The organism is Paenibacillus dendritiformis, assembly GCF_015845845.1.
Taxonomy (GTDB): Bacteria; Bacillota; Bacilli; order Paenibacillales; family Paenibacillaceae; genus Paenibacillus_B; species Paenibacillus_B dendritiformis_C.
Map to the genome: position 1 here is coordinate 1 of NZ_LDIG01000061.1, position 57,671 is coordinate 57,671.

General features: G+C 56.2%; 48 protein-coding genes (1 of these 48 running past the window's edge). 33 read left to right on the top strand and 15 right to left on the bottom strand.

Features of this window, described 5'->3' with window-relative positions; translation table 11 throughout:
* Positions 1-831 precede the first annotated feature (831 nt).
* Positions 832-1,845 carry a LacI family DNA-binding transcriptional regulator gene (locus tag ABD76_RS02530; RefSeq protein ID WP_197254018.1) on the bottom strand — a complete coding sequence of 338 codons (1,014 nt, stop codon included), beginning with the start codon at positions 1,843-1,845 and terminating at the stop codon, positions 832-834.
* Between the two features lie 394 nt (positions 1,846-2,239).
* On the opposite strand from ABD76_RS02530, the gene ABD76_RS02535 reads away from it, so the two are divergent.
* The 10 genes from ABD76_RS02535 to ptsG (ABD76_RS02580) all read left to right on the top strand — a co-directional run bounded on the left by ABD76_RS02535 (position 2,240) and on the right by ptsG (ABD76_RS02580) (position 15,240).
* Positions 2,240-3,553 (top strand): ABC transporter substrate-binding protein, encoded by a 1,314-nt coding sequence (locus ABD76_RS02535; protein ID WP_197254019.1) that lies wholly within the window; start codon positions 2,240-2,242, stop codon positions 3,551-3,553.
* Positions 3,554-3,555: 2 nt separating this feature from the next.
* Complete coding sequence (locus ABD76_RS02540) at positions 3,556-4,434, top strand: carbohydrate ABC transporter permease (protein WP_338125011.1); 879 nt, start codon at positions 3,556-3,558, stop codon at positions 4,432-4,434.
* Positions 4,421-5,260 (top strand): carbohydrate ABC transporter permease, encoded by an 840-nt coding sequence (locus ABD76_RS02545; protein ID WP_197254021.1) that lies wholly within the window; start codon positions 4,421-4,423, stop codon positions 5,258-5,260. The genes ABD76_RS02540 and ABD76_RS02545 overlap by 14 nt, the downstream gene beginning before the upstream one ends.
* Before the next feature lie 35 nt (positions 5,261-5,295).
* Positions 5,296-6,960 carry an alpha-glucosidase gene (locus tag ABD76_RS02550; RefSeq protein ID WP_197254022.1) on the top strand — a complete coding sequence of 555 codons (1,665 nt, stop codon included), beginning with the start codon at positions 5,296-5,298 and terminating at the stop codon, positions 6,958-6,960.
* Positions 6,957-7,904 (top strand): MTP-1 family protein, encoded by a 948-nt coding sequence (locus ABD76_RS02555; protein WP_197254023.1) that lies wholly within the window; start codon positions 6,957-6,959, stop codon positions 7,902-7,904. Before ABD76_RS02550 ends, ABD76_RS02555 begins: the two co-directional genes overlap by 4 nt.
* A 38-nt stretch (positions 7,905-7,942) precedes the next feature.
* Positions 7,943-9,010, top strand: coding sequence for a BtaManbiosPhlase (locus ABD76_RS02560; RefSeq protein WP_197254025.1), 1,068 nt, complete (start codon positions 7,943-7,945; stop codon positions 9,008-9,010).
* A gap of 67 nt (positions 9,011-9,077) precedes the next feature.
* The gene (locus ABD76_RS02565) at positions 9,078-11,642 is read left to right on the top strand and encodes a beta-mannosidase (RefSeq protein WP_197254027.1); all 2,565 of its coding nucleotides are present in this window, start codon (positions 9,078-9,080) and stop codon (positions 11,640-11,642) included.
* A gap of 113 nt (positions 11,643-11,755) precedes the next feature.
* Positions 11,756-12,766 (top strand): zinc-dependent alcohol dehydrogenase family protein, encoded by a 1,011-nt coding sequence (locus tag ABD76_RS02570; protein ID WP_197254029.1) that lies wholly within the window; start codon positions 11,756-11,758, stop codon positions 12,764-12,766.
* A gap of 431 nt (positions 12,767-13,197) precedes the next feature.
* On the top strand, positions 13,198-13,458 hold the full coding sequence (locus ABD76_RS02575) for an HPr family phosphocarrier protein (RefSeq protein ID WP_143798249.1): 261 nt from the start codon (positions 13,198-13,200) through the stop codon (positions 13,456-13,458).
* A 186-nt stretch (positions 13,459-13,644) separates the two neighbouring features.
* Complete coding sequence (gene ptsG / locus ABD76_RS02580; protein ID WP_197254112.1) at positions 13,645-15,240, top strand: glucose-specific PTS transporter subunit IIBC; 1,596 nt, start codon at positions 13,645-13,647, stop codon at positions 15,238-15,240.
* 576 nt (positions 15,241-15,816) lie between these two features.
* Here the strand turns inward: ptsG (ABD76_RS02580) and ABD76_RS02585 are convergent.
* The 5 genes from ABD76_RS02585 to ABD76_RS02610 form a co-directional block, all read right to left on the bottom strand.
* On the bottom strand, positions 15,817-17,001 hold the full coding sequence (locus ABD76_RS02585; protein WP_338125012.1) for an MFS transporter: 1,185 nt from the start codon (positions 16,999-17,001) through the stop codon (positions 15,817-15,819).
* 14 nt (positions 17,002-17,015) lie between these two features.
* Positions 17,016-17,600, bottom strand: a complete 585-nt coding sequence (locus tag ABD76_RS02590; RefSeq protein WP_197254033.1) for a TetR/AcrR family transcriptional regulator — start codon at positions 17,598-17,600, stop codon at positions 17,016-17,018.
* Positions 17,601-17,965: 365 nt separating this feature from the next.
* Positions 17,966-18,607 carry an SGNH/GDSL hydrolase family protein gene (locus tag ABD76_RS02595; protein WP_197254035.1) on the bottom strand — a complete coding sequence of 214 codons (642 nt, stop codon included), beginning with the start codon at positions 18,605-18,607 and terminating at the stop codon, positions 17,966-17,968.
* Between the two features lie 321 nt (positions 18,608-18,928).
* Positions 18,929-20,089, bottom strand: a complete 1,161-nt coding sequence (locus ABD76_RS02605; RefSeq protein ID WP_197254039.1) for a hypothetical protein — start codon at positions 20,087-20,089, stop codon at positions 18,929-18,931.
* A 45-nt stretch (positions 20,090-20,134) separates the two neighbouring features.
* A complete protein-coding gene (locus tag ABD76_RS02610) occupies positions 20,135-21,358 on the bottom strand; it encodes an MBOAT family O-acyltransferase (RefSeq protein ID WP_242069311.1) in 1,224 nt (407 codons plus the stop codon).
* A gap of 341 nt (positions 21,359-21,699) precedes the next feature.
* Here ABD76_RS02610 and bioD point away from each other — a divergent pair, with 341 nt between their 5' ends.
* The 5 genes from bioD to ABD76_RS02635 are packed head-to-tail and all read left to right on the top strand — an operon-like array spanning position 21,700 to position 26,455.
* Positions 21,700-22,494 (top strand): dethiobiotin synthase, encoded by a 795-nt coding sequence (gene bioD, locus ABD76_RS02615; RefSeq protein WP_242069312.1) that lies wholly within the window; start codon positions 21,700-21,702, stop codon positions 22,492-22,494.
* Positions 22,491-23,501, top strand: a complete 1,011-nt coding sequence (bioB, locus tag ABD76_RS02620) for a biotin synthase BioB (RefSeq protein ID WP_420901913.1) — start codon at positions 22,491-22,493, stop codon at positions 23,499-23,501. Before bioD ends, bioB begins: the two co-directional genes overlap by 4 nt.
* Positions 23,501-24,748, top strand: a complete 1,248-nt coding sequence (locus tag ABD76_RS02625; protein WP_197254120.1) for an aminotransferase class I/II-fold pyridoxal phosphate-dependent enzyme — start codon at positions 23,501-23,503, stop codon at positions 24,746-24,748. Before bioB ends, ABD76_RS02625 begins: the two co-directional genes overlap by 1 nt.
* The gene (locus ABD76_RS02630) at positions 24,745-25,584 is read left to right on the top strand and encodes an alpha/beta fold hydrolase (RefSeq protein ID WP_197254041.1); all 840 of its coding nucleotides are present in this window, start codon (positions 24,745-24,747) and stop codon (positions 25,582-25,584) included. The genes ABD76_RS02625 and ABD76_RS02630 overlap by 4 nt, the downstream gene beginning before the upstream one ends.
* Positions 25,544-26,455 (top strand): methyltransferase domain-containing protein, encoded by a 912-nt coding sequence (locus ABD76_RS02635; RefSeq protein ID WP_197254043.1) that lies wholly within the window; start codon positions 25,544-25,546, stop codon positions 26,453-26,455. The genes ABD76_RS02630 and ABD76_RS02635 overlap by 41 nt, the downstream gene beginning before the upstream one ends.
* A 61-nt stretch (positions 26,456-26,516) precedes the next feature.
* Here ABD76_RS02635 and pfkB read toward each other — a convergent pair whose 3' ends face one another.
* Complete coding sequence (gene pfkB, locus ABD76_RS02640; protein WP_197254045.1) at positions 26,517-27,452, bottom strand: 1-phosphofructokinase; 936 nt, start codon at positions 27,450-27,452, stop codon at positions 26,517-26,519.
* Between the two features lie 186 nt (positions 27,453-27,638).
* Positions 27,639-28,508 (bottom strand): class II fructose-bisphosphate aldolase, encoded by an 870-nt coding sequence (locus tag ABD76_RS02645; RefSeq protein ID WP_197254047.1) that lies wholly within the window; start codon positions 28,506-28,508, stop codon positions 27,639-27,641.
* A gap of 90 nt (positions 28,509-28,598) precedes the next feature.
* On the opposite strand from ABD76_RS02645, the gene ABD76_RS02650 reads away from it, so the two are divergent.
* From ABD76_RS02650 to ABD76_RS02695, 10 genes are all read left to right on the top strand, one after another.
* Positions 28,599-29,657 (top strand): SIS domain-containing protein, encoded by a 1,059-nt coding sequence (locus ABD76_RS02650; RefSeq protein ID WP_197254049.1) that lies wholly within the window; start codon positions 28,599-28,601, stop codon positions 29,655-29,657.
* Positions 29,658-29,831: 174 nt separating this feature from the next.
* Positions 29,832-30,623: a DeoR/GlpR family DNA-binding transcription regulator gene (locus ABD76_RS02655; protein ID WP_197254051.1), complete on the top strand. Its 792-nt coding sequence runs from the start codon at positions 29,832-29,834 to the stop codon at positions 30,621-30,623.
* Between the two features lie 990 nt (positions 30,624-31,613).
* Positions 31,614-32,099 carry a PTS sugar transporter subunit IIA gene (locus ABD76_RS02660; protein ID WP_197254053.1) on the top strand — a complete coding sequence of 162 codons (486 nt, stop codon included), beginning with the start codon at positions 31,614-31,616 and terminating at the stop codon, positions 32,097-32,099.
* A 24-nt stretch (positions 32,100-32,123) separates the two neighbouring features.
* Entirely contained in the window at positions 32,124-32,384 is a 261-nt protein-coding gene (locus tag ABD76_RS02665; protein ID WP_197254055.1) for an HPr family phosphocarrier protein, read from the top strand.
* A gap of 108 nt (positions 32,385-32,492) precedes the next feature.
* Positions 32,493-34,232 (top strand): phosphoenolpyruvate--protein phosphotransferase, encoded by a 1,740-nt coding sequence (gene ptsP / locus ABD76_RS02670; RefSeq protein WP_197254056.1) that lies wholly within the window; start codon positions 32,493-32,495, stop codon positions 34,230-34,232.
* Between the two features lie 226 nt (positions 34,233-34,458).
* Positions 34,459-35,316, top strand: coding sequence for a glucose PTS transporter transcription antiterminator GlcT (gene glcT / locus ABD76_RS02675; protein ID WP_197254064.1), 858 nt, complete (start codon positions 34,459-34,461; stop codon positions 35,314-35,316).
* Between the two features lie 302 nt (positions 35,317-35,618).
* Positions 35,619-37,184, top strand: a complete 1,566-nt coding sequence (gene ptsG, locus ABD76_RS02680) for a glucose-specific PTS transporter subunit IIBC (RefSeq protein ID WP_197254066.1) — start codon at positions 35,619-35,621, stop codon at positions 37,182-37,184.
* A 331-nt stretch (positions 37,185-37,515) separates the two neighbouring features.
* A complete protein-coding gene (gene nagE, locus ABD76_RS02685; RefSeq protein ID WP_197254068.1) occupies positions 37,516-38,961 on the top strand; it encodes an N-acetylglucosamine-specific PTS transporter subunit IIBC in 1,446 nt (481 codons plus the stop codon).
* Between the two features lie 205 nt (positions 38,962-39,166).
* Positions 39,167-40,528 (top strand): MATE family efflux transporter, encoded by a 1,362-nt coding sequence (locus tag ABD76_RS02690; protein WP_197254070.1) that lies wholly within the window; start codon positions 39,167-39,169, stop codon positions 40,526-40,528.
* A gap of 378 nt (positions 40,529-40,906) precedes the next feature.
* Entirely contained in the window at positions 40,907-43,246 is a 2,340-nt protein-coding gene (locus ABD76_RS02695; protein ID WP_197254072.1) for a glycosyl hydrolase family 18 protein, read from the top strand.
* Positions 43,247-43,711: 465 nt separating this feature from the next.
* Here the strand turns inward: ABD76_RS02695 and ABD76_RS02700 are convergent, their stop codons facing one another.
* The 4 genes from ABD76_RS02700 to ABD76_RS30120 all read right to left on the bottom strand — a co-directional run bounded on the left by ABD76_RS02700 (position 43,712) and on the right by ABD76_RS30120 (position 47,875).
* Complete coding sequence (locus tag ABD76_RS02700; RefSeq protein WP_197254074.1) at positions 43,712-44,626, bottom strand: PfkB family carbohydrate kinase; 915 nt, start codon at positions 44,624-44,626, stop codon at positions 43,712-43,714.
* A 12-nt stretch (positions 44,627-44,638) separates the two neighbouring features.
* Entirely contained in the window at positions 44,639-45,997 is a 1,359-nt protein-coding gene (locus tag ABD76_RS02705) for a purine-cytosine permease family protein (RefSeq protein ID WP_197254076.1), read from the bottom strand.
* A gap of 51 nt (positions 45,998-46,048) precedes the next feature.
* Positions 46,049-47,041: an ADP-ribosylglycohydrolase family protein gene (locus tag ABD76_RS02710; RefSeq protein ID WP_197254122.1), complete on the bottom strand. Its 993-nt coding sequence runs from the start codon at positions 47,039-47,041 to the stop codon at positions 46,049-46,051.
* 132 nt (positions 47,042-47,173) lie between these two features.
* On the bottom strand, positions 47,174-47,875 hold the full coding sequence (locus ABD76_RS30120; RefSeq protein ID WP_197254078.1) for a GntR family transcriptional regulator: 702 nt from the start codon (positions 47,873-47,875) through the stop codon (positions 47,174-47,176).
* Between the two features lie 272 nt (positions 47,876-48,147).
* Between ABD76_RS30120 and ABD76_RS02720 the strand changes: the two genes are divergently transcribed.
* The 8 genes from ABD76_RS02720 (at position 48,148) to ABD76_RS02755 (ending at position 55,346) form a co-directional block, all read left to right on the top strand.
* Positions 48,148-49,098 (top strand): hypothetical protein, encoded by a 951-nt coding sequence (locus ABD76_RS02720; RefSeq protein WP_197254080.1) that lies wholly within the window; start codon positions 48,148-48,150, stop codon positions 49,096-49,098.
* Positions 49,099-49,352: 254 nt separating this feature from the next.
* Positions 49,353-50,057: a response regulator transcription factor gene (locus ABD76_RS02725; protein WP_197254082.1), complete on the top strand. Its 705-nt coding sequence runs from the start codon at positions 49,353-49,355 to the stop codon at positions 50,055-50,057.
* A complete protein-coding gene (locus tag ABD76_RS02730; protein ID WP_197254084.1) occupies positions 50,054-51,511 on the top strand; it encodes a sensor histidine kinase in 1,458 nt (485 codons plus the stop codon). The genes ABD76_RS02725 and ABD76_RS02730 overlap by 4 nt, the downstream gene beginning before the upstream one ends.
* 15 nt (positions 51,512-51,526) lie before the next feature.
* A complete protein-coding gene (locus ABD76_RS02735) occupies positions 51,527-52,591 on the top strand; it encodes a LolA family protein (protein ID WP_197254086.1) in 1,065 nt (354 codons plus the stop codon).
* 29 nt (positions 52,592-52,620) lie between these two features.
* Positions 52,621-53,097: a PH domain-containing protein gene (locus tag ABD76_RS02740; RefSeq protein WP_197254090.1), complete on the top strand. Its 477-nt coding sequence runs from the start codon at positions 52,621-52,623 to the stop codon at positions 53,095-53,097.
* Positions 53,090-54,781: a PH domain-containing protein gene (locus ABD76_RS02745; protein ID WP_242069314.1), complete on the top strand. Its 1,692-nt coding sequence runs from the start codon at positions 53,090-53,092 to the stop codon at positions 54,779-54,781. Before ABD76_RS02740 ends, ABD76_RS02745 begins: the two co-directional genes overlap by 8 nt.
* Positions 54,775-54,957, top strand: a complete 183-nt coding sequence (locus tag ABD76_RS02750; RefSeq protein ID WP_197254091.1) for an NUDIX hydrolase — start codon at positions 54,775-54,777, stop codon at positions 54,955-54,957. The genes ABD76_RS02745 and ABD76_RS02750 overlap by 7 nt, the downstream gene beginning before the upstream one ends.
* Before the next feature lie 17 nt (positions 54,958-54,974).
* Positions 54,975-55,346 (top strand): iron chaperone, encoded by a 372-nt coding sequence (locus ABD76_RS02755; RefSeq protein WP_197254092.1) that lies wholly within the window; start codon positions 54,975-54,977, stop codon positions 55,344-55,346.
* A 151-nt stretch (positions 55,347-55,497) separates the two neighbouring features.
* On the opposite strand, the gene ABD76_RS02760 is transcribed toward ABD76_RS02755, so the two are convergent.
* The 3 genes from ABD76_RS02760 to ABD76_RS02770 all read right to left on the bottom strand — a co-directional run.
* Positions 55,498-56,400 carry an ABC transporter permease gene (locus tag ABD76_RS02760; RefSeq protein WP_197254094.1) on the bottom strand — a complete coding sequence of 301 codons (903 nt, stop codon included), beginning with the start codon at positions 56,398-56,400 and terminating at the stop codon, positions 55,498-55,500.
* Positions 56,401-56,412: 12 nt separating this feature from the next.
* Positions 56,413-57,417, bottom strand: a complete 1,005-nt coding sequence (locus ABD76_RS02765) for an ABC transporter permease (protein ID WP_197254095.1) — start codon at positions 57,415-57,417, stop codon at positions 56,413-56,415.
* A 117-nt stretch (positions 57,418-57,534) separates the two neighbouring features.
* A protein-coding gene (locus ABD76_RS02770) for an ABC transporter substrate-binding protein (RefSeq protein WP_197254097.1) crosses the window boundary here: on the bottom strand, positions 57,535-57,671 show its final stretch. The gene runs 1,459 nt beyond the window's last position; only the last 137 of its 1,596 coding nucleotides appear in the window; its start codon lies beyond the right edge, outside the window; its stop codon occupies positions 57,535-57,537.

The window sequence follows — 57,671 nt, forward strand, 5'->3', positions numbered from 1 at the left end:
TAATTAAACTAACATTGGACTGTAATAAGTCGACATGGGATCTCCTTCAGTTGATTCGCATCTATGCGGAAAAACCATGGGAAAATTTGATCGCTGCACTCAACCGCAAGCCGACCCGAACATCTAGGGGACGACCAAAGCGAAATGGGAGACGTCCGAAAAAGGCAACGAAGTCGATGAAACCGAAACTGATTGTGAGGTAATGACAAACGAAAAATAATTTTACATATAATGGATAACGCGCAGGGTCTATTTCCAGCTCGACTTTTTTAGACTTAGCGCGGACATTGCAGATGTAAATATATATCATATATTGATGTTAATTGAAATTAGATTATGAACTAACCGCTCGATGCAACGCTAGTGCAAAAGTACATTATTTTGGTCGCCTTCTGCTTTATATCTCTTGCATTTGCTGAAAATCCTGCGTTTTTGCAGGAATTCCCGTGGTGAAGCAAACGTTAGAAGGGAAAACTGCGTTATTGCAGCTTTTTTCGGCAAGCCGAGCCGAGCTTTGAGAAACAGGGGGGTGTCCCACGGTAGCGAGAACTACTTATGGGACAGCCCCCTGGGTGCGCTTGGAGCGTTCGGGGCAGCTTCGGAAGCTTGCTGCAGGCCTTGAACGGCACCTTGAACAGGACCTCGGTCGGGATTAGGAGCGGGACGATGGGCTGGCGATACGCGAGGTGTCTCTTCACTAGGGCGCGGGCATGGGAAACGGGCTTGCGCTCCCGCTTCGCCCCACCCGAAGCGAATAGATAGAACAACCACCGTTGGAGTTATCTCTGACGGTGGTTGTTTGTTTTTATTCGGCCTAATGGGCTGCCATCCTTACTTCCGTGGCGGAGCCGTAGAGTCGCGTACGATAAGCTTGGTCGGCAGCAGCAGTTCGGTGAACGGCTCATCCTTATGCTCCATGCGCCAGAAGAGCTGCTCGACGGCTTTGCGGCCGAACAGGTTCAAATCGACGGCCATCGTGGTCGTCATCGGCGTGGCCAAGCGGGACAACTGCCCGTTATCGAAGCTGCATACCGAGACGTCGTCCGGCACCTGGAAACCTAGCTGGTGGAGCGTGGAATTGACGAGAAACCCGAGTCCGTCGTTCACGCAGAACCAGGCTGTCGGTTGAGCGCTCATCGCTTTCATCGTCTCCATGACATAGTCTGCCTGTTCAACGGCATCGGTCACGACCCATTCCGGATGGGCTTCTATTCCCATATCGCGGAGGGCAAGCCGGAATCCTTCCAGCCGTTCATAATAGCTCGGCGAGAAATCGATATTGCCGATATAACCGATGCGGCGGTGCCCCAAATCGCACAGGTGCCGAACGGCCTCATAGGCACTGAAGCGATTGTTCGTCAAGATGCAGTCCGCATGAATGGCCGGATGATGGTGATCTATGAGCACGGTCGGTATTCCGGTGCCGATCACCGCATTCGTAAAATCCGTGCTCAAATGGGACAGAATCAGAATCCCGTCCACGTCTTGATTCTCCAGAAAAGACGGCAGGGCCAGGTCAAGCTCCGATTCTTTGTTGATGGATTGGATGAGCAGGTGTTTGCCGCGTCTTCTCGTCTCTTGCTCCACACTCAAATAAATTTCCCCGAAAAAGCTTTTTTGCGCGAACGCGAAATCCGAGGCAATCAAGGCGATGTTGCCGGATGGCTCGGATGCTTTCTTTTTCCGTGCGGATGGGTAATTATATCCCATTTGTTTCGCTGTCTCGAGGACAAGGCGGCGCGTCTCTTCGCTTACTCCGTCCTTGCCCGAGAGGGCTTGCGATACAGAGTTTTTGGAAATATGAAGCCGATCTGCAATGTCCTGCATTGTCACTTTTGCTTTCATCAGCGACCAACACCTCCTTTCAAGCTTGCGTGCTCCCGTAGGCATATTTTGGAATAAGAACCAGTTGAATATTGCATACTACCCGAAGCGGAAATCTTATCCGCTCTGTAAATCGGTTTATATCGTAATTATGCCAGAAAAGATAGAATTACAAAACAACATTATAAAATAATAATAACGTTACATTCGAAAATAGTAAAGCTGTTCAAATTCGTGACGAAAAATGTCGAAGAATTGGGTTTTCGTGAAGAAACAGATTGACAACGAACGTATAATTGATTAATAATGTGATTACAAACGCTTTCAATGTGTTTAGTAATTTTATTTGTAACGTTACTAAATTAGTATTGTCATCTTAAGGTTCAGTCATGTCATTAGGAGGAGGGCTTTTTCCATGAAAAAGAAACTGTCAATTTTGCTCATTCTTACGATGGTCTTCTCGCTGTTGGCTGCTTGCGGCAAAGGGGAAGCGCCAAAGGAGTCGGCAGACGGGGTTACCACCATCGAATTTTGGGCGGCGCCGAATCCGCCGCAGCAAGCGTACTGGATGGAAATGGCCAAGGCATACGAGGCCGTAAATCCGAAGGTCAAAATCAATGTCAGCGCCATTAAAGAATCGCCTAGCTCGGAAGCGAGCATCCAGGCGGCGATTGCAGGCGGAAGCGCTCCGGCTATCTCGGAAAATATCAACCGCGGGTTCGCCGCGCAGCTGGCCAAGAGCCAGGCGCTCGTTCCGCTTAACACGCTGCCGCAATTCAATGATATCGTGTCGAGCCGGAATATGAGCAATACGCTCGAGCCCTGGAAGTTCGCTGACGGCAATCAATACGTCCTGCCGATCTACTCCAATCCGATGCTGTTCGGCTGGCGCATCGACATATTGAAGGAACTGGGTTATAACGAGCCGCCGAAGACTTACAGCGAAGTGCTGGATGTCGCCAAAAAGCTGAAAGCGAAATATCCGGATAAGTACGTATGGGGCAAGGGCGCGGATCTGGTTGACCCGACGGCATGGAAGCGCTGGTTCGACTTCTTCATGCTGTATAATGCCGCATCGGACGGCAACAAATTTATTGACGGCGACACGTTTGTCGGGGACGAGGCAGCCGGCGTGAAGATGCTGGAGTTCGTCGACAATCTGCGCAAGGAGAATGCGATTTTGGCGAAGAACGTAACCGATCCGTTCGAGTCGGGCATCGGCATCTTTACGGATCTTGGCCCGTGGACGTTCAACTACTGGGCAGAGAAATTCCCGGAAATGAAATTCAACGAGACGTACACGCTTTCGCTTCCTCCGGTGCCGGACGGAATGAATCCGGCCGAAGCCAAGACATTCTCCGACGCGAAGGGTCTCGTCATCTTCTCCAGCGTGCCGAAGGAACAGCAGGAGGCGGCAGCCGAGTTCATCAAGTGGGTGTACTCCGATGCGAAGAACGATGCGGCATGGTTCGAGAAGACGAACTTGCCTCCGGCGCGCGACGATTTGGCCGAACTGCCTGAATTCAAGGCTATCATGGAAAAATCGCCTGAGCTTGAATTGTTCGCGAAGTCCGTTCCGCTCGGAATTCCGGCGATTGACAATGCCCGCTACAACGAGCTGCAAACGCTGATCGGCCAAGAGGCGTTCAACAAAGTGGTCATGGGCGAAATCGATCCGAAGACGGGCTGGGACAACATGAAGAAGGCGATTGAAGGGGAACTTCAATAATGATAAATAAGAACAACAATCGGTTGGGCTGGTTATTTACCAGTCCCTACCTGATTTATTCGCTTATTTTCTTTTTGGGTCCGCTGATTTGGTCTTTCTTTCTCGCATTCACGAACTGGGACTTAATTGCCCCGGCCTATGACATCGTAGGGTTGAAGAACTTTATGAAGGCTCTGTCTTCGCCTGGCGTGCAGTCGGCCTTCTGGGTAACCTACAAGTTCATGCTGGTATTCGTGCCGCTCGTTACCATCATGTCGCTGGGCGTGGCGGTGCTGGTGCAGGGACTGCCGAAGTTCCGCAGCTTGTATCTGATCGGGTTTTTCCTGCCGTATCTGTCGTCCGGCGTCGTGGCATCGCTTATCGTGAAGGGCTTCCTCTCCTTCAACAGTCCGGTGAACGCCTTCCTCCGCGATACGTTCGGGCTGGATATCAACTGGCTCGGATCGCCGCTGTCGGCGCTGTGCATCGTGGCGCTGATCATCGCCTGGAAATTTACCGGCTACTATGCGCTTATTTTGACGTCCGGACTCGAGAGCATTGACAAGGAAGTATATGAGGCGGCGGCGATCGACGGCGTAACGGATCGCCAGCGCTTCTGGAAAATCACGCTTCCTCTGCTGTACCCTGCGTTGTATACGACGCTCATCCTGTCATTCGGCGTCACCTTCGGCATCTTTACGGAGGTCTACCAATTGACGGGCGGAGGGCCGAATTTCGCCACGAACACGTGGCAGATGGAGATTTACAACCAGGCGTTCAAAAACCTGCAGGCGGGGTATGCTTCCGCTATAGCGATCCTGGCGTCCGTTGTCACGTTCATTTCCATCTTCATCATCAAAAAATTGCTGGAAACGTGGGGTAAGCGAAATGGTTGGGTCTAAGCAAAACAACAAAGTCCGTTTGACGGTCCGGTATATCGTTGCGACGCTCCTGCTTCTGGTTATGGTCTACCCGTATTTGTACATGGTCTTGAACTCGTTCGCCGACTGGTCGGAGGTCGACCGTAAGCTCGTTCCGGCAAGCTTCTCCCTGAAATCGTACGAGTGGCTCTTTACCGGGGGGGAAGCGGGCATCCCTCGTCCATGGCTGAATGCGTTCCTGAACAGCATTGTCGTCTCGGTCGTGTCGACGGCGTTGATGATGCTCTTTGGCGTCATGGTCGCTTACGCCTTGTCGAAGCTGAATTTCAAGGGGCGGGATACGGTGAACAATTTCGTCCTGTTCCATATGTTCTTTCCGGCGGTAATTCTGCTCATCCCGAACTTCCTCGTGATTCAGAAGATCGGCTTGTACGATACGTACTGGGCAATGATTATTCCGAAGGCCGTCAGTCTGTGGGCGATCTTTATGTATACGAACTTTTTCAAGGCGATCCCGACGGTGTTCATCGAGGCGGCGAAGCTGGACGGGGCGTCCGATTTCAAAATTTTGTACCGCATCATGATGCCGATGTCGCGCTCGATTACGGCGGTTATCTTCCTGTTCCTGCTGATGGAGCGGTGGACGGAGCTGCTGTGGGACATGATCGTCGTGCGCAGCGACAATATGCTGACGCTGAACGTGCTCTTGTCGCAAATGTTCGGGCCTTACGGCGGCTATCCGGGTCCGCTGTACGCGGCATCGGTGCTGCTGACGCTTCCGATTATTATCATGTTCCTGGTGTTCGGCAAAAAGTTCAAGGAAGGCATGCAGTTCAGCCTCAAGTAAGGAAATCGCGAGGATAAGCAATGGGAGTGGAGAGAATGGAAGCACCGTGGTGGAAATCGGCCGTTTTCTATGAAATCTATATGCCGAGCTTCTGCGACGGCAATGGCGATGGCATCGGCGACTTCGCCGGCATGGCGTCGAAGCTGGATGAGCTGGCCGAGCTGGGCGTGAACGGCATCTGGCTGACGCCGTTCTATCCGTCGCCCAAGGTGGATAACGGCTACGATATCGCCGACTATACCGCCATCGATCCCGATTACGGCACGATGGAAGATTTCGAAGCGTTCATACGCGAAGCGCATGCCCGCGATATCCGGGTTATCGCCGATCTCGTGCTGAACCATACGTCGTCGGAGCATCCGTGGTTCCGGGAATCCCGGTCGTCGCGTTCGAATCCGAAGCGCGACTGGTACATCTGGAAGGACCCGGTGAACGGCGGGCCGCCGAACAATTGGGAGTCCTTCTTCGGCGGTCCGGCTTGGGAGTTCGATGAAGCGACCGGACAATATTACTATCATGCGTTCGCGAAGGAGCAGGTCGACTTGAACTGGACACATCCCGAAGTCCGCGCCGCGATGAAGAGTGTCATGGACTTCTGGCTGGATCGGGGCATTGACGGGTTCCGGCTCGATGTTATCAATTTTTTGAAAGTATCCGGGACCTTCCCCGACAACCCGTGCGATGCGGAGACGGGCGAGCAGCAGCATGTGCATGACAAGGATCAGGAAGGCATCCTGGATGCCATCGCGGAGCTGTCCGCCCACGCGCATGCACGGAAGGGGACGTTCATGGTCGGCGAGGTCGGCTCCGAGGATATGGATGTGCTGCGCCGCTATAGCGGGACGGGCTTGCTGGACGTCGTGTTCAACTTCAACCTCGGCAGCCAGGAGACGCTCTCGCTCGAACGCCTCTATGGCGAATTGAAGAAGATGGAGGAGGCGCATGCCCCCGGCCAGCTTCCGACGCTGTTCTTCAGCAGCCACGACATGCCGCGTCATATTTCCCGGTTCGGGGAAGGCGATCCCGTGCTGGAGGAGCGGCGGGCGAAGCTGATCGCCGCGCTGACGATCACCGCGAAGGGCGTGCCTTTCCTGTATTACGGCGAAGAGATTGGCATGCGCGACTTCGTGGCGGAGACGATCGAAGAGATGCGCGATGTGCAGGGGCTGACGGCTTACCGGCTCGCGCTGGCGGAAGGCTTGGAGCCGGAGGAGGCCCTGGAGAAGGCCTTGGCGAAGAGCCGGGACAAATCGCGGACGCCGATGCAGTGGACGGACGAGACCTATGGCGGCTTCTCGGATGCGGCCCCGTGGATCGGCATGGGCCCGCGGCATGACGTGCTGAATGTGCGGACGCAGCGGCGGGATCCGGATTCGCTCTATTCGTTCTACCGGCAGCTTATCGCGCTCCGGCATCGGCATCCGTCGCTGCACAGCGGCGATTATGCGCGGCTGGAACGTCGGGGCGATGTGCTCCTCTACGTGAAGCGGGCCGCCGGGGAAGCGGCGCTGGTCGCGCTGAACTTCGGGACGGAGCCGTTCGCTCTGTCTGTCGGAAGCCTGCTGGCTTGGCCGTTCCGCTTCGTCTTGTCCAGCCGCCGGGAGACGGACGTCGTCCATGAACCATTCCTCCTTGGTCCGCAGGAAGCGGCCATTTGGATCAGCGAGAACTCATCAGTGAAGGAGACGTGCCATACATGACAGAGAACCAAGGCAGCGCAATCCCATGCGCGTCGCTGCTGGAGCAATATATGACGCGTAGCCCGATGGCGGCGAACGCGGAGAAGTTGAAGTTTACCGGCGTCGGCAGCAAGGATGTATACAATATTACCGCTCCGTTCGAAGACGAGGGGGAGCCGGTTATCGCCGGACGCGTCGAATCGCGCGACAGCGAGCATTCCGAGGTCTATTTCTTCGTCGAACGGAACGGCGAATGGGCGCCGCGGGAAGGCGCGCCGACGTTCGAGCTGCAGGACCCGTTCCAGACCCGGATCGGAGGCGAGCTGGTGCTCGGCGGCGTGCAGATTTATCCGCACCCGACACAGGCGAACGCGCTGATGTGGCGCACGGTGTTCTACAAAGGGAAGCGCATCGCCGATCTGAAGCCGTTCTTTACCGGCCCGGACGGCATGAAGGATTTGCGGCTGGTCGAGCTTCTGGACGGAAGCATCGCCGTCTTTACCCGCCCGCAGGGAGAGAAGGGCGGCCGCGGCAAAATCGGATTTACCCGCGTGGAGCGGTTGGAGGACTTATCGATTGAGCTTATTGACAACGCTCCGCTGCTGGAAGGGCAATTCATCGACGAGGAATGGGGAGGCGCGAACGAAGCGCATCTGCTGAGCAACGGCCGCATCGGCGTGCTGGGACATATCGCGTGCTTCGATGAACAAGGCGGCCGCCATTATTATCCGATGGCGTTCGCGCTCGATCCGGCTACCGGCGAGCATACCGCCATCGAGCTCATCGCCGTGCGGGAACGCTTCCTTCCGGGCGCGGCGAAGCGTTCCGACCTCGCGGACGTCGTATTCAGCGGCGGTCTCGTGCGCAACGAGGACGCGACGGCGGTGCTCTATGCGGGCATAAGCGATGCGGAGGCGCATCGGCTGACGATTGCCGATCCGTTCCTGAAGTTCGAACAGGCATAATTCGCAGATACTATTTTACAGCTTAAGGAGTTTACAGCATGAATATTTATCGGTATGAAGAAAATCCGCTCATTACGCCAGCCGATGTCAAGCCGCATCGCCCCGACTTCGAGGTGATCGGCGCGTTCAATGCGGGCGTCGCGACATATAACGGCGAAGTGCTGCTGCTGCTCCGCGTAGCCGAGCGTCCGATCAGCACCGACCCGAACATCGTGAAGGCGCCCGTGTTCAACCCGGAGACGAAGGAGCTGGACATCATTGAGCTTCGCGCGGACGACGAACGTTACGATTTCTCCGATCCGCGGGTCATCCGCAACAAGTCGCAAAGCGCGACGTTCGAATATTTGACCTCCATCTCCTATATTCGCATTGCCCGCAGCAGGGATGGGCACCGCTTCACGGTAGATGAGGCGCCGTTCGTCTATCCGTCAACGGAATTGGAGACCTTCGGCATCGAGGATCCGCGCGTGACGCAGATCGGCGATACGTATTACATTTATTTCTCGGCCGTATCTCCGGTCGGCGTCGGGGAATCGATGGTCTCGACGAAGGATTTCGTGAATGTGACGCATCATGGCATGATTTTCAGCCCGGATAACAAGGATGTCCTCATTTTCCCGGAGAAAATCAACGGCAAATATTATGCGCTGCACCGCCCGACGACGAAAAGCATCGGCAATCCCGAAATCTGGATCGCCGAATCGGATAACTTGCTCTACTGGGGCAATCACCGGCATCTGCTTGGCTTGCGTCCGGGCATGTGGGACAGCGGGCGCATGGGCGGCGGAGCCGTGCCGTTCAAGACGGAGAAGGGCTGGCTCGAGCTGTACCATGGCGCGACGAAGGAGCACCGCTACTGTATGGGCGCCGTGCTGATGGACTTGAACGATCCGGGGAAGGTCATCGCCCGCTCCGAGCGGCCGGTGATGGAGCCGGAAGCGGATTACGAGAAAAACGGCTTCTTTGGGGATGTCGTCTTTTCTTGCGGCGCCATCGTGGAAGGCGATACGGTCAAGATGTACTATGGCGTAGCGGATACGTCGATGGCCTGCGCGGAGCTGAGCATCAAGGAAATTTTGGAGAGCTTGACCTATATCGATAACTAGAATGCAGGTAGAGACAGGGAGACGCCAAGGCCGGGAGGTCTTGGCGTCTTCTGGATAGGAGCGCGATATGAGACTGAACGAGAACTGGAAGCTGCGCGATTTCAATATTGGCGAGGCGCGCGATTTGGAGGTGGCATCCCCCGAGTATATCGATTATTTCTGGATGACGGCGAAGGTGCCGGGGGATGTGCATACGACGCTGATCGAGAAGGGCATTATCGAGGATCCGTTCTACGGGCATAACGATCAGAAATGCCGCTGGGTCGAGGAGAAGGTGTGGTGGTACCGGACGACGTTCCATTGGGACGGGCCGTTGGAGGACATGGAGCGGATGGAGCTTGTGTTTGAAGGGCTCGATACGTTCGCGACCGTGTATTTGAACGGGGTGGAATTGGGCTCGACGGACAATATGTTCATCCGCCATTCGTTCGAGGTGACGCGGGAGCTGAATAAGGGCAAGAACGTCCTCGCGGTCAAGCTGGATCCGGTTCACCTGCATGTGCAGAGCAAGATGCAATATTATTGGTCCGGCTTCAGCAAAAAAAGGATATGGACGCGCAAGGCGCAAAGCCATTTCGGCTGGGACTGGGGGCCGCGGCTCGTCTGCGCGGGAATCTGGAAGGATGTCCATCTCGTGAAGCGGAGCCGTGCGTATCTGGAGAATGTCTTCGCTCATACGGCGGAGGCGAAGGAAGACGAAGCGATGGTCGAGGTGGCGGTCGAGGCGCGGGCGTTCGACCGCAGCGAAGCCTGCATCGCGGAGGTGGCCCTGCTGGATGCCGAAGGCCGGCGGGTGGCGGGGGAGGCGTTCCCGCTTAATCGCAGCCTGGGCTTCGTGCAGGACGGCGCAATCTGTGCATATGGCTTCTCCGGCCGGGCCTGCCTCAGGGTGCCGAATCCGCGCCTCTGGTGGACGCATGATCTGGGCGAGCCGTACTTGTACAGGCTGGAAGTGACGCTTCGGAGCGGCGGCAAAGCGGTGGATGACTGGAATCAGCGCTTCGGCATCCGGACGCTGGAACTGATGCTGCATGACGAAGAAGGACAGGATGCGTTCATCTTCGTGCTCAACGGGGCGAAGCTGTTCGCCAAGGGCGCGAACTGGATTCCGATCGACAGCTTTATTGCGGCGGTGCCGGACGAGCGCTATTCGCGGTACATCCGGATGGCGCAGGAAGCCAATATGAACATGCTCCGCGTCTGGGGCGGCGGCATCTATGAGCGGGATATTTTTTACGAGGAGTGCGATCGGCTCGGGCTGCTGGTCTGGCAGGACTTCATGTTCGCCTGCGCTCTCTATCCGGACTATAACCGCAACTTCATGGATAATGTGCGGCGGGAGATCGAGCAGGTCGTCAAGCGGCTGCGCAGCCGGACCTGCCTCGCCCTCTGGTGCGGCAATAACGAGAACGACTGGCTGTATGAAGCGCTGCATTCGAGCGGGGACATCCCGCATCCGTTTTATGGGGAGAAAATTTATCACGAGCTGATGCCGGCCCTGCTGGAGACGCTCGATCCGACGCGCATGTTCTGGCCGAGCTCGCCCTACGGGGGCAATGATCACAATTCGCGCGAGGTGGGCGACACGCATAATTGGCAGGTCTGGCATGGCAACATCGAGCCGCGGGTCTTCGGCGAGCCGCAGGTTCAGGACTATAGCGCCGAAGGGCTGTCGTTCAAGAAATTCAAGGGCGACACGACGAAGTTCGCCAGCGAGTTCGGCATGCACGCCTCCTCGAACCGCTGCACGCTGCAGCGCAACATACCGGAGAGCCAATTCCGCTGGGGCAGCGACGAGATGATGTACCGCAACAAGGATATCCATCATCCGAAGGGCATCTTGCTGATGGAAGGCTATACCGGGGTGCCTTCGGATATGGAAGAGTACATCAATTTTTCGATGCTGACGCAGGCCGAAGGACTCAAATACGGCATCGAGCATTACCGCCGCCGCAAGCCGGATACGAGCGGCGCGTTGTTCTGGCAGTTGAATGACTGCTGGCCCGGCACGAGCTGGTCGGTCATCGACTATTACGGGCTGCCGAAGGCGGCGTATCATTACGCGCGGAAGTTCTATGCGCCGGTGCTACTGACGGCGGATCACGATCCGGGACAGGCGCTGCATCTGTGGGCGCTCAACGACCGGCTGGAGCCTTATGAAGATCAGGTCCGGCTGGCCGTGTACCGGATGGATGGAACGAAGCTGTATGAGCGCGACTATGAGGTATATCTGGAGCCGAATGGCAAAAGGGAGCTGGATGCGCTGTCCGAAGCGGAGCTGACGAACGGGGCGGATCCGGCGGAGGCGGTGTGCGTCATCTCGTCCGGAAGCGGCCTCGCGGAAGATAACTATGTCTACTTGCGCGACTATAAGGAGATGCGCTTCGAACCGGCCAACCTGCAGATCGTCGTGGATGAGGAGGCCGGCATCATCCGCATCGAGACCGACCGGGCGGCCCGCATGGTCAAGATCGAGCTGGATGAAGCGTGGATTGCGGCGAGCGATAACTTCTTCGATCTGCTGCCGGGGCGAACGAAGGAGATTCGGATCTCGCAGGCGGAAGGCAAGCCGATTCCGTGGGCGACGCTGCGCGTTACGGCCTTGAATTCGTCCGGCAGCCGTGAACGGTGAAGGGGGAGAGACGCGGGCTGCCGGGGAGCCATCTGCGATCAGATGGAGGATTAGTCGCGAGCGGCCGGGGGATAGAGAAGGAGAACAATCATACGGGAAAAGGGATGAGGAGCATGAAAGCGGCAGTTCTGCGCGGAACGAAAATGATGGAGGTAACGGAATGGGCCGAGCGCCTGCCCGGCCAGGACGAGGTGCGGCTGCGCGTCGTTTGCTGCGGCATTTGCGGCACAGACCAGCATATTTACCACGGCCATCCGGGATCGGCGGAGGTGAAGCCGCCGATTGTGCTTGGCCATGAGCTGGCCGGCATCGTCGACGCCGTGGGGGAGGCGGTCACGGATCTGCGCCCGGGCGACCGGGTGTCCGTCGACCCGAATATCTATTGCGGGGCATGCGAATATTGCCGCGGCGGCCGCGCTCACTTGTGCGATCGGCTGCAGGCCGTCGGCGTGACGAGGGACGGCGGAATGGGCGAATACTGCGTGGTGCCGGCGGCCAACTGCTACAAGCTGCCCGACCAGGTGAGCTGGGTGGAAGGGGCGATGGCCGAGCCGCTTGGCTGCGTGCTGCATGGATTCAAGAAGCTGGAGCTGCGGGCGAATCAGCATGTGCTGATTATCGGGGGCGGCTTCATCGGCCAGATGTTCCTGCAGCTCGCCGCGGCCGCGGGCGTCGCTCGCATTACCGTAAGCGAGCCGGCGGCGCACAAGCACAGATTATTGCGTGAGTTGGGCGCCGAAGCCGTCGTCTCGCCGCTGGATCCAGGCGCAGCGGATGAACTTCGCAGCACGGCCGATGTCGTGATCGAGTGCGCCGGCCGCCCGGAATCCGTCGAGCTGGCCTTGGGGGCGGCCCGCAAGGGCGGACAGGTTCTGCTCTTCGGCGTCGCTTCTCCGGAGGCGCGGGTCAGCCTGTCGCCATTCGAGGTGTTCAGCAGGGAACTGCGCATCATGGGCTCGTTCATCAATCCGTACACGCATGAAGAGGCGATCGCTTTGCTCGCGCAGCATATCGTATGTATCGAGCCGCTGATCAGCCATCGTTTCCGCATGGATGAACTGCCTGAAGTCATGGCGCGGTACGCCGAGCTGAAGGTCGCCAAAGCGGTCGTCATGGAGGAATAGGGGTAATTTTCAATAAATCGTCAATAATCGCTCCTGCCGTTTCCGTTTGTGTCAATTTGGTGACAGGGGCTGGCAACGCTTGCATCCCGTATTGGGTCGTGTTAAATTAAGCGTTGTCATTTACACTGCAAGCAGCGTGTTACTAGTACGACTAGGCATGAGCTAAGCGGCCGTTCACTGCGTGAACTGGCATGCTTTAGCTCATGCCTTTTTTTGTGCTGTGCAGACGACGCGGCAGGGATTCCCGTCATGGGTTCCAAGCCGTGCTGCGGCTGCTTTGCACGGTAAGGCATCACCAGCACATATTACGAGGAGGAAGGCATGTTTGGACTTGGCGCGAAGAAGAAAACGAAATTCTCATCATTCCCTCGTGCTCAGGCATGAATCGGGCTTGATGACTAAATAGGGGTGTAACGAAGAGGAGGCCAATCATGGAAAAGCAATTTACGATAAAAAATCCGCAAGGCGTGCATGCGCGTCCGGCGGGAGCCATTATGAAAAAAGCCGCCGAGTTCCCGGATTCGCAAGTGTCACTGGAGTTCAACGGCCGCAAAGTAAGCGCAAAAAGCATCACGGGCGTGTTGACGCTCGGCCTGAAGGCCGGCGACATCGTTACGGTGTCGGCGGAAGGCGGCCAAGCCGGGCAGGCGATTGATGCCGTGGGGGCGGTGCTGGAATCCGTTCTCGATTAATGCCCGGAACCGTCTCCAGGGCTCTTGGCGTAACTACGCTTGGTATTCGGGACCATGGCGCGGGGCGTTTCCGGATGCAAGTCCCCTTGTATGCATAGTGCGGGAACTGATTGGAAATGGTAACAACAGGTTTTTCATGCACTTTGCTCATCTGTACATCGATAGGAGTTGACTTCCATGCTTAACATGTTTAAATCCATATTCGGCGTTCTGCAAAAGGTCGGCAAGGCGCTTATGCTGCCGGTCGCCATTCTGCCGGCGGCCGGCATCCTGCTCGGAATCGGCAACGCGCTGGGCAATCCGGATCTGATCGCGCGCTTTCCGGTGCTGGGCACCGGCGCTGTCAGCCTTATCTCCAGCGTGATGGAGCAAGCCGGGGGCATTGTATTTGACAACCTGTCCCTGCTATTCGCCGTCGGGGTCGCCATCGGTCTCGCCGGAGGGGAGGGGGTCGCGGGGCTTGCCGCCATCGTCGGTTATTTCGTCATGAACGTGACGATGAAAGTGATGATGGATGTGACGCCGGAGATGGTGCAGACCGACTTCGCTTATGCCAACGTTCAAGGCGTGCCGACGCTGCAGACGGGCGTTTTCGGCGGTATTATTATAGGTATTACGGCGGCAATGCTATATAAGCGCTTCTTCAAGATCGAGATGCCTTCCTATCTCGGCTTCTTTGCGGGTAAGCGCTTTGTCCCGATTATTACGGCCGTCACCTCGCTTGTTATCGGTATTCTGATGGTGTTCATCTGGCCGCCGATCCAGAGCGGCCTGAATGCATTCTCCCACTCGCTCATCGACTCGAACCGATCGCTGGCGGCCTTCATCTTTGGCATCTGCGAACGGGCGCTGATTCCATTTGGGCTGCATCATATCTTTTATTCGCCCTTCTGGTTCGAATTCGGGGAATATGTGAGCAAGGCGGGCGATCTTATCCGGGGGGATCAGAAAATCTTCTTCGCCCAGCTTAAAGACGGCGTTGAATTAACGGCAGGGACGTTCATGACGGGGAAATACCCATTCATGATGTTCGGTCTGCCAGCGGCTGCCCTAGCCATATATCATGAAGCGCGCCCGGAGAATAAGAAGCTTGTAGCCGGGCTGATGGGATCGGCCGCCTTGACGTCCTTCCTGACCGGCATTACGGAGCCGCTGGAATTTTCCTTCCTGTTTGTGGCGCCGCTTCTCTTCGCCGTGCATGTCGTGTTCGCGGGCTTGTCCTTCCTGACAATGCACCTGCTCGGCGTCAAAATCGGAATGACGTTCTCCGGAGGCTTCATCGATTACTTGCTGTTCGGCGTGCTGCAGAACCGGACGCCGTACTGGCTCGTCATCCCGGTCGGATTGGTGCTGGCGCTGATTTACTACTTCGGCTTCCGCTTCGCTATCCGCACCTTCAACCTGCGGACGCCGGGAAGGGAAGCGGGCGCGCCGGCGGCCGCGGCCAAGACGGAAGCGGCGGCAGGAGAAGAATTGCCGCGCGGTATCCTGACGGCGCTTGGGGGCAAAGCCAACATTGCATCCCTGGATGCCTGCATTACGCGCCTGCGCGTGCAGGTCAAGGATAAGGGCAATGTGAATAAGGAGCGCTTGAAGGAACTGGGCGCCTCGGGCGTGCTGGAGGTCGGCAACAATGTGCAGGCCATCTTCGGAACCCGGTCCGAGACGATTAAGCATCAGATTCATGAAATCATCAAGCAAGAGGACATGGAACTGGACGGAGCCGAACCGGAGGAAGACAAGGAGTCCGGGAAGCGTACGGCCGGCAGCCATAATGAATAGAACGGACGTATGGAGAGCGGGCGTATTCACCGCTCTCTTTTTTTCAAGCGATGCCGAAGAAAGGTCTACAGAGCGTTTTGCCATAACGCCATGCGGTTCACGCTTGCCCTGAGGGCCGGTGCGGGCAGGGGTTCGCCATGACAGGACCGAGACGTATTCAGAACGAATAGTCTATTTCGATCCTTTGGTTCACTCGACCCTTCACTCAGAATCATCGGTACAGACATTACGGATGCATGGTTGTCACCCTCTCGTACAGCGTAATGATCTGCATCTTCCGATTTCGTTGTCCATTCCCCGCAGTTGAGTCGTACATGCAGGCTGGAACAATACCTATATATTAGAACCTGAACCATTTTTTATTTCTGGGCATATACCATTATATAGGTAGGTGGTTAGTACAATAAAAAACAACAGGAGGTTCCTTGGGAAAATGTGCGGCGAATCATGAAGCCGAGTAGGAGACAAGCCTGGGGAACGGGGGTGGCACCGTAGGGTTGAGAATGAGCAGTGCCAGCGAAGCTGACATCTGCCCATAAAATCAACTTATTCCTCTACGTTTTCTGCAAATTGCTTCTATTTCCACATCATGGTAATGCCAAGGCCGATGACCATAATGACGGCGGAGAACAGGAAAGGATAGTGAATGTTAACATCAAACAGCATTCCGGCCATCGCCGGTCCGGCGATATTGCCCAAGCTCGTATAGGTGGAGTTCATTCCGGCCACAAAGCCCTGTTCTTTCCCTGCCGCTTTGGACAGAAATGTCGTCAAGGCCGGCCGCAGCAGATCAAAGGCGAGGAAGATGAAGCATGTTACGGCCAGCACGATCCAAAATCCGGAGATGACGGTGGACACCACCGCCAAGATAGCCCCGGTAATCAAGCACAATTGGATCAGCTTCTTTTCCCCGAGTATTTCGACCATTTTACCGAACATAAAGATCTGCACGACGACTCCGAAAATGGAGCTTACCGTAATAATGACGGCAATATCCTTTGGCGTGAAGCCGAATTTATGATCGGAAAAGAGGCTGAACACCGTTTCGTATGCCGATAAACCGAAAGCGAGTACAAAGACGATAATAAATGCGATGCAGTAGATCGGTTGAAGCGATTTTTTCATATCGGCCAGAAAGCTGCTTTGCTTTGCGTTCGCGGATATCTCCGCAAGCTGCTCCTTCGTGAGCTGCTCTTTTAAAATAAACACGGATAAAATGCAGGCGAAAAAGGCGATTCCCGCCGCAAAGAAGAAGGGCATGCGTATGCCGTATTCGGCGATAAAGCCGCCGATGCCGGGCCCGATAATGAAGCCGGTGCTAATGGCGGCCGAGACATAGCCCATCGCTTTCGGCCGTTCTTGAATGGAGGTGATGTCCGCCACATAAGCCGTAACCCCCGGCGTAATAAAGGCGGCGCTAATTCCTCCCAGCAGCCTTGCGAAATAAAGCATCGCCGCATTCCCGGCCAACCCGAAGACGAGCTCGGACACGCTGAACAGGAATAAGCCGATGATGATAATCTTCTTGCGGCCGAAACGGTCGACCCAGCGCCCCGCAAGCGGCGACATCAGCAGTTGGGCCACGGCGAATACAGCGACCAGGTAGCCCATCGTTTTGCCTGACAAATGCATCATGTTCATGAAAGACGGCATGACGGGGATGACAAGTCCAATGCCCAGGAAGGCAATGAATACATTGCTTAGCAGAATCAGCAAGACCGCTTTTTGTTCTTTGATTGTTTTCTTCATATCATCAACCACTTTCTTTCTGTCAATCAAGGATGTGCAATTCCCCGCCAAAAGACGGTCCAGGAGGCCTCCACTTTCTCCTTCAGCCGTTTCTCGTCGTTGCCGCCGTACACAAGCTCCAGCATAATGGAATCGACGACGCCCAGGAAGGCGAGGGTTGGCGTTTTCGCCGCCTCTTCGACGATGGTTTTCTCATCGATCCAATCCTGAAATTTGCGTTCCAGCACGGCCCGCACCTTTTCTTCGATATCGATGACTTCCTGTTCGATCGCCTTGGCAAGATGAGCGGGCGGAAAAAAAGACATGCGCAGCCAAAACGTGAGCTGCTCATTTTTTTGGAAAAGATCGATGATCAGTTGCAGAAATCCATATAAAGCTTTCTCGGGATGCAGAGAGCCTATGCTGCTAAAATATTGAAGCTTGGAAGAGAGCTCCGTCTCCTTCGCGTCTCGCAGCACTTGCAGAAAAAGATCGTCCTTTCCTTTAAAATGGGCGTAGATCGATTGCTTCTTCATGCCGACCTCTTCCGCAATAAGAGAAAGGGATGCTCCCTCATAACCATGCATGGTGAAATATTTCAAAGCCGCATCCTTAATTTCTTCGCTTTTCAATCGAATCACCTCAATATTAACGAACGTTCGTCAGTTATACTAACAAATAAAGTTAATCTTAGCAAGCATGATCTGAAAATTTTACATCACTTTTAGAATTCACTGTTACATTCCCGTGTCGATGGTTCATTGTATAGAGTGAAAGGGGGGGGACGGCGTGGATGAAGCGGAGTTGCGTCCTATTTCTCTACTGTTATCATATGTTAGGCCATTATTCGGAAGTCGAGGACAGCGTCCCGCCAAGGAAGACAGGGAACCGGATGCTTGCCGCGGCGGGAGCAAGACAAGGAGGGCGGGCATCGGCAAAAAAAGAGAGCGGAACGATGTTGTTCCGCTCTCTTTATTGGCAAAGCAGACGGAGGGGATCAGGAGGCTTGCTTGCAGGCGCCAAGATAGGGAGTCAACCCTTTGGCAATAAGCCGGTGCCCTTCATCATTGGGATGGATGGGGAGGAACCCGGTCAAGGCGTCTTCCAGCCTTCCTCTTCGATATCCATAGATAAGTTCGGCTTGCTTGCCCTCGAACCACGTATGAACGGGTGCGACCGTGGCGCCGCAGCTTTGGGCCACTTCTTTGGTCGCGGAATTTAGCCGGTCTATCGACATGATGGAAAGCGGGCTGTTCGGAAACGGATTATATTGCGTGCAGCAAATGACCCGGGCATGGCTGATGTCTTTGATGTGGGCCAGAATGGCATGAAGGATTCGCTTATAACGTCCCAAAATCAATTTGGCAGCCAAAGGCCGCCGGCTTCGAATCGCGGACAGCGCCGCATTCGCCAAATCGACCCCTCCGATCCATACGGAGACTACGTCAGAACGGCGAATCAGGGAGGACCCTTGCCATATCGCGGCATCCAATAAATCATAGGCGCTCCAACCGGGACGCGCCAGAATATATACCCGGTAAGGGCGGGACATCGATCCGGCCAATCGGGGATAAGCCTTTGCCGCTGAAGTTGCATTCTCCCCGAATGTAATCGAATCACCAAGAGCTGTATAGATCATAGGAAAAATCTCCACCTCCCCCTAATTATGCAGAAGAACCGTAATCGCACTTAAAGGCATGATATGGCAAACATCCACAGCTTGTGTGGACGCTTATCACCCGAACAACGGAAAAGAAAACGGCGTACAAGGACTTGTACGCCGTTCAGGCATCATTAGAAATTCATATAAATAAATTCCTGCGTTTCTCCGGAGAAGAACAAAATACCGAGCACGATGGCGATCAGGACGATGGCTCCGCCGAGCGCCGCTCCTACCATCATCAGCGCCCGTCCTACACGATGAGTGAGACGGCGGGCTTTCGTTTCGGCTAATCTGGCGCTACGGGGTTGTAATTCCATATTCCTTCAACCTCTTATACAAGATTTCGCCAAACATTTTATTACCTTTGTCAATAAGATGGGCCGGGTCGCGATAATATTCATGCGGGATCGTATTGTTCTTCTCTTTATTGAATTCGATATACGGGTAGCCTCTCGACTCTATCAGCTTCTGGTAAGCCCCCATCACCTTGGTATACTCGCTCCAGTTGAACAGCTTCTTCTTGGCAATATGCTCTTTATCCAGCGGAGCCGAATAGAATACGGCTTTCTTATTATGCTCCTGCAGCAGATCAAGTGTTTTCTCAATCATGAACAACCCGAAGCTGTTATCTTTATCGAAAGGCTTATTCCAGCGATAAAGCTCCTTGTAATGCTTATCGATGCCTTCCTTCTGGGCGTCTTTCAACTTGTCGTAGGCGGTATACATCGGGGTATAGCTTTCTTTAATCCCTTTTTTCTCATTCTCTTTCTTTTGGATTTCCCGGCGGATTTTCTCCATCGGCGTACGGGTCTTGAACAGACGGTAGCTGATCGCGTCGCGATCATGATAGAGGGTCCACTTGTTCAGGAAATGGGACGTCACCCAATTATGAGTGTCGCTCGGAAGCGACTGGCGGTTCTTGTCCGGGAAATCATCCAGCCAGCTGCGCGGTATGTTTTGGTCCAGCTTCTCGACAAGCGACGGATAGACGACAACATTCGGCTCATTATCCGAGACGACGGCGATGCCGTAGTTGATCTCATAGACGACATAATCGACCTTGTCTATCATCGAGGCGAGCAGGGCGTAAGTCTCCGTGAATCTTCCGCCGGCAATGCCCAGGTTAAGCACGCGGCTGTCTTTCATATGGACCTGAAGAACGCCGGCCGAGGTGTTCTCCCCCTTCTTCACGGTCGTGCCAAATACCGTGGAAGGCCCGAACATGCCGATGACCTTTTTGCCGTCATTCGGCTGCTCCTTCAAATATTCCACCCATAACGGCGTATAGACAATTGAATCGTATGTCGGAACGCGGAGTTCCTTTTTCGCATGCGTTACGACTTCTTGTCTCATTTGTTCGACCACTTGATCGGCTCCATTGCCTAGTCCGAGCAATCCGACCAAAGCGAAGGAGATAAGCATGACGGACACGGTCTTGTTCAGAAACAAATTAGCCATTATATCTCACACTTCCATTCCATCAATAATCGAAAATCGGTTAGCCTATCGCAATCCGAGCAGCCGGAGCATCAAATCCCATCCGTCTGCAATCGGCAGAATGAAAAACACCCGGCTGATCGTGACGCCAAAGAACGTAATCAAAATCGCGATGGTTGTCGTTCCCGGCTTGAGCCACTTCGGAACAGGTTTTAATGAAGGCTTGATCTGCTTCACGTAGAAGCGATGAATGCATAACATGACGCCGTGGAACATGCCCCAGACGACGAAATTCCATGCGGCTCCGTGCCAGAGACCGGAGACGGTCATCGTCGCCATCAGATTCAGATAGACTCGGGGAGCAGGGACGCGGCTTCCGCCGAGCGGGAAATATACATAGCGAGTCAGCCAAGAACCGAGCGAGATGTGCCAACGGTTCCAGAACTCGGCGATGCTGCGGGCCAAATAAGGGAAGCGGAAGTTCTCCGGGATGACGATGCCGAACAAGCGAGCTGTTCCGATGGCGATGTCCGAATAGCCCGAAAAGTCGAAATAAATAACGAACGTATAGGCGACAAGCGAGATCCAGAGTCTGGCGGTATCCGCCTCGGCTATGCCGGCCGCTGAGTAGACAGGCTGCGCCAGCAAATCAATGGAACCGGCGAGAACAAGCTTTTTGAACAGGCCGAACCCAATCCGGGTCACTCCGGTCAGCACGTGGTCAATGTGAAATCTCGATGTAAGCTGCGGATAAAACATCTGAAACTGCTTAATCGGCCCAGCCACCATCGTCGGGAAAAAGAATATAAACGACAATAGACCTTCCGGCCGATGGTCCGGCAAAGTTCCGCGTTTGCGTTCGACCAAATAATGAATCAGCTCGAACGTAAAGTAAGAAATGCCGAGCGGGAGCACAATCTGCTCTGCCTTAGGCAAGAAGGGCTGATGCAAAAACGAAAACAACTCATTTAACGTATCCAGCATCATATTGGTGTACTTGAAATAACCAAGCACGAGAATGGCGCCAAGAATACCGGCGGGATAAATCCATCGCTTGCTCCACTTCGCCGCGACCTTCACGACAACAATGGCAGCGACAACTTCCGCAAGCAACAGGAACAGGTAAGAACCTGCATAATAGTAGTAAAAAGCGACACCGGCGGCAAAGAGCACCCAGGGTCTGACACGATGCGGCATAAGGTGATACGTGACGACAGCCACGACCACGAACAGCCAATAAAACCAATCCGTATAAATCATAATTTCCGTTTCCACCATCCAAGTTGCCAAACTATCTATCTCTTAAACCTTTGTTCATCTTACAACATCTAGCAGTTAAATCATATGGAAACTTCATAAAGAACTATTATTTTTTTCTTAAAAAACGACATAAAAATCCCCGCCAGCAAGCTCTTTTTACCTTCTCTAGAATTAGATGCAAGAAACGCCCCGAAAGTTTTGATTTATTTAAAGGAAATTCACTATGTCAGCCTGTCATATATGTAAACCGATTGACGCCAATAAAATAGTTTACAAAGCCTTGTCGTCCTCCTGTCATTCTTGTAAAATGAATCGTTGTAACGTTAACTTGGGTTCAATTTATTTTGGTTTACGGAAAAGAGGAGAACGCTATGATGCCAGAAACACTGCCTAAACCGGTGAATCCGGCAGGCTTATTCGTGTCTTCAACCGGGACGGAGGTAGGGAAGACGGTCGTTGCTTCAGGGATAGCCGTTTACCTCCACTCGGTCCGGAGGCGCAAGCTCAGCCTCTGGAAGCCTGTGCAGAGCGGCGTAGGATTAGGATCTCCGGATGCGGACAGTTACCGGCTGCGGATGGGCAGCGGAATGTCCGAGCTCGCCGAGGAGGATATTGCGACATGGACGCTGCGCGAGCCGTTGGCGCCCTGGATGGCATCCGAACGGGAAGGGATTCGCTTTTCAGTGAAAGCCCTGATGGAAGAAGGCCGCCGGAGGCTGGAGTCGGACGCGTTCCTGGTGGCAGAAGGGGCGGGCGGGATTGCCGTTCCGTTTACGCGGGAGATGACGATGGCGGATCTGGCGCAGGGGCTGGGCCTTCCCGTGCTGCTCGTGGCTGCTCCCGGCTTGGGCACCGTGAGTCACACCGTAACGGCGATCTCTTATGCTCGTGAACGGGGCGTCGATGATATCGCCGTCGTGTTCAGCGGTCCGCCGGAGGCGGCATCGGAGAGAGAGAGGGAAGAGAACGTCCGCATGATCGAGGCGATGACGAATGTGCCCGTATTGGGGACGATGCCATGGCTGCCGCAGCCGGAAGGGATGCAGGCGGCTGATCCGTCCGCTTGGGCGGCATGGCGGGAGCGATGGCTGCAATGCACAATGCGCCTGTCCCGGCTGACGCAATGGCTGGCAGACCGGGAATGGGGAAAAGCGAAGGAGCGATGATGATGAGCGAAACAATGCAAGAGCGGCAGACCGATTGGCGGAAGCTGGCGGATAAGGCGTTGACCGGCGAAGGAATTAGCCGGGAAGAAGCGCTGGCGGTGCTGCGGGCGGACGATGCCGAACTGCTGGGGATCATGGATGCGGCTTACCGGGTGCGGCGGCATTTTTATGGGAACAAGGTGAAGCTGAATCTGATTATTAACGCAAAAAGCGGTCACTGTCCGGAAGATTGCGGTTATTGCTCACAGTCCCGGGTGTCCGATGCGCCAATAGAGAAATATACGATGCTGGAAAAGGAAGTGCTGGTGGACGGAGCGCGCAAGGCGATGGAAATGCAGGCCGGAACGTACTGCATCGTGGCCAGCGGGCGCGGGCCGACGCCGCGGGAGCTCGATCAGGTGGTCGCCGCCGTGGAGGAGATCAAGGCGACGATGCCGATGAAAATTTGCGCCTGTCTCGGCATTTTGTCGCAGGAGCAGGCGAACCGCCTCAAGCAGGCAGGCGTCGAACGCTATAATCACAACTTGAATACGAGCGAGGACCATTATTCTCATATTACTTCGACCCATACATACGCCGATAGGGTGCATACGGTGAATACAGCGAAGCAAGCAGGGATGTCGCCTTGCTCCGGTGTCATTATGGGAATGGGAGAGACGGATGAGCAGTTGGTGGACGTCGCATTTTCGCTGCGGGAACTGGATGCGGACTCGATTCCGGTCAATTTTCTGAATCCGATTCCGGGGACGCCGCTCGGCCATCTGCATGATCTCCACCCGCGGCGCTGCTTGAAGGCGCTCGCGATGTTCCGCTTCGTGTGCCCATCGAAGGAGATCCGCGCCTCCGGCGGGCGGGAGGTCAATCTCGGTTCGCTGCAGCCGCTGGCGCTCTATGCGGCCAATTCGGTGTTCGTCGGCGATTATTTGACGACGGATGGGCAAGAGGCGACCGCCGATCACCAGATGATCGCGGATCTCGGGTTCGAAGTCGAGCGGTGCGCCTTGTGATGGAGCCGATGAGGGCTGCGGCCGATTCAGAGCAGCGTTGGCATTGGATGCGCGCCGAGCTGGACGCCTTGGAAGAGGCGGGCCGTCTGCGCAAGCTGGAGCCGGCGGCGTGGCTGGAGCACGGATGGATCGAGCGGGGCGGCAAGCGGCTGCTTCATCTCGCTTCGAATCATTATCTTGGCTTCGAGCCATGGCTTGATGACGATGGCTGGGCGGGGCTTGCGGCGGAGTGCCGCCGCCTCGGCGAGCCGGCCGTACGCATCGGCTCCGGGGCTTCCCGGCTCATCACGGGTCATGATCCGCAGCATGACGCGCTCGAGCGGGAATTGGCCGCCTTTAAGGAAACGGAGGCGGCGCTCGTGTTCAGCAGCGGCTACATGGCGAATGCCGGCGTCATTCCGGCTCTGGTCGGCCGGAGCGGCGTCGTCTTCAGCGACCGGCTGAATCATGCGAGCATTACGGACGGCATCATCTTGAGCCGGGCTCAGCATATCCGTTATCCGCACCGGGATATGGACCGGCTCGAAAAGGCGTTAAAGCAGTGGCACACCGGAGGTGCGGGCGTCCCGTCGCGGCGGGCGCGCCTGCTGATCGTGACCGACGCCGTGTTCAGCATGGACGGAACGGTGGCGCCGCTTGCCGATCTCGTGGCGCTGAAGGAGCGCTACGGGGCGATGCTGATGGTCGACGAGGCGCACAGCGGCGGCGTGTATGGACCCGGCGGGCGCGGGCTGTGCCATGCGCTCGGACTGCATCAGAAGGTGGATATCATCATGGGCACCTTCGGGAAAGCTTTTGGCGCGGTCGGCGCTTATGTTGCCGCAGACGACATCGTCGTCCGCTACCTTATCAACCGGGCGCGGACGCTCATTTATAATACGGGGCTGCCGCCGCTGGTGGCCGCGTTCATTCGGCAGCGGCTGCTCGACGTATGCGCTGCCGACTTCGCGCGCGCCGAATTGATGCGCAAGGCGGCCTTGTTCCGCGCGCGGCTGCAAGCCGGGGGGCTGGACACGGGCCCCGGGGAGAGCCATATCGTGCCGGTCCTGTGCGGCACGGATCAGCGCGCGGTCGCGCTCAGCGCCGCGCTTGCGGAGGCGGGCGTCGCCGGCGTGGCGATTCGCCCGCCGACGGTGCCCGAGGGGACGGCGCGCATTCGCTTCGCGCCGACTCCGGCGCACCGCGACTCCGACCTGATGCAGGCGGCGGATGCGGTCGTGCGCCTGGCCGCGGAGGCGCGGCCATGAGCGGGGCGCTCGGGCGGCCCCGGCCGCCCCAGCAGGCGAAGCTGCTGTGGATTCACGGCTGGGGCTTGAGTGCCGAGGTGTGGCGTCCGCTCGCGCAGGACTTGCCGATGTTCGCGCACCGGTACGTGTCCTTCGCCGCGTGCGAGACGGCGGATGACCTGCGGGAGGCGGTGCGCGCTCCGCTCCGGCAGGAACCGGACGGTCCGTGGCATGTCGCCGGGTGGTCGCTTGGCGGCATGCTGGCGATCGAGCTGCTGGCCGGGCGCGCCGCCGGGAACGGCGAATGGGCGGATCTGCCGCGCATTGAGAGCGCCCTGCTCGTCGGCACGACGCTGCGCTTCGCCGACGGCACCGGGCAAGCGGGTTGGCCGCCGCGCGTGCTGGCCCGCATGCGGCGCCGTCTGGCGCAGGCGCCGGAGGAGACGCTGCTGGCGTTCCTCGGCCAGCTGGATGCGGGCCCGGCCAGCCCCGGCGAGCCGCTGCTGGCGCAGAAGCTGTGGCGCCAGTTGGCCGCCGCTCCCGGATTTACGCCAGCCGGGCTTGATGCGGGGCTCGCCTATTTGGAGGCGGCGGATCTGGCCCCGGAGTGGGCGCGCATCGCCGCGCTCCCCGCGGCGGAACGGCCGCGCCTGCTGTGGCTGCACGGCGCGAACGATCGCGTGTGCCCGCGTGCCGCGATGAAGCGGGCGCAGGCATCGTTCGGTCACGGGCTGCGAACCGTCCTGCTTCCGGATGCGGGGCATGCGCCGTTCCTGTCGCATCCGGAGGCATGGCGAGAGGAGGTGAGCGCGTGGTATGAAGCAAGCACAGACAATGCGGCCCGGGACGGAGAATGATCCGATAGCGGGCAGTGTAGGCGCTCAGATCGATAAGAAGTTGGTCGCCCGCCGCTTCGGCAGACATGCGGCGGAGTATGACGGCTACGCGGAAGTGCAGCAGGCGATGGCCGCAGGCTTGACGGAGCGGGTGCGGCAGCATCATCAGGGGCCTGCGGCGCGCATCGCCGACATCGGCTGCGGCACGGGCGGCTTGGCCGTCCGTCTCTGGCCGCATTATCCTGCGGCGGAGCTGACGCTGCTCGATCTGGCCCCGGCCATGCTTCGCCAAGCGGAGCGGAAGCTGCGCCGCCACGGCTGCTCCGGCGGGAAGCTGCGGGCGGTCACCGCCGACGCCGAGGCGTGGGCGGCAGCCCAGCCGGAAGGCGGCTACGACCTGATCGTGTCGAGCGCCGCCTTCCAATGGTTCAACGCGCCGGCCGCGACGCTGCGGCGGCTCGTGCACCTGCTCCGGCCCGGCGGGCTGCTGGCCTTCGCCACGTTCCTGCCGGGCACGCTGCACGAGCTGCATGCCGCGTTCCGGCAGGCGGACGCCGAGCAGGGCCGTGCGCCCCGTCCGCGCGGGCAGGCGTATCCCTCCGCGGCCGATTGGCACGGCTGGGCGCGGGCTGCGGCCGGGCCCTTCCTGCTCTGGGAAGAGGCGAACTGCCGTTATGAATACGGCAGCGTGCCGGAGATGCTGGCCCAGGTCCGCCGCATCGGGGCAGGCAATGCGCTGGAGGCGGACGCAGCGGGCGCCTCCGGCATGAGCCCCTCCCTGTACCGCCGGATGACACAGGTGTATCAAGAGCGCTTCGGCGGCCCGGGCGGGCGGATTCCGGCCACCTATGCGTTCGTTTATGCGCTGCTGCGAAGGAGAAGGAATGAATAGCAGCCGGAAGCGAACAGGCCGCCTGCGGTGCATCTTGCACGACAGGCGGCCTGTTGCGGTTTTATCCGATCCGTTCGACTTGGATTTGGGTGCGAAGCGACTCGACATCGTCCAGCCGCACTTGCCCGGCGGAGGGCATCAGCGCGTTGGCCGTCCCGCAAGCGGCGCCGAGAATCAGGCCGTCTTCGGCAGACAGGCCGCGCTTATCGGCCACGACAAGCCCGGCGACCATGGAATCCCCGCTGCCGACGGGATTGATCGCCTTGACCGCAGGGAGGGACACGCGGTAGAGAGCGCCGCCGACACCGGCCAGTGCGCCGCGGGCGCCGAGCGAGACGACAACCCGCTCGATGCCGGAGGCCATCAGCCGCCGGATGGCCGGCAGCACCTCGTCCTCGGAGGCGCCGGATTCTCCGCCGGTCAGCTTGCTTACCTCATGCTCATTCGGCTTGATCAGCGCGGGCGCGCTCTTCACGCCTTCCTCCAATGCCGCGCCGCTCGTGTCGAGAATCGGGAGCGCGCCCGCGCGGCGCGCAATCTCGATCAATTCGGCGTACAGAGCGGGGGCACAGCCCTGCGGCAGGCTCCCCGAGAACACGATGTGAGAGGAGCGGGCGGCGAGCGCCGCCACTTTGTCCCGCATCGCGTCGAGATCGTCCGGAGATACGGAAGGGCCTTGTTCCAGCAGCTCGGTCTGCGTGCCGCGTCCCGGATCCAAAATGTTGAGACACACCCGGGATTCGCCTTCCACGGGAACGAAGTCGGAGGAGATTCCTTCTTCGTTCAGCTTGTGCAAAATCATCTGCCCGTGGAAGCCGGCGGCGAACCCGGAGGCGGTCACTTCTTCGCCCAGCGCATAAATGACGCGGGCGACATTGATCCCTTTGCCGCCTGCGGTGGCGGTCATCTGCTCCACCCGGTACAGCTTATCGAGCGCGAAGCCGGGTACGATATAGGTTTTATCGATCGCCGCGTTCAGCGTCACGGTCGTAATCATGTCGCTTCTCCTTTCAACAATTGGGCTTCTGCAGGGAATCCCGTTCCGTCCGCTCAAAAGATGGCGAAATGGCGGATACGTCTGGGCTGCAGCGGCAATAAGCGGGCGGGTATCGCGCTATTCTAACCAGATAAAAGTGGACGGCGATTCCGCCGCCGTGAAGTTCCCTTGAGTTGGCCCGCGAGATTAGCGGACGGCGTTCGCCTGGCCGAGGCAGCCGGCCATCTCCATTTTCTGAATCGCCAGCGCCTTCACGGCTTGCTTGGCAGGAACCATATATTTCCGCGGATCGTTCTCATCCGGATTGGCCGCGAATACCGCTTTAATGGCATCGGAGAAGGCGATGCGCAGCTCGGTCGCGACATTCATCTTCGCCATGCCGAGCTTGACGCAGCGCTTTACCTGATCCTCCGGAATGCCGGAACCGCCATGAAGGACAAGAGGGACCGGGACTTGCTTCGCGATCTGCTCCAGCCGATCGAAGGCGATCTTCGGCTCGCCTTTATAGATGCCGTGCGCCGTTCCGATCGCAGGCGCCAGCGTCGGCACGCCGGTCGCGGCGACGAAGGCGGCGCATTCCTCCGGTACGGCCAGGCGGGCGTCTTCCTCCTCGACGACGATATCATCCTCCACGCCGCCGACCTTGCCCAGCTCGGCTTCGACATTGACCCCGGCCGCCAGGGCGACGCGCACGACTTCCTGCGTCATCCGCACATTGTCTTCATAAGGATGCATGGAGGCATCGATCATGACCGAGGTGTAGCCTACGCGGATGCAGCGGACAATCAGATCGTAGTCGGTGCAATGATCCAGGTGGAGCGCGATCGGGACCGAGGAGACCTTCGCCGCGGTCGTCGCCGCGGCCACGATATATTCCGGACCGAGATGCTTCACGGTGCCGACCGTTGTCTGCAAAATGAGCGGAGATTGGGTGTCTTCGGCCGCTTCCACTACCGCCTGCAGCATTTCCAGGGTGTGCACATTGAATGCGGTAATTCCGAAGCCTTGCTCGCGGGCGGCCTGCAGCATTGAAGTTGAGCTGATGAGATGTCCCATAATTGTAACCTCCAGCAATTGATGATTGATTCAATCAAAATTTTGATTTATAATTTCATTTAAGATGATTATAAGGGAGGAATTTGGGAGATGTCAATTCAAGATACGCATACGTACCGGGAAATCGGCGAGCAGGCTGCCGCGCTTCAAGACGCATGGAATCAACTTCAGTCCCAGCGCGGATGGGTAGATAAATATGTGGGGAATGCGCAGTTCGAGGAGATTGTATTTATCGGATCCGGCTCATCCTGGTACCAGGCGATGACGATGGCGGCCACGTACCGGGCATGGACGGGCAAGAGCGCGTCCGCCATCCCTTCCTCGGAGCTGTTTTTGTTCCGCAACCAGACCGTGACCCCATCCAAGAAGACGCTGCTGGTCGGCGTATCCCGTTCCGGCGAATCGCATGAAGTCATTTTGGCGCTTGAATCGGCCGCCGATTTGCCGAACTGGACGACCTGCGGCATTACATGTCATCCGGAGAGCAAAATGGCGAAGATGACGGAATGCCTCGTCTCTCCGTCGGGAGCGGAGAAGAGCACGGTCATGACCAAATCGCTCAGCAGCATGACGTTCCTCATGCAGGCCGCCATCGCGCTTGCGTCCGGCAATGAAGCGGTTTATCGCGAGCTCGAAGCCGTATTGCAATCTGATGCGGCGTTGGTTACAATGGCGGATGACAAGGTGAAAGCATGGGTCGAAGCGCATCAATTCGACAGAACGATCTATCTCGGCATGGGCGCGCTGTATGGCTTGGCGCTGGAAGCCTGCCTCAAGCTGAAGGAAATGACGTATACATGGACCGAAGCTTACGGCACGTTGGAATTCCGCCACGGCCCGAAGTCGATCGTCGATGCGAACACCCAGATCGTGCTTCTGCTGTCCGAACAAGCCCGCTCCTACGAGCTGAAGGTGGCGGAAGAGATGAAGCAGTACGGCGCGACGATCGTGATAATTACCGCTCAAGCGGGAGCGGACACCGCATTTGCCGATCTCGTCTTCGAGGTGGGGCATGGAGATGCGAGCGATGAAGCGCGGGCGGTTTTGTATTTGCCATTTGTACAATATAATGGTTATTATACGGCGGTAACCCGCGGCTTGAACCCGGATGATCCGCGCAACCTGACCCAGTTCGTAGCCATTGAATAGAAGCGATGGCGCCGGCTCCGGGCGGGGCAACCATGGCTTGTGAGCCGGCCATTTCGCGTTGCGGTTCCCTTCAGGAGGCGGTGGGGCGGATATCGCGGGAGAGAGCTCCCGTTGTTTCTTAGGGGACCCGGCCTGTCCCTGAGGCGGGGAGTCATGATAGGAGTGTAATGAGGAATGAGTGAGACGTTATCCAAAGGCGAGCAGCGCCGCAGGCAGATTTTACAGCGGTTGAAGCAGAATGGCCGCATTACGATTCCGGAGATTATCGAGAATTTCGATTGCTCGGAGGCGACGGCCCGCCGGGATTTGGACGTTTTGGAGCGGAAGGGCGAGCTGATTCGCACTATCGGGGGAGCGATATTCGAAGGAGCGGGAGCAATCCGTGAAGTCCCGTTCGTCGAGAAGCGCCAGTTGTTGTGGCTGGAGAAGGAAGCCATCGCCAAGCGGGCGCTCGACTTCATTGAAGAAGGCGACAGCATCTGTCTAACCGGCGGCACGACCACCTTCCTGATCGCGAAGCAGTTGAAGGAACGGCAAGGCATTACCGTCGTCACCAACGCCGTGAACATCGCGATGGAGCTGTCGGACTGCGACGGCATTCAGGTCGTCGTCATCGGCGGCGTCATGCGCAGCAACAGCTTCGAGCTGTGCGGACCGCTAGCCGAGCGCACGATCGAGCATCTCAACATCGAGAAGCTCTTCATGGGGATTGACGGTTTTTCCCCGGCGAAGGGCATTACGACGTACTCCGAGCTGGAAGCGCAGACCGCACAGATGCTGATGCGGCAGGCCCAGCAGACGATCGCCGTATTCGATCATACGAAGGTTGGCAAGGCCTCCCTGTTCTCGGTCGCCTCCATCGAGGAGTTGACGGCGTGCATTACGGATCACGAACTGCCGGAAGAGATGGCATCGGCCCTCGAGCAGGCAGGAATAGCTTGTTATTATGCCCAGCTTCCGGATTGAGAGGCGGGCTTTTTTATTTTGGCGGAAAGTAAGAACTAAAGGCGGACCAAAGCTGCAAAAGTACAGCATTTCCCGCCCTTAGAAGCGATCATTGGCGGAAATGCTGCAAAACTGCATCTTTTTATACCAACTTGTCACTATTCTAAGCCCCAACGCACGTTATTCCTGCACATTTGCAGGATTTCCCAAGCCTAGACCCGGTGACAATCATATTCCTGCAGTTTTGCAGGATTCCCGGGCCACAATCCGGCAGCAATCACCATGCTGCACATTTGCAGAATTCCCGGAGCTTCCATCCGCAGACACCGCCCCCCTGCATTTACAGAATTAACCCCTCTCCTAAATCCGTAGGCCCCCACATTCCTGCAGTTTTGCAGGATTTCCCAAGCCTCAACCCGGTAACCGATCAAATTACTGCATAGATGCAGCATTGGCGGACCCAGCCGCATGCAAAAGGCGTTGCAAGACCGACAGGGGGAAGAGCGTAAGCGACGGGAAGATATGGACCTCTCGTGATTTACATAAAATGGAATCTATAGGCGCGGCTTCTTCCACTATACACAAAGCGGGGGCTGGGCCGCGGCGGCAGCAACCGCATAGTTGCGCTGCGTTTTCCCCGTTTTGGAGCGGGCCGTTCAGGTCATCGGTATGATTTTATTCCGGAACGCGCATCTTAATGGATAACCGCCCATTTACAGCTCTTGGCGATTATGTCATTTTGGTAACAGCAGTTTCACACGCTTGCATCCCGTATGCGCTCATGTTAGAATAGTGTTGACATTTACACTGCAAGCAGCGTGTTACTAGTACGACTAGGCATGAGCTAAGCGGCCGTTCACAGCGTGAACTGCGTGCTTCAGCCCATGCCTTTTTTGTTATGTACGATAGATAACGACATTGCAGGGATTCCCGTTATTTGGTCCTATTCCGTGCTTCGGCTGCGGATGCGCGGCAGGGCATCATCAGTGCTTACTACGAGGAGGAATTCACATGTTTGGATTTGGCAAGAAGAAGAAAACGATATCGGTCGTTGCACCTATAACAGGCAAAGCCGTGTCTCTCGAACAAGTGGAGGATCCGGCATTCGCCCAAAAAATTATCGGAGACGGGGTGGCGATTGAGCCGGAGCAAGGAGTGCTGGTCGCTCCGTTCGACGGGCACATCATCCATCTGATTGATTCCCATCATTCGCTCGTTCTGGGGCATGAATCCGGGCTGGAGCTGCTGTTCCATATCGGCGTGAATACGGTGTCTTTGAAGGGCGAGCCGTTCACCCCGCATGTGAAGTCGGGAGACAAAGTGAAGCAGGGCGATGTCTTGATCGAGTTCGATATGGATAAGATTCGCGCAGCCGGCCTTCCTGTCATCACGCCGGTCGTCGTCGCGAATGGCGATGCCGTCGATGAATTGAAGGCGAAGCTGGGGCCCGTCAAGGCGAATGAGACGGAAATTATGGAAATCGTCATGAAAAAATAGGTTCATTTGAAAGAGGAGGCCATCATGGAGAAGCAATTCACGATCAAAAATCCGCAAGGCGTGCATGCTCGTCCGGCGGGAGCCATTATGAAAAAAGCGGCCGAGTTCCCGGACGCGCAAGTGTCGCTGGAGTTCAACGGCCGTAAAGTAAGCGCAAAAAGCATCACGGGCGTCCTGACGCTCGGCATGAAAGCCGGCGACGTGATTACGGTGTCGGCCGAAGGCGACCGGGCCGAGCAGGCGATTGATGCCGTAGGCGCGGTGTTGGAATCGGTTCTCGATTAATTCGCGCGAGATACGGTTATAGATATGACGAACGGCCAAGATATGCCGATACGACAGAATAGACACGATACAGACGGGATTGAGAACAGAAGGAGTGGAGGAACCGTCATGCTGCTACAAGGGATTGCCGCCGCCTCCGGCTATGCTATCGGGCAAGCGTTTGTCCTGCAGGAGCAGGAAGCTTCGGTGGAGCGGATAGACATCGCTCCCGGCGAAGCGGATGCAGAAGTGGAGCGGCTTCAGAATGCGGTTGCACAGTCGAAGGATGAACTGGAGAAGATAAAGACAAGCACGGCGGCCCGGCTCGGAGAACATGAGGCGGAGATTTTCGCCACGCATCAGCTCCTGCTGGAGGATGAGGAATTCATCGGGCAGGCGATCGCGCAGATTCGGGACATGAACGTGAACGCCGAATATGCCCTGCATGAGGTGACCGAGCAGTTGGTCGCGATCTTTGCCGGCATGGATGATGAATATTTGCGCGAGCGGGCAGCCGACTTCCGCGATGTCAGCAAGCGGGTGCAGCGCCATCTATCCGGGGCCAAGGCGGCTTCGCTGAACGATTTCGCCGAGGCGGTCGTCCTGTTCGCCAATGATCTGACGCCATCCGATACGGCCCAGCTCGATCGGTCCAAGGTGGCCGGATTCGTGACGGAGACAGGCGGACGCACGTCGCACTCCGCGATTATGGCCCGCTCGATGGAGATTCCGGCGGTGGTCGGACTGACGGACGCGATGAGCAGCGTCAAGACAGGCCAGATGGTCATTGTGGACGGCTCCAGCGGCATCGTGCTGATCGATCCCGATGCCGAGACGTTGGCTGCTTACCGGGAGAAGAAGGAGAAGTTCGAGCTGCGCCGGGAAGAGATGAAGCAGTACAAGGATCGTCCTTCGGTGACCGCGGACGGCCATCGGGTCGAGCTGGTCGCCAATATCGGGAACCCGCAGGATGCCCTGGGCGCGCGGAATCACGGGGCGGAAGGCGTTGGCCTGTTCCGCACGGAGTTCCTGTACATGGGCCGCGACAACTTCCCATCGGAAGAGGAGCAGTATCATGCTTATACGGCGGTCTGCCAGACGATGGGACCGGAGAAGCCGATCGTCATTCGTACGCTCGATATCGGAGGAGACAAGGAATTGTCTTATCTGGAGCTGCCGAAGGAGATGAATCCGTTCCTCGGCTACCGCGCGATTCGGCTCTGTCTTGACCGCAAAGATCTGTTCAAGACGCAGTTGAGAGCCATTCTCCGTGCCAGCGCGCACGGCAATATCAAGCTGATGTACCCCATGATCGCGACGATTACCGAGCTGCGGGAAGCGAACGAACTGCTCGCCGAAGCGCGGAAGGAGCTGGATGCCGAAGGCGTGGCTTACAACCGCGAGATGGAAGTCGGAATTATGATCGAGGTGCCGGCCGCGGCGATTGCCGCCGACCAGTTGGCCGAAGAAGTCGACTTCTTCTCCATCGGCACCAATGATCTGGTTCAATATACGATGGCTGCCGATCGCATGAACCAGCAGGTCTCGCATCTGTCGCAGCCGTTCCATCCGTCCGTGCTGCGGTTGATTAAGATGGTCATCGACGCGGCGCACAGCCGCGGCAAGTGGGCCGGCATGTGCGGAGAGATGGCCGGCAATCTCAAGGCGATTCCGCTGCTGCTTGGCCTCGGTCTGGATGAGTTCAGCATGAGCGCCAGCTCGGTTCTTCCGGCGCGCGTGCTGCTGAGCAAGCTCGACCGGGAAGCGATGAAGCCGTTGGCCGAGGAAGCGCTGCGGCTGACGACGGCCGAAGAGATCCAGTATCTTGTCGTCGAACGCATTCCGGCGATTCAGGAGTTGACGATATAATGAGACGCTAAGGCAGCTTGGGCAGGCTTGAGGGAGGAAGAATAGGGCATTCTCCCTCAAGCTTGACAATTTTCGACATTGTTCATCAAAATCTTGACTTTTTTTTATTTTTTATTGAAGCTAGCTGCATGTTGCCCTACAATAAACTTACAGAGATGACGATTTTTTCGTAACCGTTTCCATTTTCTGCTCGCAATCACCCATCTGATGAGAAAGGAGCTTACCGTTGTCTAGCGAACGCCGCTTTGAGATTATTCGGGCCTTAAGCAACAATGTTGTGCTGGCGAAGGAAGTGCTGACGGACAAGGAAACCATTCTCATGGGAAAAGGAATCGGGTTTGGGGCGAAGCCCGGGCAGCCGATATTTTCCGGCGATACGCGAATTGAGAAGACGTTTTATTTGGATAATAAGCAGAATCTCTCGCAATATCAGATGCTGTTCGAGCAGATTGATCCAGAAGTGATTGACGTATCGGAACAGATTATTTCCCTGGTGGCTTCCGATCTGACTCCCGATCTGAATGAGCATATTCATCTTGCGCTGCCGAGCCATATCGAGTATGCGCTGTACCGGCTGCGGCATCAGATTGAGATCGAAAATCCTTTCCTATGGGAAATCCGGACGCTGAACCCGAAGGAATACGAGCTCGCTTCCCGTGCAGCCGAGATTATTGGACATCAATTCGGCGTCGAGGTGCCGGAGGATGAAATCGGGTTCCTGACGATCCATATTCAATCGGCCGTCGCCCATGTCCCTGTGAACAATGTAGTCCAGCACAATCATCTGCTGCGGGAACTGGTCGGCCTTATCGAGGCGCGGCGGGGCAGTCCGATTCCGAAGGACAGCATCGATTATTTGCGGCTGGTCACCCATCTGCGCTTCGCGATAGAGCGTATCCGCCAAGGCCAGCATTCCCGGAATCCGTTCCGTGACCGGATGCAGGAGATGGCTCCTTATGAATACGAGGTCGCCGGAGAATGCGCCAAGCTGATGAGCGCTCAGTTGAAAGCGCCGGTGTCGGAAGACGAGACCGCCTATATTGCCATGCACTTGTACCGTCTATTCCATCGGGATGCCGAATAACATACAGCAACATATCGAATCAAGCGTGTTACTAGTTCGACTAGGCATGAGCTTGCTCGGGACCATCCGCTTGCGCGGGTGTCGTTCTGCTGCAGGCTCATGCCTTTTTTCGCGGGCCGTCGCGGCGGCGAAGCGAGGCGACGAGAGACTGGAGAATATTTCTTCCGCCTTTAATCCATACTTGTAGTGATTTTACGCCACGATATCTTTGAGTCATTGCGGTTCATTAGCGGGAACCTGATCGCAATTTCACACCACTCCCAAGAAAGCAACTACATTTTGCTGAAAGAGGGAAAATAAAGATGAGCAACTTCTTTGAGAAAGCGCAGCGATTTGGCAAATCATTTATGCTCCCTATTGCGGTCCTTCCTGCTGCAGGACTTTTGCTGGGTATCGGCGGGGCGCTGTCCAATCCGAATACGGTGAGCACCTATCGGTTCCTGGATGTGCCTTGGCTGCAGCACGTCTTTACGATCATGAGCAGCGCGGGCAGCATCGTGTTCGCCAACCTGGCGCTGCTGTTCGCCATCGGCGTGGCCGTCGGCCTGGCCCGGGCGGACAAAGGAACGGCAGGTCTCGCGGCCGGGCTTGCTTATCTGGTCATGAACGCGACGATTAGCGCCATGCTCGTCATTACAGGCAACCTGGCGGCGGATAATCTCGCTTCCGTCGGCCAAGGCATGATTCTGGGCATCCAGACGCTGGAAACCGGCGTGTTCGGCGGCGTCATTATCGGTCTGGCCACCTCGATTCTTCATAATCGTTATAATAAAATTCAATTGCCGCAGTTTTTGGGATTTTTCGGCGGGTCGCGTTTTATCCCGATCGTGACCTCGTTTGCCGCGATTTTCGTCGGCGTCGTGATGTACTTCGTCTGGCCATTGATTCAGTCCGTTATTTTCCAGGCGGGCGGGCTGGTGGAAGCGACCGGCTATATCGGCACATTGTTCTACGGGTTCATCCTGCGTTTGCTTGGTCCGCTCGGCTTGCATCACATCTTCTACATGCCTTTCTGGACGACGGGTCTCGGAGGCTCGATGGAAGTCGGCGGGCAATTGGTTGAAGGGACGCAGAAAATTTTCTTCGCCCAGTTGGCGGATCCGAGCACAGAGAAATTTTTCATTGGTACGGCGCGGTTCATGTCCGGCCGCTTTATTACGATGATGTTTGGCTTGCTGGGCGCCGCATTGGCGATTTATCACACCGCCAAGCCGGAGAAAAAGAAAGTGGTCTTCGGTCTGATGCTGTCCGCCGCGCTGACGTCCTTCCTGACGGGAATTACGGAGCCGCTGGAATTTTCGTTCTTGTTCATCGCGCCGTTCCTGTACGTGATTCATGCGTTTTTTGACGGCCTGGCCTTCATGCTGGCGCATATTTTTGAGATTACGATCGGGCAAACCTTCTCCGGAGGCTTGATTGACTTTATTCTCTTCGGAATGCTGCAGGGTCAAGCCAAGACCAACTGGTTGATGGTTCCGGTCATCGGCGTTGTCTGGTTCTGCTTGTACTATTTCACGTTCCGGTTCCTGATCGTCAAATTCAACTTGAAAACGCCGGGCCGCGAGGAAGAAGCGGAGGGCGGAGCAGCCAAGGACGGGGATGCGTCCGCGGAAGAAGCGTCTGCCGGAGAGGCGAGAGCCAAGGCCGTCGTTCAGGCGCTTGGCGGACAGGACAATATTAAAGATTTGGATTGCTGCGCCACCCGCCTTCGCGTCTCGGTATTCCAGGTGGATGGCGTTCAGGAGGATAAGCTGAAGGAAACCGGAGCCAAGGCGGTCATTGTGAAAGGCAACGGCGTCCAGGTCATTTACGGGCCGCAGGTCACGATTATCAAAAACGAAATCGAGGAATATATGGGAGAATCCTAAGAACTCCTAACACCGTAGAATAGCCCAGGGAACCTCAACCGGAGTGCTCCCGGAAGCCAATGCGGCCCATAGCGCGCTGCGGGTGAATCGTCTAATCTGCCGGGATACCGAATAGGATAGAACATCATAGCGTCTCAAGCGTGTTACTAGTTCGACTAGGCATGAGCTTGCCCGGGACCATCCGCTCGCGCGGGTGTGTCTTGCTGCAGGCTCATGCCTTTTTTCGATGCCGGGCCTCCGGCGTGGCGATTTGCGGTGATGACGGGTTGGAGAATATTTCTTCAACCTTTAATCCATACTTTAACTAACTCTCTAAAGGAGGATACCTTCCATGCTAGGCTTTTTGCAGAAAATTGGCCGTGCCCTCATGCTGCCGGTCGCAACACTGCCTGCAGCATCCATCTTGCTGCGCTTCGGCGCCATCGATTATGTCAATGAGTTTCATTTTGGGGCGAAGGTCGGCGGCTTCATGAACCAATACGTCGCGCCGTACTTGCTGGCGGGCGGCGACACGATCTTCAAGCAGTTGCCGCTCATTTTTGCCGTGGGCGTAGCGATCGGTCTGGCCGGCGATGCGGTTGCGGCCTTGGCTGCCGTCATCGCGCATGTTATTCTGCAGCAGGTGTTGGCCACGACGCCGAAAGTATTCGCATTTATTCCGGATGAATTGGTGCTCGATATGGGCGTGCTTGGCGGCATCTTGACAGGATGTCTCGCGGCGTTCATGTACAAACGGTATCATGATATCAAGCTCCCGGATTGGCTTGGCTTCTTCGGGGGCAAACGTTTCGTTCCAATCGTTACTTCTCTGTCGATTCTCGTGATCGGGATTCCGGTAGCCATTATCTGGGGGCCGATTCAACAAGCGATCGACGCGTTCGGGAACTGGGTCGTCAGTCTGGAAGCGATCGGTTCCGGTATCTTTATGGTTGTCAACCGGCTGCTCATTCCGACCGGCTTGCATCATATTATCAATAACGTCGCCTGGTTCCAAATTGGATCGTTCGAGTATGCCGGAGAGGTGTACCGTGGGGATATTGCGCGCTTCTTCCACCACGATCCGACAGCGGGCTTGTTCATGACCGGATTCTTCCCGATTATGATGTTCGCATTGCCGGGCGCCGCGCTGGCGATTATTCATACGGCGAAGCCGGAACGGCGCAAGCTGGTGTCTTCCGCCTTCGTCAGCGTCGCCATCGCTTCGTTCTTGACGGGTATTACGGAGCCGATAGAATTCGCCTTCATGTTCGTGGCGCCGGTGCTGTATGTGGTGCATGCGCTGCTGGCCGGCTTGTCCGGCGTCATTACGGCGGTCCTCGGCATCAAGCACGGATTCGGCTTTTCGGCCGGCTTTATCGACTACGCGCTGAACTTCGGTCTTGCGACGAAGCCGCTGCTGCTCATTCCGATCGGTCTCGTCTACTTCGTCGTCTACTACTTCCTATTCCGCTTCATGATCGTGAAGCTGAACCTGAAGACGCCGGGACGGGAGGATGACGCCGAGGCGTCCGAGGAAGAAGAGAAGGGGGCGGCGAATTCGAGCTTGCATGACAAAGCCGTCAAAGTGATGGAGCTGATCGGCGGCAAGGATAACATCACTTCTCTCGATGCCTGCATCACTCGCTTGCGGCTGACGCTGAAGGATGAGTCGCTGGTCGACGAGAAGGGGCTGAAGGGGCAAGGCGCCGCCGGCGTCATGCGCCTGGGCAAAGGCAATGTGCAGGTCGTCTTCGGCACCCAGTCCGAGCTGCTGAAGGAAGAAATGAAGAAGCTGTAAAGCTGCGATTGAATCAGGTCTCCCGCTGAAGGGAGGCCTGATTTTTTTATATCCAAGCAAGGAAGAAATCTGGTAACATAGATCCGCTTGATGGAAAAGGCGACAGGTTGGAAGTCAAGCCTTCATGGCCGGCAGAAGCCTGCCGATGATGAACTCGTCCTCATGAAACGGACTTCGCTGTCATGAGCAAAAGGTGGTCCATCACGTGAAAAACTGGAAAAATATATTGCTGCTGGCGATCCCGTCGCTGCTCTCCTTCGCGACGCAGACCGTAGTCGGCACGATCAATCTGATTATGGTTGGCCATCTCGGCGCGATGGTCATTGCGATCGTCGGGGTGGTCAATATTATCATTTACAATGCGTTTGCCCTGTTCTCCGGCATCGGGCATACGGTCAACTATCTCGTCGCGCAGAACTATGGCGCCAATGATATGCGTAACGGCATCCGGCGCACCTATATCGCGCTCTACATCAGCGCGTTGGTCGGGCTGCTGCTGCTTGTGATCGGTATCTTTTTCTCCGATCAAATTCTATGGCTCACGACCGGCTCGAAGGAGATTGCGGATCAGGGCACTTATTATTTGCAATTGCGGATTATCGCGCAGGCCTTCGGCATCGTCTCGTTCGCGCTGCACGGCTTCCTGCGGGGCGTAGGGGACACCCGCACATCGATGATTCTGTCCATCGTCAGTAATGTGACGATAGTCACGCTCGTCTACGCGCTGACGTTCGGACATTTCGGCCTGCCGGAATTGGGGCTGAACGGAGCGGGATATGCGATTCTGGCCGGGGAGGCCGTCGGCTTCGTGCTGGCGCTGTTCGTCTTCTTCGTCGCGAAAAATAAGCAGTTCCATACGCGGATCGGGGTACGCCCCCGCGCGTCCGAGGTGAAGGAGCTGGGCGGGGAGAGCTTCAAGCTGGGCCTGCAGGAATTCTCGATGAGCCTCTCGATGTACATCTTTACGATGTTCGTCGCCCGGCTGGGCACGACCGCCCTGGCGGCCAACGAGATTGCCTTGAACGTGATGGCCTTTGGCTTCATGCCGGCGTTCGCCTTCGGCGCGACGGCGACCATAATGGTCGGACAGGAGGTCGGGCGCGGGGAGCCGCTCAAGGGCCGGCGCGCCGGAACGGACGTCGCGGTGATGGGCTCGATCTTCATTCTGCTGCTGGGCGCGGCCGAATTCGTCTTCGCGGAGCCGATCGCCCGGCTGTACAACAGCACCGAACCGGAAGTGTTCCATCTGGCCGGAATTCTGATTATGACGTCGGCGTTCCTGCAGTTGTTCGATGCGCTGTACAATTTCTACGCCGGCGCATTGCGCGGAATCGGGGACACGACCTTCCTGATGCGCGCGTCGCTTGTGACGAGCTGGCTCATTTTCGTCCCGCTGGCTTATTTGTTCATTTATGTGTTCGAATGGGGCAGCATCGGCGCATGGCTGTCGCTGTACCTGTATTTGATGGTGCTGGGCATCTCGCTCATGGTTCGGTTCTACCGTACCGATTGGAGCGGAATCAGGATCCGGAAGTCCGCATCGGCCGAGCATTCCGGGGGAATGTAAGGATTGGCTGCCGCCGTCTCCTCGAAGGGGATGGCGGCAGTTGTCTATTGCGGATTATTGATCGTGGGAAATTATCCCTCCTTTATACAATAATATCCCTGCCAAACGCGGAAGAAAGAAATATAATGGGATCGCCGAGACTCGCCATGATCCCGGGCTTCCCGGCAGGCTCCGTGAGGGAGGTGAGAGCACCGATATAACCGCCGCTGTATGCCGTTCTCCTGGCAGTTCAACCTTCGCCGCGCTTCTAGCAGCACCGCACTAGCTGTACCGCACATCTTCTGCCGCATCCATTTTCCACCATGTTCAACCCGCATTCGTGATTGTTCAGGCTGTGCCTGCATGCTGGAATCACAACGCCTATGGGGGTGTAAAAAAATGAAAACGCTTAAATGGGGCCGTGCCCGAAAATTGATGGCGCTCATGCTGGGCATTGTCATGACCTTGTCTTCGGCTGCCGCGGCTTCGGCTGCGCCGGATCGCGTTCAAGACATCGAGGGTCATTGGGCCGAAAAGGCGATGACGGAGTGGAAAGACAAGGGACTGCTTCGCGGCTATGCCGACGGTTCCTTGCAGCCGAATAGGGCCGTATCACGTTCGGAGTTCGTAGCGCTGATGAACCGGGCCTTCCAGTTCACGGGTATAGCGGACATTTCGTTTTCGGACGTTGCCGCTTCCTCCTGGGAATACGATGAAGTGAGGCGGGCAGTCAAAGCCGGGTTCGCGGCAGGCTTCCCGGACGGTACATTTCGTCCCGCTCTCCCGGTCAGCCGGCAGGAGGCGGCGGTTATGCTGAACCGGCTGCTTCCGGCCGATTCACCGAAGGGAGATCTCAGTTCCTTCACCGATCATAAGGAGATTGCGTCATGGGCCAGGGACGCCGTGAGCGTGATGGTCGCCGCCGGATGGCTCAAGGGGTATATCGACGATACGATACGCCCTAAAGCGAAGATGACGCGGGCCGAGGCGGTCATGTTCCTGGATCGCGCATTGCAGAGCAAGCTCAGAGGAGGCGAGGAGCAGCCGGAATCAGGCCAGGGCACGGAAAAGGAAAACGATAAGGAAAAGGAGGGAGATAAGAAAAAGGGTCCGGTCAGCACGACGCCGGACTCGGGAGGAGGCAGCTCTTCCTCGGGAGGAGGCTCCTCCTCCGGCGGGGGTTCCGCTCCCCCGGGGGACAGCAGCGCACCGGCCGCGCCGATCGTGACCGGCGTAAGCGAAGGGCAGACGTATACGATCGGCGTTGTGCCGGCCTGGAAGGCAGAGAGCGGCACGAGCGTAAGCGCGACCTTGAACGGAGCGGCATATGCGAAGGGCGCCGCGATCAAGGAGGAGGGCGAGTACGCCTTGACCGTAACCGCGACCAAAGCGTCGAACGGCAAACAGGCAAGCACGACCGTCCGGTTCAAGATCGAGCATGCGAAGCGGCTGATCGCTTACGTGCCGGGTTGGGTAGACTGGTCGGAGGCGAACCCGATCGATGCGTCGAAGCTGACGCATATCTATTATGCCTTCGCCCACATCAAAGACGGCAAAGTCATTCATATCCCGGATCAGAACGACGAGGAGAATCTGGCGTACTTCAGCCGATTGAAAGCGCAGAATCCGCATTTGCGCGTCCTGATCTCGATTGGGGGCTGGGGAGCGGACGGCTTCTCCGATGCCGCCCTGACGGAGGAATCGCGCGCCGCGCTCGCGGGGAGCGCCATGGCTTGGGTGGAGCAGTATCAGCTTGACGGCGTCGACCTCGATTGGGAATATCCGACGCAGAGCCCTGACGGCGTCGTGAAGGCAAGGCCGGAAGACAAGCAGAACTTCACCCTGCTGCTGGAAGAGTTCCGGAAGCGGCTCGACGCAAAGGGGGCGGCCGACGGCAAATATTATGAGCTGGCTATCGCGGTCGGATCGACGCAGACGTATTTGAACGGCGTCGAGATCGAGAAGATTCATCCGCATTTGGACAGCATCATGCTGATGACGTATGATTACTCCGGCGGCTGGATGAACACGACGGCGCATCATACGAATCTGTACGGCCCTGGGCTGAGCGGGGATGCGACCGTGAAGCTGTATCTGTCCAACGGGGTGCCGGCCGCCAAGCTCGTGCTCGGAGCGGCGTTCTACGCCCACATGTGGACCGATGTGCAGTCGGCGGAGAACAACGGCCTCGGGCAGCGGGCTGCTCCGAGCTGGCTGACGCCGAGCTATAGGGAAGTGCTCACGGAATATACCGTCACGAGCAGCACCTACGGAAAGCTCGCCTACACCCGGTACTGGGATGAAGCGGCCCAGGCGCCGTATCTGTTCGACGGCAGCACGTGGCTGACGTATGACGATCCGGAATCCGCGGCGGCCAAAGGAAAATATGTGCTGGAGCATGACTTGGGCGGCGTCATGCTGTGGGAATACAGCCATGATCCGTCCGGGGTATTGGTCGATGCGCTCTACCAATCGCTCAGAGGCGCTTACCAATCCGACACGACCATGCCGGATGCCCCGGCCGTCACGGGAGTCGAGGATGGGCAGACGTACACCGGACCGGCAGCCGCCGAGTGGGCGGATGAACCGGGGACGTTCCGCGTCGGCAAGCTGAACGGCGAGCCTTATGTTCGCGGCACCGCCATACGCGAGCCGGGGAATTATGTTCTCGTCGTCGCGGCGGTCCATCTCCGCAGCGGCAAGGCCGTGACGACGACGATCGAATTTACGGTGAAATAGGCGGATACGCCTTCGATAACGGAAGGGGCTGTCCCATCCGTAGCGTTAACCTACAGTGGTGACAGCCCATCCTGCTCCAGACCGCGCAGCTTTGCAAAAAAGCTGCAAAACTACAGTATTCTGCTTGCGACATTTCCTCCGTTATCGAAATCCTGCAAAACAGCATCAATTGAAGCCCTCCCTAGGGATGGGGAGCAAAAATCGGCGAAGATGATGCACTTTTGCAGGAATTTCATCGGAAATGGGTAGAAACGATGCAAAATCCTGTATAAATGCAGGATTCACCGCCTCGGCTGGTCGCCGCCGGTGGTTTCGCCGCCGCTGCCAGGGTCACTGCTGGTGCCGCTGCCAGGGTCGCTGCTAGGGTCGCTGCTGGTGTCGCCGCAGGTATCGCGCTGATCTTGCGCTGGTTTCACCGCTGGTGTCGCCGCTGGCTTGCGCCGGGCCGGCCACCTCTCCAGCAAGCTATAAGCTCCATCTGCCTCCTTGCTGCTGCACGACCTGCCCCGCAATGTCGTTGCCGAGCAGACAGGCCTCCCGCAGCGGCCAGCCGCTGGCGAGGCCAGCGATGAAGGCGCCCGTATGCGAATCGCCGGCTCCGATCGTGTCGACGACGGTTACTTGGCCGGCCGGCAATATTTCGCTTCCTTCCGAAGTGCAGAGCAGCGTGCCGTCCTGACCCAGCGTCACCACGACGGGCTGGCCGGTCTGACGGTACGCTTCCCGAACGGCGTCATGCAGATCCTGTACCCCCGTTAATCCGCTCAGCTCCGCGCGATTCAAATGCAGGATCGTATTCATGGCGAGCACGCGCCGCAGGGTCTCCCGTTCCAAATACGCCACTCTAGGGCTCGGATCGAATATGATCCGGCAGGATGCTTGTCTGGCGGCCAACGCGTCCAGGATGACGCGGCCGGAAGGCCCCTCCAGTTCGTAGCCGCTCAAGTAGATATAATCATATTGCTCCAGGCTGTGCCGCTCGAACCAAGCCGGCTTCCATTTCGTCTCGATTCCGGGGATCGTAATGAACGTTCGTTCGCCATCCCGCTCGACAATCGACAGATTCCAGCCGTTATCGCCGCTATCCTCTTCGATCAGCAGCGGATAGCCGTCGGCCTGCATCTGCTTCCGGATCATATCCGCATAGGCGCCTGCCCCTACGGGGACGAACAGATCATGAGCGACCCGCAATTGCTTCAGAATATGGGCCACGTTGTAGGCGCACCCGCCGACAAGGGTTTCCCGGTGCTCGGCCGCGACATCGTCTCCGGTTCGGGGCAGCGAATCCAGTTGGATAATCACATCGATGACGGCGGCGCCGAGCACGAGCACTTTTGCATCGCTCCGCGTATTCTTCAGTCGAGATATCCGATCAGCCATTTCGATTCCCTCCTATTTCCGGGCGGTAACGGTTAACAGAATAGAATAGACAATCGCGCTTGCGGCGAAGGCCAGAAGTACGCCCAGACTGTTGTCCTGGAACATGCCTTTGGCAAAAGACCCGTCGAAAAACGGGGAATTCGTGAACAGGAACCCGACGAGCACCCCGGCCAGCCAACTGAATACCCCGCCATAATTAACCTTGTTGTAGTCCGGATCCGTGAGCAGGCGCGGGTCGTACCCTGCTGTCTTTCTGATTTTGACATAGTCGATGAGGAAGATCGCCGCCCACGCCGCCATGCCGATGCCGAGCAAGCCCAGGAATGTCTGGAAGTTGCCCATGAAATCCTCGGATACGAACAGCGTGTATACCGGAATCAAAATCAGAAACAGCGAGTGTATGATAATCGATGTGGACTCTTTCACTCGAATATTTAAGGTTTCCAGGTTGACCCGCGCCGACTTCAAACCGATAATGCATTGCGGAATCAAGCCGCCCAGAGCGGTGACAAAGTAAACCACCGTCATCCAGCGCGGCAGCGCCTGGCTAATGACCTCGATCGGGTTGGCCGAGACCGCCAAGTCCGGCACCGATGTGCTCATCAGCACGCCGACGCTCATGATGACGAACAGCGGAATGAATGCCCCGAACGTGACGCGGGCGACGATGGAGCGGGATGATTGATCCGGCTTCTGATAGCAGCTATAGTCGGCGGAAGCGATCGACCAGCTAATCCCGGTGCCGGCCATAATGATCGATACCGCGGGCAGGAAGCCCGTTAACCAATTGCCATTGCTCATATTCATCAATTCGGTCCAATTCGTTTTCGGAATCAGGATCAGCAGGACGAGAAGCGTCAATCCGCCAAAGACATAGGTGAAAAAGGTTTGGATTTTGACAAGCGCTTCTTGGCCGAACATGCTGGAGCCGATGATGAGAGCGGCGAAGGCCAGCAAACAGATCAGCGTCAACAATGGATTGGAACCGATGCCGAACACGCTGAACAGCGCCAAGAGCGTCAATGTTCCGGTCACGACGCCGACCGCGAGCCAGCCGACCAGGTTAATCCAGCCCATAAATGTCGGAATATAATTGCCTCTGAAGCCGAAGGCGGCTCTGGACAGCACGAAGGTCGTCGTGCCCGCATCTCTTCCGGCCAAGCTTAGATAGCCTACCAAGGCGAAAGAGAGCGCCCCTACGGCCGCCGCCAGCAGAGATTGCAGGAAGCTTAATTGAAACCCGACAATCATCGCGCCATAGACGACGCCCAAAATTCCGATGTTGCCGGCAAACCAAATGAAAAACAATTCCTTGGGGGTTCCTTTTCTGTCCGAAGCGGGTATAAATACCGAAGATTCCGGCGTGTTCATTACTATTCCTCCCATGGTATGCGATGTTAGTCTAGCATGGATGTGCGTACTTCAGTTCCGGTGTCTATGGGAAAGAAGCTGATTCGCGTAATGATGCAAATCGACGGAATTGCTCTCGTCGATCCGCCCAATCCACAGCGGATCGATCGCATCGAGTCCGGCCTTGGCCCCGCAAATGGCGGTCGCCATCGCCCCGATTGTATCGGTATCTCCGCCCAGATTCGCGCATATCAGGCTGCAGCGATGAGGGTCCTTGGCGTAGTAAGCTATCGCCAGCGCCGCAGGCACCGACTCGCTCGTCAAGACGCCGCTTCCGATCACGTCGTATATTTTCTGGGAGAACCGCTCTTCATCGTGCTCGTACTGCTTCGCGTATTGAAGCGCCAGCTTCAGACGCTCGGCCAGCGATGCGCTATAGGTGGCGGCTCCGAGGTGACGCGCGATATCGTAAGCTTCCAGCGCATCCTGCATCATCGTATCCCAATCCTGATCCTCCAGGGCGGAGCTGACGGCCGCGGCAACCATCGCCGCGCCGCTCACGGCGATATCGGTCGTATGCGTCACTCGGCTGATGTCGTATACATATTGAGCCAATTCGGCCTTCCGATCCCGGCTGAACAGGCATCCGATCGGAGCGATGCGCATGGCCGCGCCGTTCGTCTCCGCCCTGGACGTGAAGGGCTCGGGGTCCCGGCCCTCCTTGATCGCCCCCAAGGCCGCCTTGGAGCTCGGCCCGAGAATATTGTTGTCGAAGGCGCCGATGCGATCCGCCCAGTCCAGCAGATGCCGGGCGATAATGGAGGTATCGGGAACAAACTCATTTTCAATGAGAGCGTCCAAAATCAGTAACGCCTGCGCCGTATCATCCGTATACTGCCCTTTCGTAAAATTGCAGGCCACTTCGTTTTCCGGCGGCCCGTCGAGAAAATCGGTAATTGTGCCGAAGTACTCCTTGACCTTGCTTCTTGCCCACAGCTCCGAGGGCATGCCCATCGCATCGCCGATGGCCAATCCGTATAGAGCGCCGGCAATTTTTTGCTTCATCATTACGATCTCCACCTCACTCTATTCACACCTGCACCTTATCCGGTTATACGTACAAGCCGGAACGAAAAAGAGTTCTGCTTGTCCCTCGCACACGGGGAAAGAGCAGACGAAAGGTCTGTCCGTCCATGTTCAAATGCTGGCGACAATTTTAAAATTCATATGGGGCCCATAGATGACCTGAACCCGCTCGATCTCGGCCTCGTCTTCGCTGATAACGGTTCCATTTGCTTGCAGCAGCGGGATATCTTCTTCGTATGCCAGCAGTTCTTGGGTTCTCTTGTCTCCCTTAATCGGTTCGAGCTGGAGAAGCGCATGCTTGGGAACCGTCTTGTATTGCTGCTTCATTATGCTATAGAGCGATTGCCGCGAGAAATCATACTGATCAATGCCCGGGAAAACGGACAGCGGAACCAATGACGTATCGATCGTTAGCCAGAGGGTGGACAGCTTGTTCTTGATTCCTCTTAGGCGAACCAGCTTCATCCATTCCCGTCCATCCTGCGTTAGGATGCGTTTCTCGACTACTTTCGAGACGGGAGTCTCATTCTTCTTCGTCACATAATCGGTAAAGCCGCTGAAGTTCCAAATATTATGCTTCACTTCCCGGAGGCATACGAAGTTTCCTTTTCCCTGTACCTGCCTTAACAGACCCTCATTGACCAGATCCGATATCGCTTTGCGGATGGTTGTTCTTGTGACGCCGTATAGCTTCATCATTTGCGCCTCGGAAGGTATCATGTCCCCTTCCTTATACTTCCCGCGAATAATATCTTGTCTGATGATCCGCTGCAACTGCACATATAGGGGAGTATAGTCATTGCGGTTAAGCATGCAAGCCTCCTTCCTCTTGTCCGGTTGTACGTACAAGCAATGTATCATGACGCAGCGGGTTCGGCAGTTACATTTGTCTCCACGCTGGCGGCCATATTATCGAAACATAATATAACAATCCTTATTTTATATTGGAAGGAAATTTATGTTATTGTGAAATTATGTTCACGGGGGAGGCGCAAATCATGAAAAAAATAGAATGAGAAGGATGGGGGCAAGGTGCAGCCATTGCAGCAGATAATTTAACTTTGTAAGGATGGGGAGATGATCTAATGAAGGCCAAAATAAAACTAATAACCGCAATGATGATCTTAAGTGTATCCGTTCTAATGCCGACAGGGAATATTTCCGCAGCCGGCGCCGAAGCAATGAACGCAAATAACCAAATCCGATCGTCCAACTACCAGGCGGTGCAGGTTGTGAATATCGCAGAATCAGCGAGAAAAGTGATTCCCAATTATGTCCGCTGGATTCATAACGGACTGCATCCCAGCGTCAGAGTGGACGTGCTTGACGTGAAACTAATCAATGTGGAAGAACAAGGCGTTGTTCCGGACTTTAAGGGTGAATTGGATCTGGTGCAAAGAGGGCCGGAGAAATTGATCCAAACGTTACAGCATGATGCTTTTAATCCGAGTTCCGACAAAGAACTGACGGTATCGCATAATTTTACGCATACCGTGTCCAACGCTTCCACGCTGACGAAATCGATTACCCATAGCCATAAAGCCGGCGCTAAAGCTACGTTCAAAGTAAAAACAAGCTTTTTCGGGAATGAAGCTGAGGTCGGGGGCGAGCTATCGTATGAATATACGAATTCCAATCAAAGCGGGACGTCTGATGCCAAAACGGTAACTTTCTCCACCAACTCATCCGGATCGGCCAAATTGCCGCCCATGTCAAAAGGGACGTTGATTTCCCATGTGTATGCATCCCCTGCCGTTTATAAAATCAAGAGCCAAAGCTATTTTACGGGAGATGTTCAATTCTCTTATATATTATCCACTGATGCTCCGGGAGCCGTCCGGACGTTAACGGTTCCGCTGCATGATTTATTTTTCCGGGGCGATGAAAGCAACGAGGTTGCGTTTCAAGATAATTTGTGGGCCGGTGCGGTATGGGATGTCACGGGCAGACCGACAAAAGCATTGATTTTTGAAGGTCTTTCTTTCTTGACATTAGACGAACAATACCGAACGGAGACCTACCTGAAAGATATTTAAGAGGTTTTCATGTTAAGTTGAATAAGATATCTTGATGCGCAATGGCCGCCCGGCGAAGAGTCCGGGCGGCCATTGGCGTTCCGGCGGATGCTGTCTTCGACGGGAAGTTGGCGGAATCCGGTATGAAATCCAAGCTTACGCATCCAATATGGAGGCCGTTTGCGGTATGATTATAAAGAATGTTTAAAAATAAGAAGCCGTTCGTGCCAGAACGATATACTTACGGTAAAGCAAGAAGGCAAGGAGAGATGGATATGCCAGCGCACCTGCTGCTTGTTGAAGATGATAAAGAGATTGCGCGCATTGTTCAGGATCATTTGCGCAGACAAGGCTATAAAGTAACCTGGTCCTCCACCGGGGCGGAAGGGTGGGAGGACTTCCATACCGGCTCGTTCGATCTGATTCTGGTCGATCTGATGCTGCCGGAGATGGACGGCTTTACGCTGTGCCGCAATATCCGCCTCAGCAGCAATGTCCCGCTGCTCATCATAAGCGCCCGCCAGGAGGATGAGAGCAAGGTGCGGGGATTGGAGCTGGGCGCGGACGATTATATTACGAAGCCGTTCAGCTTGTCCGAGCTGTCGGCCCGCATCAGCTCGCATCTGCGGCGGTTCCGCCGCTACTCGAGCGAAGGGGAACTGCCCCGTCTCAAAAAGTATGAGGGGGGGCTCGTCATCGACGAGGATCGCCAGCTCGTCACGCTGGAGGAGGAGCCGATTTCGCTGACGGCGAAGGAATGGGCTTTGCTGCAGTTGCTGGCTCAGCATCCGCAGCGCGCCTTTTCCAAGAAGGAATTGTACGAGCAGGTATGGCATCAGGTCAATATCGAGGGCAACAACACGGTATCGGTTCACGTCAAAAGCCTCCGCACCAAGCTGGGCGAGGATATTCGCGAACCGCGGTATATTCAGACGGTATGGGGAACCGGGTACCGCTTTATCGGTGAATTGCTGCCATGAAGATCAAGCATTGGCTTATGCTGTGCTTTCTCGTCGTCATGCTGCTCCCGGTCTTGGCCGGATATGTGTTCTATCAGCTTATTCATACTTATGATGAACGCCAGGAGCTGAAGGAATATATCGAAATGACCGGCCTCCTGGCCGAGCTCGAGCCGCTGCTGCAGGATGTGTCGCTGTACCGGGTGCAGCCGGACGAACGGTTCGCCGCGCTGCAGCGGGAGGCGAGCGACTCGCTCAAGATTACGCTCTACCGGGCAGACGGCGTCACCGTATTTTCATCGATGGCGGACAGTCTGACGCCGAAGCTGTACCGGGTCCGGCCGGAGGTGCTGTACGAGCATTTGTATGACATGCGCAAATCCCATCGGGCCTACACGCTCAAAAAGCCGGTCTTCGACCAGGAGAAGCTTGCCGGCTTCTACGAGATAACGATCGTCCGCGATCAATGGCTGGCGGCCTTCCAGAACCGGACGCTGATCGTGGCCGGCGGCTGGGTTCTGTTCTTCCTCCTGCTGTATGCGGCTGCGATCTTCGCTATCCACCGCAAGCTGATTCGTCCGATGCAGGGGCTCATGAGGCAGATGGCCGCCTTCGCGAACGGGGAGGCCGTGCCGAATCCGGTCCATCGGGCGAAGGATGAGGTGGGAGAGCTTATCGGCCGTTTCCAAGAAATGCGCGCCCAGATCGAGTGCGCCCGCGAGCATATTGCGGAAGAGCAGCGGGAGCGGGAGTATATGGTCGCCGCGCTGTCCCACGATCTGAAGACGCCGCTGACCTCGCTTCATGCCTATGCCGAGGCCTTGCAGCAGGAAGGGGATCTGTCGGAGGAGGAGAAAAGCGACTATTATGCCGTTCTCTTCGACAAGATTGCGCATATGCGGCGCATGCTGGACAATCTGACGATGTATACGGCCCTGAAATCGTCGGAGAAGCTGGAGGAGCGGGTCGAGGTCGACGGGGATGAGCTGTTCGAGATGCTTTTCTCGGGCTATGACGGATTGTGCGCCCAGCGCGGAATCCGGCTCGTGACCGACTGCGCGGTCTCGGGCTCCTGCTATATGAACGCCCAGCAAATGATCCGGCTGGTCGATAATCTGATGGGCAATGCCATCCGCTATACGGACGGCGGGCGCTCGATCTGGCTTGGAGCCTATTCGCCGTCTGAGCCGCTGCCGGACTGGATTTTTCCGGCGATGGTGGACGAGGTGCAGGCTTGGCGGGGGGAACGCCTGGTTCTGTTCGTACAGAATCAAGGGGCGGCGATTGCGGCCGATCAACTGGAACGGCTGTTCACGCCCTTCTATCAGCCGGATTCATCCCGGACGAAGGCGCATGCCGGCAGCTCGGGGCTGGGTCTGAGCATCGCGAAGATGATCGTGGAAAAGCATGACGGAGACATTCGGATATGGTCAGAGGCATCGTTCGGCACGCTTGTGGCTTGCCGGTTCCGATAATGAGGAGGTTCCGTGATGAGGATAATTCGCACCGGATTATGTATATTGCTCGTCTGCAGCTTCCTGGTGAGCGGGTGTCGGAGCAATCTGGGGTTCAACCTGTCTGGAGAACAGATTGTGGACAAGATGCTGGAGAACGGGAAGGAATCATTCTCCTATTATGGGGAGAGCCTGAGCATCACTTATGAGAATGGGAAGCAACAAGACAGCTACCTGATGAAGGAATGGCTTGATGGGGAGACCGATCGGATGCGCCTCGAGGTGACGTCGGCGAAGGACAGCACCGTTACGGTGAACGACGGGCATCAGTTCATCGTATGGGATCAGACGGGAGGCGAAGCCTTCCGCATGTCGGTGCGAGGGGACAGCCCGCCGCTGACGCAGCGTGAGCAGATGAAGCAGATGCTGGAGAAGCTGCAAGCCACCCATGATTTCGAGACGGTGGGGGAAGAAAAGGTCGGCGAATGGAATACAATTCATTTCAAGGCGGTTGCGAAAAAGAAGGGCGATCTGTTCCAGCGACTGGAGCTGTGGATTGACCCGAAGACATGGATGATGCTGAAAAGCGTCTTCGAAAGCGGGCCGCTCCGCACCGAGTCCGTCTATACGAAGCTGGACATGTCCCCGCGCTTCACCGAAGAGACGTTCACTCTGGATATTCCGGACGATATTCCCGTGCGTTATCTGGACGACTCGATGATGACAAAGACGGTTACGCTTGAGCAGGCGGAGGCGGCGCTAGGCGGCACCTTCCTGCAGTGTCGGGAGGACGGCGTGAAGCTGATGGAAGTCTACATGTACGACCTGCAAGAAAACCTCGATCGGACCGAAATCTCGCTCAATTATTGGAAGGACGATAAGCCGTATCTGACGCTCAGCGTCTCTACGTCACCGGAGGGAGCGGGCAGGGAACCGGAGTACGGGATGGAGAAGGTCCAGGTTCGCGGACAGGCAGGGCTATACGACGACTCCCTTCATTCGCTCTGGTGGGATGAGGATGGCCTGCGGTACACCATCATTCCGGAGTCGGAATCCATGACGAAGGAAGAGGTGCTGTCGATTGCCGCGCAGCTCCGATGATGAGAGTACAGGCGACAAGGAGGAGGATTGTGAACGAAGCATCGACCAGACGGCTGCATCCGGACTTCATGAAGGTGGCCCGTATTCGCGCATGCGCGGCTCATCTTGTTCTCTTTGCGATGGTCGCCGCATACGCCATCGCGGCCCATATCCAGGGGTGGGTGAAGTATCCGGGCTGGATTGCGTTCGTTCTGTTTTTGGCGACGGGCGTATGGTACATTTTCCTCTCGCCCGTGCTGACTTTTCGTTATTTTAGCTATGATGTTCGTGAAGAGGAAGTGGAGATTCATTCGGGCATCTTTTTCCGCAAACATGTGCTTGTGCCGATGACCCGCGTGCAGCATGTCGAGAAGGCTAGCGGCCCCGTGCTGCGCAAGTTCGATCTGGCCCAAATCTCCATCGTGACCGCGGCCACGACCCATGAGATTCAGGGCTTGAAATCGCTGGACGCCGAAGCGCTGAAGCAGCGCATCGCCGTCCTCGCCAGGGTGGAAGACGATGAATAACGATCGGGAGAATCGCCTTCATCCGCTGTTCATCGTGTTCTCGTTGGTGAAGACATTGAGGAATCTATGGCCGCTGCTGCTGATCTTGTTCTTCAAAGGAGCCCAGCATCCGCAGCGTTATCTTATCATTGGAGGGGCCGCCTTGCTGCTGTTCCTCGCGGCCGACATCATCAAGTGGCGCCGCTTCCGATACCAGGTGGAAGCCGACAAGCTTCTTATCCGCCAGGGGCTGTTCTTCCGGGATGAGAAGACGATCTATTACAGCCGGATTCATTCGGTGCAGGTGGAGCAGCCTTTGCTGCAGCGCCTCTTTGGCATGGCGCAGCTAAAGATCGAGACGCCGGGCGGAAGCGGCGAGTCGGATGGCGTCCTCCCTGCGCTGTCGCTGGAGAGGGCAGAGGAGCTGCGCAGCCTGCTCATGCAGCGCAGCCAGGGGCGCGAGCGGCCGGAGGAAGCCGCGGCGGAAGGCAGCGGCGCCGGGTGCCGGCCGGAAGCGGGGGCCGCCCCGGCGCTCCCCCTCGTTCGCATGCCGGCAGGCCAACTGTTCGTCGGGGCGCTCAGCACGATGAATCCCGGGCTGGTGCTGGCGTTCTTCGCCGGGCTGCTCTCATTCGCCGATGACATTGTGAAGCTGATCGTACCGAAGCGAATCTCGGATCAACTGCTGCATGCCATCGAATCGAGCATATCCGGGCCGGTATCGATCGCGATCATGGGCGCCGGGGCGCTGCTTGGCGCCTGGCTGCTGTCTTCCCTGCTCTATATCGTCAAATATTACGGGTTCACGGCGGAGGAGCGGGACGGGAGCATCGTCGTCACCTACGGGCTGTTCGAGAAAAAGATGAATGCGATCAAGCCGGAGCGCGTCCAGGCGATCGTGGTGAAGGAGGGGCTGCTCCGGCAGGCGCTGGGCTACGCCGAGATCGAGGTCCGCGTCGTCTCGTCAGACATGAAGGAATCGCTGATGCTGCATCCGTACGTCCCGGTCCGCGACATCCCGGACCTGCTGTCGCGATGCCTGCCGGACTTCGAGCTCGGCTCGGTGCAGCATGGCGCGCCGCGGCGGGCCTGGTGGTATTATATCCGCTGCCACCTGCTGTTCCTTGCGCTTGCCTTCATTGGCGTATATTGGTTCCTGGGAGCCTATGCCTATTGGGTGCTGGCGCTGCTGCCTCCGCTGCTGCTTACCGGATGGCTGGGCTTCCGCGACGCCGGCGTCGGGCTGCGGGATCGGCAGTTAATTGTGCGGAACCGGATCGTCGCGCGCAAGACCTGCTATGTGCTGCGCCCGCAAATTGTCGCCCTGCAGATGGGGCGGACGTATTTTCAGGAGAGCAAGCGTCTGATGTCGCTCAAGGCTCATTTGCTGAACGGCAATGATTTCTCGGTGGCCTGCCTGGATGAACAGGATGTGCAAGAGATCTGGGCGTGGTACCGGCATAGGAAGAGAGTAAGCATCTCGGAATTTTTTGATCCGATGAGGGAAGCGATTATCGATGTATTTATGGATGAGTATACGAAGTTATCCGGAATTACCTATGAAGAAGTATATCCATGGCTTGTGCCTGTCGCTGCTCGAAAATTGTCGGCGGATGCGATCTCGGAAGAAGAGAAGAGCTTATTGGTTCAAGAGATTCGAAGAAGCTTGAAGGAGAAGCAGGGCGGAGGGGAGAGTCCATGTTAGAGTACATCAAAAGGATGCGGAGCCGAATTGGCCATGATCCGCTGCTGTTATGCGGCGCAAGCATTATTTTGTATAACGCGTCGCAGCAAGTGCTGATGCTCAACCGATCGGATAACGGATGCTGGTGTTTTCCGGGCGGGGCCATTGAGCTTGGCGAATGCGGCTCAAACTCATAATTTTAGGAGGGAACAACATGGAAGTTTTTGCAGAATATTTAGCGCATATTGATAACCCGCAACATCGGGCCCGGACGGAAGAGGTTTTGGCTTGGGTAACTAAGCAATTTCCAAATTTAATGCCAAAAATGGCGTGGAATCAGCCTATGTTTACCGATCACGGCACATTTATTATCGGCTTTAGCGTAGCCAAACATCATTTGGCTGTTGCCCCCGAAAGGGCAGGGATTAGCCATTTTTCTGGTGAAATTGTGAAGGCGGGCTATGATCACACCAAGCAGTTGGTACGTATCCCGTGGGATAGTCCGGTTGATTTTTCATTACTTGAGAAAATGATCGAGTTTAATATTGTGGACAAGGCAGATTGTCCAACTTTTTGGCGGAAATAAAAAATAGGATAGTCCTAGAGGCTTATATTTGCGTTTTATGGCCTTTTGGGTTTGTTAAAAAGGTAAGAAAGCAAGATGAAAAGATGTCAAAAAAGTTCAAAAGCCAGCCTTGTTTTGGCTGACTCGCTGCAATATGTCTGCTTATTATTATTTAGCTTTTCATTTTCGGATCAAGCGCGTCCCGCAGGCCGTCTCCCATTAAATTAAATCCAAGGACAGTCAACATGATGGATAGTCCCGGGAATAATACAGTCCACGGCGCTTGAAGGATGTAGTTCCGGGATTCAGCCAGCATGGTCCCCCACTCCGATGCCGGAGCCTGCGCACCCAAGCCTAGAAATCCCAATGCCGCACATTCAATGATAGCCGTCGCAATGGCCAGCGTTCCCTGCACAATGATAGGGGCCAGACTGTTCGGAAGAATGTGATGAAAAATGACTCTGCCGTCTTTCATGCCAATGGCTTTCGCCGCCGCAATATATTCCTCTTCCTTGATAGCCAGCACTCGGGAACGGACTAACCGGCCAAAGGTCGGGATATTGATAATGGCAATGGCAATCAATGCATTCCGTAATGACGGCCCTAATGTAGCCACAATGGCAATCGCTAGTAAAATACTCGGGAAAGCCAGCAATATCTCGAAGATTCTGGAGATGATCATATCAAGCCATCTTCCGTAATATCCCGCGATCAAGCCTAGAACCGATCCGACAAGGATTGACCCCGCCACCGAGACGAAGCCGACCCATAAAGACAGCCGGGCGCCATAAATGATCCTGCTCAGGATATCCCGCCCGTATTCGTCCGTTCCAAACCAGTGCGCTGACGACGGAGCCACATGCTTATCTGATAATTTTTGAGCATCATAGGAGTAGGGAGCCAATAAATCTGCAAAAATAGCCAAGAACAGAAAGAAGATGACGATGCCTACTCCGGCAATGGCGGCTTTATTTTTCCTAAAGCTTCTCCACCCATCCTTCCATGGCGAGATGGAGGGTTCTTCGTTCACGGGGGGAGCCGAGATCGGCGGGGGATTGCTGACGATTTGTGCCATGACAGTTCCCTCCTATTTGTACTTAATTCTTGGATCGATTGCCGCATACAGCAAATCTACGAACAGATTAATCATAATAAAGAGGAAGGCAATGACTAAAATACCAGACTGAATCACCGGATAATCACGATAATTAATCGCATTGTAAATATAAGTGCCAATTCCCGGCCAACCGAATATGGTCTCCGTTAATATCGCCCCTCCGAGCAGCATGCCTGTCTGCAGACCGATGACCGTCACTACCGGAATTAACGCGTTTTTCAAGGAATGCTTATACACCACCCAGAACATTCTCATCCCTTTGGCACGGGCTGTGCGGATAAAATCGGAACGCATCACCTCAAGCAGGGACGATCTTGTCATTCGGGCTATAATCGCCATAGGAATCGTGGCTAAAGCAATACCCGGAAGGATTAGGTGACGGATCACCTCGATAAATTGATCGAATCTCCTGTGCAACAAGGTATCAATTAAATATAAATTCGTGATCGCCTCCACGGGATCCCGGATATTATCCCGCCCGGTCGTCGGCAAAAGATCCCACTTCAGGGCGACGATGTATTGTTCCATCAAGCCCAGCCAAAAAATAGGCATCGATACGCCGATAAGCGCGATAATCATGGCCACATAATCGAACCATGAATTTTGGAACCATGCTGAAATAATCCCGGCATTGACACCAATGACAACCGCAATAATCATAGCAATGATGGCAAGTTCAATCGTTGCTGCTAAATAAGGCCAAATTTCCTCGGCGACCGGAGTTCTTGTTTTTAGGGAGACACCCAAATTTCCTGTAAACAACCCGCCCAAATATTCGAAAAATTGGATATACCATGGCTGGTCTAAGCCTAATTCCTTTGTCAATGCCGCCACGGCATCCTGTGTCGCCTGCTGGCCCAGTATAAGCTGTGCCGGGTTGCCTGGAATGGCTCGAATCATCATGAACACGATAAACGCCATTCCCAGAAGCACCGGAATTAAGGCTCCCAACCGTTTTATTGTGAAAGATAACAAATCTGTTCACCTCTTTTTCAAGCTGCTTGTAAAAAAGGAGGAGCATGATCCAACCATACTCCTCATTGTCCATGCTATGATCAGAATGCGCGCAATCCGGGCGTCCCTCGCTGCCGATTATTTGATCGATACGTTAATAAAGGATTGAGTTCCCGTTGGATGCGGGAAAAATCCTTGAATTTCTTTAATGCCTGCAAGCTGAGGTTTCGAGTGAGCCAGAGGAACCCAAGGCGCTTCCTCATGAATAATTTCCT

What these genes read in the sequence shown, in the direction of transcription:
- ABD76_RS02530 (WP_197254018.1), bottom strand. Translation starts at nt 1,845, where the DNA reads ATGAAAGCAAAAGTGACAATGCAGGACATTGCAGATCGGCTTCATATT.
- ABD76_RS02535 (WP_197254019.1), top strand. Translation starts at nt 2,240, where the DNA reads ATGAAAAAGAAACTGTCAATTTTGCTCATTCTTACGATGGTCTTCTCG.
- ABD76_RS02545 (WP_197254021.1), top strand. Translation starts at nt 4,421, where the DNA reads ATGGTTGGGTCTAAGCAAAACAACAAAGTCCGTTTGACGGTCCGGTAT.
- ABD76_RS02550 (WP_197254022.1), top strand. Translation starts at nt 5,296, where the DNA reads ATGGAAGCACCGTGGTGGAAATCGGCCGTTTTCTATGAAATCTATATG.
- ABD76_RS02555 (WP_197254023.1), top strand. Translation starts at nt 6,957, where the DNA reads ATGACAGAGAACCAAGGCAGCGCAATCCCATGCGCGTCGCTGCTGGAG.
- ABD76_RS02560 (WP_197254025.1), top strand. Translation starts at nt 7,943, where the DNA reads ATGAATATTTATCGGTATGAAGAAAATCCGCTCATTACGCCAGCCGAT.
- ABD76_RS02565 (WP_197254027.1), top strand. Translation starts at nt 9,078, where the DNA reads ATGAGACTGAACGAGAACTGGAAGCTGCGCGATTTCAATATTGGCGAG.
- ABD76_RS02570 (WP_197254029.1), top strand. Translation starts at nt 11,756, where the DNA reads ATGAAAGCGGCAGTTCTGCGCGGAACGAAAATGATGGAGGTAACGGAA.
- ABD76_RS02575 (WP_143798249.1), top strand. Translation starts at nt 13,198, where the DNA reads ATGGAAAAGCAATTTACGATAAAAAATCCGCAAGGCGTGCATGCGCGT.
- ptsG (WP_197254112.1), top strand. Translation starts at nt 13,645, where the DNA reads ATGTTTAAATCCATATTCGGCGTTCTGCAAAAGGTCGGCAAGGCGCTT.
- ABD76_RS02595 (WP_197254035.1), bottom strand. Translation starts at nt 18,607, where the DNA reads ATGATCTATACAGCTCTTGGTGATTCGATTACATTCGGGGAGAATGCA.
- ABD76_RS02605 (WP_197254039.1), bottom strand. Translation starts at nt 20,089, where the DNA reads ATGGCTAATTTGTTTCTGAACAAGACCGTGTCCGTCATGCTTATCTCC.
- bioD (WP_242069312.1), top strand. Translation starts at nt 21,700, where the DNA reads ATGATGCCAGAAACACTGCCTAAACCGGTGAATCCGGCAGGCTTATTC.
- bioB (WP_420901913.1), top strand. Translation starts at nt 22,491, where the DNA reads ATGATGATGAGCGAAACAATGCAAGAGCGGCAGACCGATTGGCGGAAG.
- ABD76_RS02625 (WP_197254120.1), top strand. Translation starts at nt 23,501, where the DNA reads ATGGAGCCGATGAGGGCTGCGGCCGATTCAGAGCAGCGTTGGCATTGG.
- ABD76_RS02630 (WP_197254041.1), top strand. Translation starts at nt 24,745, where the DNA reads ATGAGCGGGGCGCTCGGGCGGCCCCGGCCGCCCCAGCAGGCGAAGCTG.
- ABD76_RS02635 (WP_197254043.1), top strand. Translation starts at nt 25,544, where the DNA reads ATGAAGCAAGCACAGACAATGCGGCCCGGGACGGAGAATGATCCGATA.
- pfkB (WP_197254045.1), bottom strand. Translation starts at nt 27,452, where the DNA reads ATGATTACGACCGTGACGCTGAACGCGGCGATCGATAAAACCTATATC.
- ABD76_RS02645 (WP_197254047.1), bottom strand. Translation starts at nt 28,508, where the DNA reads ATGGGACATCTCATCAGCTCAACTTCAATGCTGCAGGCCGCCCGCGAG.
- ABD76_RS02650 (WP_197254049.1), top strand. Translation starts at nt 28,599, where the DNA reads ATGTCAATTCAAGATACGCATACGTACCGGGAAATCGGCGAGCAGGCT.
- ABD76_RS02655 (WP_197254051.1), top strand. Translation starts at nt 29,832, where the DNA reads ATGAGTGAGACGTTATCCAAAGGCGAGCAGCGCCGCAGGCAGATTTTA.
- ABD76_RS02660 (WP_197254053.1), top strand. Translation starts at nt 31,614, where the DNA reads ATGTTTGGATTTGGCAAGAAGAAGAAAACGATATCGGTCGTTGCACCT.
- ABD76_RS02665 (WP_197254055.1), top strand. Translation starts at nt 32,124, where the DNA reads ATGGAGAAGCAATTCACGATCAAAAATCCGCAAGGCGTGCATGCTCGT.
- ptsP (WP_197254056.1), top strand. Translation starts at nt 32,493, where the DNA reads ATGCTGCTACAAGGGATTGCCGCCGCCTCCGGCTATGCTATCGGGCAA.
- ptsG (WP_197254066.1), top strand. Translation starts at nt 35,619, where the DNA reads ATGAGCAACTTCTTTGAGAAAGCGCAGCGATTTGGCAAATCATTTATG.
- nagE (WP_197254068.1), top strand. Translation starts at nt 37,516, where the DNA reads ATGCTAGGCTTTTTGCAGAAAATTGGCCGTGCCCTCATGCTGCCGGTC.
- ABD76_RS02695 (WP_197254072.1), top strand. Translation starts at nt 40,907, where the DNA reads ATGAAAACGCTTAAATGGGGCCGTGCCCGAAAATTGATGGCGCTCATG.
- ABD76_RS02700 (WP_197254074.1), bottom strand. Translation starts at nt 44,626, where the DNA reads ATGGCTGATCGGATATCTCGACTGAAGAATACGCGGAGCGATGCAAAA.
- ABD76_RS02705 (WP_197254076.1), bottom strand. Translation starts at nt 45,997, where the DNA reads ATGAACACGCCGGAATCTTCGGTATTTATACCCGCTTCGGACAGAAAA.
- ABD76_RS02710 (WP_197254122.1), bottom strand. Translation starts at nt 47,041, where the DNA reads ATGAAGCAAAAAATTGCCGGCGCTCTATACGGATTGGCCATCGGCGAT.
- ABD76_RS30120 (WP_197254078.1), bottom strand. Translation starts at nt 47,875, where the DNA reads ATGCTTAACCGCAATGACTATACTCCCCTATATGTGCAGTTGCAGCGG.
- ABD76_RS02720 (WP_197254080.1), top strand. Translation starts at nt 48,148, where the DNA reads ATGAAGGCCAAAATAAAACTAATAACCGCAATGATGATCTTAAGTGTA.
- ABD76_RS02725 (WP_197254082.1), top strand. Translation starts at nt 49,353, where the DNA reads ATGCCAGCGCACCTGCTGCTTGTTGAAGATGATAAAGAGATTGCGCGC.
- ABD76_RS02730 (WP_197254084.1), top strand. Translation starts at nt 50,054, where the DNA reads ATGAAGATCAAGCATTGGCTTATGCTGTGCTTTCTCGTCGTCATGCTG.
- ABD76_RS02735 (WP_197254086.1), top strand. Translation starts at nt 51,527, where the DNA reads ATGAGGATAATTCGCACCGGATTATGTATATTGCTCGTCTGCAGCTTC.
- ABD76_RS02745 (WP_242069314.1), top strand. Translation starts at nt 53,090, where the DNA reads ATGAATAACGATCGGGAGAATCGCCTTCATCCGCTGTTCATCGTGTTC.
- ABD76_RS02750 (WP_197254091.1), top strand. Translation starts at nt 54,775, where the DNA reads ATGTTAGAGTACATCAAAAGGATGCGGAGCCGAATTGGCCATGATCCG.
- ABD76_RS02755 (WP_197254092.1), top strand. Translation starts at nt 54,975, where the DNA reads ATGGAAGTTTTTGCAGAATATTTAGCGCATATTGATAACCCGCAACAT.
- ABD76_RS02760 (WP_197254094.1), bottom strand. Translation starts at nt 56,400, where the DNA reads ATGGCACAAATCGTCAGCAATCCCCCGCCGATCTCGGCTCCCCCCGTG.